The following is a 57,671-nucleotide window of genomic DNA, read 5'->3' on the forward strand; positions in this document are numbered from 1 at the left end:
GCCCGATTCCCAGTCGAAGTGGGGTTGTCTTCCCGGCTGTTGGGCCGTTCCGACGTCTCAAACTCTAGCGGGTTTTCCCGGCGACTCATAATCGAGCCTTGGAATTGAATTCGGGCATGCCGAATGGGTTCCGTTGGGAGGTCGTGCAGAGTTTGATGTGCCGCTTTCCGCGGCGGGAGTGGCTGTCGCAGAACCGTTACGGCTCCGTGGCAACCCGAAGAACCTTACGGATCGGGCAGGTGACTGTCAAGCCCCACCGGGGACCCTTCAGTCCAGGTCGCTGAGGCGTCCGCCGGCGTCCGGCTGGGCGTGCTCCACCCGACGTAGAAGACGGGTCAGTACTTCACCCAGGACGCCGCGCTCCTCCTGCGACAGGTCCTGGAGGAGGTCCTCCTCGAAGACCGTGGCCAGGCGCATCGCCTCCAGCCACTTCTCGCGGCCCTCCGCGGTCAGCTCGACGATCACGCGGACACGGTTGGACTCGTCGCGGTCCCTGGTGACCAGGCCCTCCCCCACCATGCGGTCGATGCGGTGGGTCATGGCGGCCGGCGTGAGGCCGAGGCGCTTGGCCAGGTCCCCGGGGCCCATTTGGTACGGGGCTCCGGAGAGGACCAGGGCCTTGAGGACCTCCCACTCGGCGTTGCTGATGCCGAGGGTCGCGGTCTGGCGGCCGTAGGCGACGTTCATGCGGCGGTTCAGGCGGCCGAGGGCCGAGACGATCTCCTCGACCTGGGGGTCGAGGTCCTGGAACTCCCGCTGGTACGCGGCGATCTGCTCTTCAAGTGTCGGCTCACTTGGGCCGGGGGTGTCACCCATGGGCCGAGTATGGCACGGCCCTGCTTGGCATTGAAGTCCTTCAGTGTGTATTGTTTAGACCCTAACTTTAGCTTCGAAGTCTTCACGTCTAACTCCTAAGGCAGGTGAAAGTGACCAGGGCGATGGGCGCACAGATGCGCCGGATCCATGTGGGCAACGCACTGAGTGCGTTCGGTCTCGGCTTTACCGTCCCCTTCCTGTACGTCTACGTGGCGCAGGTGCGGGATCTCGGTGCGGTGACGGCGGGTCTTGTGCTCGCCGCCTTCGCCGTGGCCGCTCTGATCGTGCTGCCGTTCTCCGGTCGGGCCATCGACCGACGGGGGCCGCTGCCCGTACTGATCGTCGCGCTGTTCTCCGCCGCCGTGGGTGCGATGAGCCTCGGGCTCTCGAGCAGCCCGGAGTTCGTCCTCGTCTCGGCCGGTCTGCTCGGGGCCGGTCAGGCCGTGATGCAGCCCGCGCTCGCCACGATGATCGTGGAGTGCTCCACCCCGGACACCCGCACGCGCGCCTTCGCCACGCAGTTCTTCCTGCAGAACCTGGGACTCGGCGTCGGCGGTCTCATCGGCGGCCAGATCGTGAAGCACGAGCGGCCCGGCGACTTCACGCTGCTCTTCGCCATCGAGACGGTCATCTTCCTGGTGCTCATCGCCGTGATGCTGACCGCGCGCATGCCCCGCTCCGCGCGGATCGCCGATGCCACCCCGCAGGCGCGGGGCAGCATGAAGGACGTCTTCCGCAACCGCGTCATGGTGCAGCTGTGCGTCCTGGGCTTCGTGGTCTTCTTCGCCTGCTACGGACAGTTCGAGTCGGGCCTTTCGGCGTACGGCGTGGAGGCCGCGGGCATCTCGCCCTCGACGCTCGGCATCGCCCTCGCCGCGAACACCGGCGCCATCGTGATCGCGCAGTTCGCGGTCCTGCGGTTCGTCGAGCGGCGCAAGCGCTCCCAGGTCATCGCGTCCGTCGGGCTCATCTGGGCCGTGGCGTGGATCGCCGCGGGCTACGCGGGGATGGGACACGGCAGCCAGGCCATGGCCACCGCCGCGTTCATCTCGACGTACGCCCTGTTCGGTCTCGGCGAGACGATGCTCGCGCCGACCGTCGCCCCGCTGGTCGCCGATCTCGCGCCGGAGTCGATGGTCGGGCGCTACAACTCGGCCTTCGCCCTGGTCAAGCAGCTGGCCCTGGCGGTGGGACCGGCCGTGGGCGGGCCGATGGGTGCCACGCTGCACGCGCCGTACATCGTGATGTTCCTGCTGTTCTCGCTGGGCATCACCGTGCTCGCGCTGCGGCTCGGGCGCCAGCTGACGCCCCTGCAGAACCACCCGTACAAGGAGAGCAGCAAGGTCGTCGCGCAGGGCACTCCTGAGCCGGTCACCACGAGTTCCTGAGCGGGTCGATCCCGAAAAGCGCCCCTCCGTAGGCCCCGGTTTTCGAACCGGGGCCTACGCGCGTGGGAGGGCGAATTCGCACCAGACCGCCTTGCCGCCGCCCGGTGTGCGGCGCGAGCCCCAGCTGGAGGCGATCGTGGCGACGATGGCGATGCCGCGTCCCGCCTCGTCGGCCGGTTCGGCGCGGCGGCGGCGCGGCAGGTGGTCGTCGCCGTCGGTGACCTCGATGATCAGGCGGCGATCGGTGCGGCGCAGCCGGAGCCGCATCGGCGGGGTGCCGTGCTGGAGGGAGTTGGCGACCAGTTCGCTGGCCGCCAGGACGCCCAGGTCGTGCAGCTCCGGGGAGAAGCGCCAGCTGGCGAGGACTCCCGTGGCGAAGGCACGCGCGCGTGGTGCCGCCTCCACGCCGCCGAGCAGCTCCAGGGCGGCGTTGCGGAAGAGCTCCGCGTCCGAGCCCGTGCGGGCCGGGTGCTGGAGGACCAGGACGGCGACGTCGTCGTCATGGTCGGCGGTCACTCCCAGGGCGCGGATCAGCCGGTCGCACACCACTTGGGGGGTGCCGGTCGCGCCGGCGAGGGCGCGCTCCAGGGAGGCCACTCCTTCGTCGATGTCCTCGCTGCGCCGCTCGACCAGGCCGTCGGTGTAGAGGACGGCGGTGGAGCCGGGGCTGAGCGGCACGGAGCCCGAGGTGTGCATCCAGCCGCCGGTGCCGAGCGGGGGTCCTGTGGGCTCCTCGGCGCGGTGGATCACGCCGTTCTCGTCGCGGACGAGGATGGGCAGGTGCCCCGCGGACGCGTAGACGAGGCTTCCTTCGTTCGGGTCGTGCACCGCGTAGACACAGGTGGCGATCTGGCTCGCGTCGATCTCGGCGGCGAGGCCGTCCAGGAGCTGGAGGACCTCGTGCGGGGGCAGGTCGAGCCGGGCGTAGGCGCGGACGGCCGTGCGGAGCTGGCCCATGACGGCCGCCGCGCGCACGCCGCGTCCCATCACGTCGCCGATGACGAGGGCGGTGCGGCCGCCGCCGAGCGTGATCACGTCGTACCAGTCGCCGCCGACCGCGGCCTCGGTGCCGCCCGGCTGGTACGTGGCGGCGATGCGCAGGTCGTCGGGCTGCTCCAGCTCCTGGGGCAGGAGGGACTTCTGGAGGGTGACGGCCGTCTCGCGCTGGGCGCGCTCGCTGGTGCGCAGGCGCTCGGCGGCCTCGGCGTGGTCGGTGACGTCGGCGGCGAACACCAGGACGCCGCCGCCCTCTTCGGGGCCCGCGGCGGAGCCGCCGAGCGGCAGCGTCACGGGGGTGCACGTGAAGGTGTACGAGCGGCCGCCGGGCGCCTTGCGGGACTTGACGGTGCGTGGCTTGGAGCTGCGCAGGACCTGGTCCAGGAGCGGCAGCAGGCCCAGTTCGTCCAGCTCGGGCAGCGCGTCGCGCGCGGGTTCGCCGACGGGGCGGGGGCCGAAGGCGGCCACGTAGGCGTCATTGACGTACGCGATGCGGTGGTCGGCGCCGTGCACGAGGGCGACGAGGGCCGGGATGTGGTCGAGGACGTCGCGGGCGGGCAGTTCGTCGATCTCGCCGACGGGCAGGGGATCCGCTCCGTCGGCGGGCCGCTCGGCGCGGGCCGCCGGGACGGAGCTCTCGCCCCGCTGTGCCGGGGAGGTTCCCTGTTCGGTCCGCGCGGCTGCGCGGCGCTGCGTTCCGGGGAGCCGGGCGCTCCAGCGCGTGAAGTTCACTGCGGTAGGCCTCGTGGTGTCGCTTCTGGATCGGAAACACAGCATGTCGAGGGGCGCACGGCCCCGGTGTCGGCCTGACGGCCCGCCCATGGTCACACGAACAGTCTGGCCGACCGGACTGACATCCGTCAGACGCCGGTCCTGTACGGGGAGTTCCTGACTCCGGTCAGGAGGACTCCTTCGGGCGCTCGCCCCCGGCCGCGAGTTCGAACTCCGCACGGGGATGTTCGAGCGACCCCAGGGAGACGATCTCGCGTTTGAACAGGCCGGACAGGGTCCATTCGGCGAGCACACGGGACTTGCGGTTGATGGTCGGCACTCTGCTCAAGTGGTAGACGCGGTGCATGAACCAGGCAGGGTAGCCCTTCAGCTTGCGTCCGTAGACGTGCGCGACACCTTTGTGCAGTCCCAGGGACGCCACCGAGCCGACGTATTTGTGCGTGTAGTCCTGAAGGGGCTGCTTGCGCAGGGACGCGGTGATGTTGTCGCCGAGGGTCTTGGCCTGGCGTACCGCGTGCTGGGCGTTGGGCGCGCACTCCTTGCCGGGTTCGTCGGCGGTGACGTCGGGGACGGCGGCGGCGTCTCCCGCTCCCCACGCGTGCGTGGCGCCGTCGACGGTCAGCTGCGCGGTGCACTTGAGGCGGCCGCGTTCGTTCAGCGGCAGTCCGGCCGCGGCGAGGACGGGGTGCGGTTTGACCCCGGCGGTCCACACGACGGTCCTGGTGGGGAAGCGTGCGCCGTCGCTGAGCACCGCCACCCGGTCCTCGCACGAGTCAAGGCGGGTCTCCAGGCGTACGTCGATATTGCGCCGTCGCAGCTCGCGCACGGTGTACTTGCCCATCGCCTCGCCGACTTCGGGCAGGATCCGGTCGGAGGCCTCGACGAGGATCCACTTCATGTCCTCGGCCTTGACGTTGTGGTAGTACCGCGCGGCGTAGCGCGCCATGTCCTCCAGCTCGCCGAGTGCCTCGACGCCCGCGTAGCCGCCGCCCACGAAGACGAAGGTCAGGGCGGCGTCGCGGACCGCGGGGTCGCGGGTCGACGAGGCGATGTCCATCTGCTCGATGACGTGGTTGCGCAGGCCGATGGCCTCTTCGACGGTCTTGAAGCCGATGGCGTAGTCGGCGAGGCCGGGCACGGGCAGGGTGCGCGCGATGGAGCCGGGTGCCAGGACGATCTCGTCGTACGCGATGTCGACGGCGCCCGTGCCTTCCTCCTCGGTGGCGAGCGTGGTGAAGGTCGCGGTGCGCTTGGCGTGGTCGACCGAGCTGACCTCGCCGATGACGATGCGGCATTTGTCGAGGACGCGGCGCAGCGGGACGACGACGTGGCGCGGCGAGATGGATCCGGCCGCCGCCTCGGGCAGGAAAGGCTGATACGTCATGTACGGCTCGGGCGTGATCACGACGATCTCGGCCTCACCCCGCTTGAGCTCCGGCTTCAGCTTCCGCTGAAGGCGCAGGGCGGTGTACATGCCGACGTAGCCGCCGCCGACGACGAGAATGCGCACAGGTTCCGGGGATACGGGGGTCGTCCCCCGGGAGATCGCAGCCTTCACCATCCCATGACGCACCCGGCTTCGGAGTTTGTCCACAGGCCCGGCAATTTGTGTGACCGGACGTGCCGCGCGGCGGGCGGTCGGCCGCTTGTCGTGCGGCATGAAAGGTGTGCAGGTCAGCGGGTGCGGGGAGGGTACGGGGGTGGGGTGTAATACGGCCTGAAAAGGTGCGTACTCCGATCGGGGGGCGCTCCGTGCGGAACCCACCTCTTCTGAATTGACTCTGGCTCAACTATGTTCGTGTGACGTCGGGGTGTCGGGGGATGCGCTCGTCGAGCCGAGAATCCGGGCTCGCGGAAGGGCTCGCTCCTCACACGCCGGTTGCCAATGGCGGGGAGTGTCTCCGGGGGGAGACGTCATTACCGGGGGAACGTGTATGCACATTCAGGAGACCCACTGGACTTCCGCTGCCGCATCGGCATCTGCCGTCGGCCCGAGCGGGAACGGACGTGACATGGGGGAAGGAGCGCGCACGACACCTTTGCGTGTCGACGCACAGCGCAATCTCGAACATGTACTTCGAGCGGCACGCGAAGTCTTCGGCGAGCTGGGTTACGGCGCGCCGATGGAAGATGTCGCGCGCCGCGCGCGGGTCGGCGTCGGCACTGTCTACCGACGCTTCCCGAGCAAGGACGTGCTGGTCCGGCGCATAGCCGAGGAGGAGACCTCCCGGCTGACCGACCAGGCGCGTGCGGCGCTCGGGCAGGAGGACGAGCCGTGGTCGGCGCTCTCGCGCTTCCTGCGGACGTCCGTGGCATCGGGTGCGGGCCGGCTGCTGCCGCCCCAGGTGCTGCGGGTGAGCGTCGAGGACGGCGCCGCCCAGGAGGACGAGGTGCGGGTGCCGCAGCAGCGGCAGTCGACCCCGGACTCGCCCGAGCTGCGCCTGATCGAACAGCGCCAGGCGCCCGTCGAGGAGTCGACCTCCGCGGCGGCCGCCGCGGGTGACGACGCGGGGGCGGCGACGCTGCTCGACGTCGTCGGACGCCTCGTCGAGCGGGCCCGTGCCGCGGGCGAGCTGCGGCCGGACGTGACGGTGTCGGACGTGCTGCTGGTGATAGCGACGGCGGCGCCTTCGCTGCCGGATGCGGCGCAGCAGGCCGCGGCCTCTTCGCGGCTGCTCGACATCCTGCTCGAAGGGCTGCGGTCGCGGCCCGCGTAGCGGATCGGGGCGCCCGTGCGGTCATCTCATCCGGTGGGGGGGCTCAACTCCCCGTACGACAAAGGTTGTTGAGCCTTCCCCGAATGAGTGAACGGTAGTGCTCGATTTCGGGAAGTCGCCCCGGATGGGTGGTTGCCCGTCTTCACTGTCGGCCTGAGCGCGGCTGTATGGCACTCTTTCCCGGTGTCGGGTCTGAGTGTGCAACCGGGGGCGTTCCGCGATGAGTGTTGACGGTCGGGACGAGCCGTCCGGCGGCTTCGGCGAGGAATCCCCCTCGGGAAGCGGCGGCACGGAGACCGGTGGGCTGCCGTCGCGGCAGGTGCCGAGTCAGGGCGGTCCCGGCGGCAGTGCGGGGACTCCGGTGTCGGGCGGCGATCCCAGTGTGCCCTCGCAGCGTGAGGGCGGCGTGGGTGCGGTGCCGCCCGCGAGCGGTGAGGCGCCGCTCTCCGACGCCGACTTGATCGCGGGCATGCGCGCGGGCGACGACTCGGCGTACGAGGAGTTGTACCGCAGGCATGCCGAGGCCGTCCGGCGCTACTCCCGCACCTGCTGCCGGGACGCGCACACCGCCGACGACCTGACCGCCGAGGTCTTCGCCCGCATGCTGCAGGCGGTGCGCGGCGGCAGCGGGCCCGAGCACGCGGTCCGCGCCTATCTGCTGACCACGGTGCGGCGCGTCGCCGCCGGGTGGACGAAGTCGGCGAAGCGCGAGCAGCTGGTCGACGACTTCGCGGTGTTCGCCGCGCAGGCGTCGCGCAGCGCCGAGGTGTCCGACGACGACACGCTCGACCTGGGCGCGGACGTCCGTGCGATGCACGAGGCCGAGCAGTCCATGGCCATGCAGGCGTTCCGGAGTCTGCCGGAGCGCTGGCAGGCCGTGCTGTGGCACACGGAGATCGAGGACGAGTCGCCGAGCGACGTCGCCACGCTCTTCGGTCTCGACGCGAACGGCACGCGGGTCCTTGCGAGCCGTGCCCGCGAGGGCCTCAAGCAGGCCTATCTGCAGGCGCATGTGAGCGCCACGCTCACCGAGAGCGAGGAGTGCGCGCGCTACGCCGACCGGCTCGGCGCCTATGCCCGCGGCGGTCTGCGCACCCGTGCCGAGCGGGGCCTGCGCAAGCACTTGGAGGAGTGCGCCAAGTGCCGCCTCGCGGCAGGCCAGATCAAGGAAGTCGCCAGCGGCATCCCCGCGGTCGTGCCGATCGCGGTCATCGGCTGGTTCGGTGCCGCCGGGTACGCGAAGGTGGCCGCGCTCATCGGTGGCGGCGCGGCCGGAGCCGGTGCCGCGGGAGCCGCGGGCGCGGCCGCCGCGAGCGGGTCGTCCGGGGGTGCCGCCGGTGGCGGTGCCGCCGCGTCCGAAGGGCTCGGGGCCCCGGCGAAGGCCGGTATCGCGGCGAGCGTCGTCGTGGCGGCCGGGGTCGCCGCGGCGATCGCGCTGACCGGTGGCGGCGGCAAGTCCAAGGCGGATCCGCCGCCGAAGGAGCCGGTGGTGTCCGAGTCGATCGTGCCGCAGAAGCCGCCGCCCCCGAAGCCGAAGCCCAAGCCGACTCCGCCGCCCCCCGCGCCGAAGCCGGCCCCGAAGCCCACCCCCACGCCGAAGCCGAAGCCGCCCGTCAAGGAGAAGCCCAAGCCGAAGCCGCCGCCCCCCGCGCCGCCCAAGCCCAAGCCGACCCCGCCGAAGCCCACCCCTACTCCGACACCGACGCCGACCCCCACACCGGCGCCGAAGGTCTACCAGTGGAACGAGCTGGAGTACGGCGCCATGGGTGACGGCACCAAGCCTGAGATGCGGCTCGGCGAGAGCAGCTGGGTGTGGCAGCGCTGGGGCATGTCGATCGCCGACAAGCAGTACGGGCACGGGGTGACCGTGCACGGCGAGTCCTCCGTCACGATCGACCTGAACCGCAGCTGTTCGACGTACGACGCGCTCGTCGGTGTCGACGACATGACGATGGGGCTCGGCGCGCTGCGCTTCTCCGTGTACGCGGACGGGGCGCGGCTGTGGCAGTCGCCGCTGATGAAGGGCGGCGACCCCGCGGTGCCGGTGCAGGTGAGCCTGACCGGGCGCAAGACGATCCGCCTGGTCGTGGAGCCGCACACGCCCTTCGACTCGGTGGCGCTCGCGGACTGGGCACAGTCCCGGCTGCACTGCGGCTAGGGCCTGTCCGGCGGATCCGGGCCCTAGGGCAGCGCCGCGGCCAGTTCCGCGAAGACGTCGTCGGTCGTCAGTGTGCTGCCCGCGGTGGACTCGGTGTCGTAGCGATGGGCGCCGAGGGCGGTGCGGGCCTCCCGTTCGACCCTCTTCGCTTCGGCCGCCGCTCGCGCCGGGCGCCGGTAGCCGCTGCGCAGGCGTGTGCCCGCGGCCAGTACGCGGACCGCGCGCGCGTGCTGGCCGAGATCGCTCAGGAGCGTGGCGGCGCTGTCCGTGAGCGAGGCCATGATCATCTCGGAGCACTGGCTGGCCACGGCGTCCCGCAGCGCCTCCGCCAGGACCGGCAGGCCCGCTTCCGGGCCGCGGGTGAGGGCGAGGACCTGGGCCTCGAGACCGCTCAGGGCCGCGGCGAACTGCGGCGGCGGGGTACCGACCGCGGAATCGCGGCGGGCCTCGTCGCACAGCTCCCTTGCCAGCGTGGAGTCGCCCTCGTCCAGGGCCATCATCGCCCGCAGCAGCCGTACGAAGGCGCGTGACTCCATCACCCCGTACCGCTCGGCCTCCGTGCTCGCCTCGTCCAGGATCTTCTCCGCGACGGCCGTGCTGCCCTCGTGGTAGGCGCTCTCGGCGAGCCGGGCCATCAGGAAGGACGTCTCGGCATAGGCACCCACTTCGTAGGCGAGCCGCAGCCCTTCCTCGTAGGCGAGGCGGGCCTCCGCGTAGTGGCTGCGGGCCAGCGCCGCCTCGCCCGTCACACTGCTCACCTGGGCGCGCAGCCAGCGGTCGCCGACGCGGTGGCTCAGGATCCGGAGTTCCTCGATGTCCTCGTCGACGCCCGAGAGGTTGCCCGGTGTGTCGACGGCCATGTGCGTACGGAACATCAGGACGACGCTGAGCTCCCAGTCCCCGCCGTACCTACGGCAGTTGGCCATGGAGCGCTCCAGGGCGGGGCGGGCGTCCTTCGGCAGGCCGCCGGTGAAGAAGATGGTGAACGGCCAGATGATGCCGGGGAAGCGGGCGGACTCGGGGACCGGCCGGTCGAAGGCGTGCCGCACCCGCTCGACGTACGTCTTCTGGTCCTCGTCCGCGGCGAGCAGCGACCCGGTCGTCCTGGCCTCCTCGACCAGGAACAGATGGAGGAGGCGCAGGTTCATCCACGGCCAGTAGAGCGGATCGTCCTCGGTGACGTCGGTGATCGGCGGGGCCAGGCGCAGGATCCGGGTCAGCCACTCGACGCCCTCCCTGCGGTAGTTGCGCAGCCACCAGAACCAGGCGGTGTTCAGCGCCATCGCGATGGCCTGTCCGATGTCACCGGCCTCGATGGTGCGCAGGATGGCCGCGCGGATGTTGTCGAGCTCGGTCTCCAGGCGCTCGATCCACGGCAGTTGCTCGGCGGAGCGGAGCAGGGGCTCGGCCTTGGCGACGAGCGCGCCGAAGTACGCACGGTGCCGGGCCTGGGCGGCGGCGTGCAGTTCGGGGGCCTCGGCGGCGCGCTCCGTCGCGTACTCGTGGATGGTCTCCAGCATGCGATAGCGCATGCCGCCGTCCTCGGTCCCGTCGCCGGGGGTGGCGACGATCAGGGACTTGTCGACGAGCGCGCCGATCAAGTCCGTGGCGGGCCCGGTGCAGACCGCCTCGGCGGCCTCCAGGTCCCATCCTCCGGCGAAGACGGACACCTCGCGCAGCACCGTCCGCTCGGCCTCGCCGAGCAGGTCCCAGGACCAGTCGACGACGGCACGCAGGGTCTGCTGGCGGGGCAGCACCGTGCGGGCGCCGCTGGTGAGGAGGCGGAAGCGGTCATCGAGGCGGTCGGCAATCTGGCGCGGGGTGAGCAACCGCAGCCGGGCGGCGGCCAGTTCGATGGCGAGCGGCAGACCGTCCAGGCGGCGGCAGATCTCGGCGACGGCTTCGGCGTCCTGCCCGGGGTCGAAGCCGGGCCGCACCGCCATGGCCCGCTCGGTGAACAGGCGGTGCGCCGGGTCGGGCGGGAGCGGCTCGACGGGGCGCACGGACTCACCGGGCACGCCCAGGGGTTCGCGGCTGGTGGCGACGATGGTGAGGTCGGGGCAGTGGGTGAGGAGGGTCTCGGCGAGTTCGGCGGCGGCGCCGATCACGTGTTCGCAGTTGTCAAGGATCAGGACGAGGCTGCGGGGTGCGCAGTACTCGACGAGCAGGGCGACCGGGTCGTCCTGCGGGGCCGTCAACTCGCTGGTCATCAGGACGGTTTCGCGCAGTCGGAGCGCACTGACGACAGCGCCGGGCACCGCCTCGGGGTGGTCGAGCGGGGCGAGCTCGGCCAGCCAGGCGCTCGGCTGCCCGGCGGCGGCTTCCTCGGCGAGGCGGGTCTTGCCGGAGCCGCCGGGTCCGGTGAGGGTGACCAGGCGGGCTCTGTGCATGTCTGAACGGATGGCGGCGAGTTCGGGTTCCCGGCCGACGAAAGACGTCAGGCGGGCGCGGATGTTCCCGTTCCACTCGGGCCGCTCGCGGCGTTCTGGGCGCTCGGGTCGCTCTGGCTGCTCGGGTCGCTCGGACTGCTGCGGCTGTTCCCGCCGTTGCCACCCTTCCGACCTCTGAGGCTGCTGTGGCTGCTGCTGCGGCCGTTGTGCCCGCGGCGACCGCCGCACCTCCTCCTCCGGCAGCCTCAACAACTCCGCGTGCAATTCCCGCAGTTCGTGCCCGGGGTCCGCGCCGAGTCCCTCCGCGAGCGTGCGGCGCGCGTCCTCGTAGGCGGCGAGCGCGTCGGCTCCGCGGCCCGCGTCGCGCAGGGCGCGGATCAGCAGGGCGTGCAGCGACTCGTCGTACGGCTGGGCGGTGGTCAGCTCCCGCAACTCCGGTACGACCTCGGGGGCGTGCCCGAGCAGCAGGTCCGCCTCGATCCGCGCGCGGACGGCCTCGGCGCGGCGGGCCTCGGGCCGGGTGGCGGCGGAGCGGTCGGGCAGGTCGGCGAGTGCGGGCCCGCGCCACAGGGCGAGCGCCGCGCGCAGGACGCGGGCCGCGGTCTCCGGTTCCCCGCGGTCGAGCACGGCCCTGCCCTCGCGCGCGAGGCGTTCGAAACGGTGCAGGTCGACGTCGTCGGGGGCGACGGCGAGGCGGTAGCCGCCGGGGTCCGACGCGACGGCGTCCTTGCCGATGGCCCTGCGCAGCCGGCCGACCAGGGCCTGCAGGGCGGCGGGGGCGTCGGCGGGCGGGGCGTCGGCCCAGACCTCGTCGATGAGGGCGTGCACCGCGGTCGTGCGGTCGGCCCGCAGCGCGAGGGCGGCCAGCAGGGCGCGCAGCCGCGGGCCGCCCACGGGCAGGGGCGTGCCTTGTTCGTCGTACGCCTCGGTGGCGCCCAGGATTCCGTACCGCACCGGCTCATTCTCCCCGGCGCGGTGCGTGAGGGCGCGGGGTTTCCTTCCGGCCGAGTGGCGTGGGGCCGCAGGGAGCCCGGGCGCCCGGCTGCAGGGGGCCCTAGCGCCCGGCTCCTAGCGCTCCCCTCTGCGGAACCACGGTCCCCGTAGGAACTGCCCGTTGCCGTGCTGGAGTCCCCGTCCAGCACGTTCCTCTTCGCGACAGGAGGCGGCGCAGCCACAGCTCCGTGGAGACGAGGTCGGCCAGGCCGTCCAGCGGCAGCGGCTCGCCGTCGGCCGCCGAGCGCAGGGCCTTGCGTACGACACGGGCCTCGACCAGGCCCGCCTGGGCGAGCAGCGGGGTGTCGAAGAGGGCGATCAGGTCGTCCACCGCCACGCGCAGGCCGGTGCGGGCCGCCGCCGCGTTCGACGCGTGGGACGGGGCGCCCCAGCCGGGCGGCAGATCGGCGACTCCGGCGCCTTCGAGGACCGTGCGCAGGATCGCGGCCCGCGCCCCCGGCTGGACGCGCAGGGCCTCGGGGAGCGCGCGGCAGGCGCGGACGACCTGGTTGTCCAGGAAGGGCGCGTGCAGGCGCTGGAAGCGGACCTCGGCGGCCTGTTCCAGGACGCGGAGGTCGGCCGCGTGCCGGGCGAGGGCCGCCCGCGCGCGGAAGTCGCCGGGGCGCTGTCCCGGGTTGCCGCCAGGACGCATCGTCGTGTCCTGGAGGCGAACCGATACTTCAGCGAGGGCCTCGCCGGTCAGCCAGCGCGCGGCGGGTCCCGGTCTGGCCCATGCGAGGGCGGCGAGGGACGCCCCCACTGCTCCTCCCGGTTCGTCGAAGCGGCGCTGCAGGAGGCGGTCGGCGAGCGACTCGACGCCCGCGCGGTGCGGCATGCGGGCGAGCTTGCGGGCCGCGCCGTACACGCGCGCGGGGACCATCACCGAACCGTCCGCCTTCGCCAACGCGGCCACCGGGCGCACCAGATGACGGCGTTTGCGGTCCATCAGGAGGTCGGCGAGGCGGGCCGGGTGGGCGTCGAGCACCTGCCGGGCTCCGTAGCCCGTGAAGTGGTCCGCGCTGCCCGACGAGAGGCGGGCGCGGTGGCGCTGGGCGGTCACCAGGGCGGCGCTCGGCTCGTCCGTCAGGGGCCCGTCCAGGTCGGCGTAGGGCAGGGCCTCCTCGCCCGCGGCGACGACGACGTGGTGCAGGCGGGGGTTGGCCGCGATGGCGCCGGCCCGTTCCAGTTCGGCCTCGCGGCCGTTGACGGCCAGGTCGTTGAAGGTGACGGCGAGGAGCCGCTCGCCCGCGCCCGTGCCGTGGCCGAGGACCGTGCCGGGCATGCCGGGCAGACCGGCCGCAAGGAGGGCGAGGGTTCCCGATGCGGGTCCTCCGGAGAGGTCGGCTCCGATGCCGGGCACCGGCATGCCGCGGGCCGCGCGCCGCTCGGCGGGCCCCATGCCGGGTACCGGGCCCGGGTCGACGTCCGTGCCGGGCACGTGGCGCGGGGCGGTGAGCCGGGCGCGCACCGCCTCTATGAGGGCGTCCCTGACGCCGTCCACCGCACTGGTGGCGTCGGCCGACGGGGCCGCGACGGCGAGTGAGGCCACGGGTTCGTACCCGGCGATCTCCCGCGCGCCCGCGCGCAGGATCAGCGCGTGCCCCGGGGGCACGCGGCGCACGCCCTGGTAGGGCGTCGAGTCGTGCAGCGCCTCGGGGACGTCGGGGGCGGCGAGCAGCGCCGCGAGGTGGCCGATGTCCAGGTGGGCCTCGATGAGGTCGGCCAGGGGCAGTGCGGCGGTGGCGTAGGCCGTGCCGTCCGCCCAGGGGGTGTAGAAGACGGGGCGGGCGCCCGCGAGATCACCGGCGATCATGACGCGGCGGCCGACCTGGACGACCGCGGTGTAGCTGCCCGACCACGCCGTGAGATGGCGCAGGGCGCCGCCGCGCGCGGCGAAGAGGCCGACCCGCAGCTCCTCGTCGGAGGCCCCGCAGGTGCCGAGCACCGCGATCCTGGTCTGTTCGTCGGCCGTCACGGTCCGTACTTCGTCGGCGCGCCAGTCGCCGACGGCCCAGAGCGGATCCGGGTCGCCCCACAGGAGTTGGGAGCCCACCGGGTGCACGGTCTCGCCGTCGTCGCCGGTGGCCCCGGCCGAGCCCACCACCGAAGCCTTCGCGGCGGTACTGCTCCACCCCACCAACCACCGCATCGCTGCCTCCACAGGCTGTGGACGAACCACCGGCGGGGCTTGCGAAGCCGCCGACGGCGCCAAGGACGACCAGTGCACCGAAGAACTGGGGTCCCATGCTGCCACGAAGGAGGCGTGCGGGAGGGACTACGGGGCCGCTTGCGCGACGATGAATACGCCCTGGGAGTGCGGTAGTTGAAGGGCAGAACGACGCCCCTCTCCTTGGCCTCTCCGCGCACATGGGCGAAATGCCCGCTACCTCCGACAGTCGCTTTTCGGCCAAATAGGCCTGTGATGAGCCCACCGCGGAACCGTTCGAAGGCAACGCACAGTCCGGGAGGCGGTGTTCGCCTCCCGGACCGGTCCGCCGCCCGCGGGGATGGAGGCGGCGGTGTCCCCCAGCCCACTGACTCCAGCGCAGCGGGCCGACCCACGCACCGTCAATGGAAGCGCTCCCGCCATGGCCGGAGAAGAGCGCACGCACGGGCGCACGGCCACACACCGGGAGCACGCAGTGACGACGCCGCACTTCCGTACGGACAACAATCTCGCCATACGGAACTGGGCCTCTTAACGCTTGGGATGCGGCGAACTACGCTGTGTGTGCTGATGTTTTCGCGGAGGCATATACCTGGAGGATCGGCCAAACGCTCTTGCGGCCGGGATTCCGGCCACGACGACCGGGGCTCACGCCGCGGTGCGCGTGGCCGCGGGTGCCGCTGCCACCGGGGGAACGCAGCACGAATGCCGCGCGGTCCAGCCACTGCCCGGCAGCCGTCTGTGTCGAGGGGTGGCGCATGTCCAGGGAGCAACGCGGGCCGAACGAAAAGCTCGGCACCGTTCTCGCCCTCGCGGGAATCAGCAATGCGGGACTCGCGCGCAGGGTCAACGACCTTGGCGCTCAACGCGGGTTGACGCTTCGTTACGACAAGACATCCGTGGCCCGCTGGGTGTCCAAGGGCATGGTGCCCCAAGGCGCCGCGCCCCACCTGATCGCGGCCGCCATCGGGCAGAAACTCGGCCGCCCGGTGCCGCTGCACGAGATCGGCCTCGCGGACGCGGACCCCGCCCCCGAAGTCGGCCTCGCCTTCCCGCGCGACGTGGGAGCCGCGGTGAAGTCGGCGACCGAGCTCTACCGCCTCGACCTGGCGGGCCGCCGCGCGGGCACCGGCGGCATCTGGCAGTCCCTCGCCGGATCCTTCGCGGTGAGCGCGTACGCGACGCCCGCGTCACGCTGGCTGATAACGCCGGCCGACAGCTCGGTCGCCCGCGACGTCTCCAGGGACCCCGTCCCCGCCGATGACAGCGGCGCGCCCATGAAGGTCGGGCACAGCGACGTACTGAAGCTGCGGGAGGCCGCCGAGGACGCGCGGCGCTGGGACTCCAAGTACGGCGGCGGCGACTGGCGTTCGTCGATGGTCCCCGAGTGTCTGCGGGTCGAGGCCGCGCCCCTGCTGCTCGGCTCGTACTCGGACGAGGTCGGACGTGCCCTCTTCGGAGCGTCCGCCGAACTGACGCGCCTGGCCGGCTGGATGGCGTTCGACACCGGCCAGCAGGAAGCGGCCCAGCGCTACTACATCCAGGCGCTGCGGCTCGCGCGCGCGGCGGCGGACGTACCCCTTGGGGGATACGTCCTGGCGTCCATGTCCCTCCAGGCGACCTACCGCGGCTTCGGCGACGAAGGGGTCGACCTCGCGCAGGCCGCCCTGGAACGCAACCGCGGCCTGGCCACTGCGCGGACCATGAGCTTCTTCCGTCTCGTCGAGGCACGGGCACACGCGCGTGCCAATGACGCACAGGCCGCAGGGGCCGCGCTGCGGGCCGCCGAGGGCTGGCTGGAGCGGGCCCGCGACGGGGACAACGACCCGTCCTGGCTCGGCTTCTACTCCTACGACCGCTTCGCCGCCGACGCCGCCGAGTGCTACCGCGACCTGAAGGCACCCCGTCAGGTCCGCCGCTTCACGGAGCAGGCGCTGTCCCGGCCCACGGAGGAGTTCGTGCGCTCCCACGGGTTACGGCTCGTGGTGTCGGCGGTCGCCGAGCTGGAGTCCGGGAACCTCGACGCGGCCTGCGAGCAGGGGACGCGTGCGCTCGAGGTCGCGGGGCGGATCTCCTCCGCGCGGACCACGGAGTACGTGCGGGACCTGCTGCACCGCCTGGAGCCGTACGGGGACGAGCCGCGCGTGGTCGAACTGCGCGAGCGGGCACGGCCGTTGCTGATGGCCCCGGCCTAGGGGCCGCGGGCCGCCCTCCCGGCAGGCGGCGGACCGTCGCCATCCGCCCGGCGGAGGCACGGGTCCGCACGTGAACGGGCGGGTGGACCCGGGTTAACCCGCGCGGAGCGGCCGGGGAGGATCCGACGTCCCAGGTTTGAGGGCGTTGTCAGTGGCGCAGGGCAATATCTGTGGTGGGAGGTGAGGCGCGGTGAACAAGGTCGCGTACGACTGCGATGTGCTGGTGATCGGCGGCGGGATCGTCGGCCTGTCGACGGCGTATGCCCTCACGCGCACCGCCCCCGGCACCCGCGTGACCGTCCTGGAGAAGGAGCAGGCCCCGGCCCGGCACCAGACGGGGCGCAACAGCGGGGTGATCCACAGCGGGATCTACTACCGCCCCGGCTCGCTCAAGGCGCGGTACGCGGTCCGTGGCGCCGCCGAGATGATCAAGTTCTGCGCGGAGTACGGCATCGCGCACGAGGTCACGGGCAAGCTGATCGTCGCCACGGAGCGCGCGGAGCTCCCCCGGCTGCACGCCCTCGTCCAGCGCGGCAGGGAGAACGGCATTCCGGTGCGCGAGCTGGGCCCCGCCCAGATCAGCGAGTACGAACCGGAGGTCCGCGGCCTCGCCGCCATCCACGTCGGCACGACCGGCATCTGTGACTACGGCGCGGTGGCGGAACGCCTCGCCGACGCCTCCGGGGCCGAGATTCGCTACGGGTCGGGCGGCGAGGTCGTCCACATCGACCGCCGCGCCGACCTCGGCGTCGCCGTGCGTACGGCCGACGGCGGTGTCCTGCGGGCCAAGGTCCTGGTGAACTGCGCGGGGCTGCACTGCGACGAGATCGCGCGGCGCACCGGGGACGACCCGGAGATGCGGATCGTGCCCTTCCGCGGTGAGTACTTCGAGCTGGCAAGGCCCGAACTCGTGCGCGGCCTCGTCTATCCCGTGCCCGACCCGGCCTTCCCCTTCCTCGGCGTGCACCTCACCCGGGGCATCGACGGCGGCGTCCACGTGGGGCCGAACGCGGTGCCCGCGCTCGCCCGCGAGGGGTACGCATGGCCGGTCGTGCGTCCCCGCGAGCTCGCCGGGACCCTCGCGTGGCCCGGCTCCTGGCACATAGCCCGGCGCCACTGGCGGTACGGGGCGGGTGAGCTGCGGCGATCCCTCTCCAAGTCCGCGTTCTCCGATGCGGTGCGGAGGCTGCTGCCCGCGGTGCGTTCCGAGGATCTGGTCGCCGCTCCCGCGGGGGTGCGGGCGCAGGCCGTTCTGCGGGACGGGACGCTGGTGGACGACTTCTTGATACGGGAGGGGGCGCGGGCCATTCATGTGCTGAACGCGCCGTCCCCGGCGGCTACGGCGTCCCTCCCCATTGGCAGGGAGGTTGCCCGCCGGGCGCTTGGGGCGCTGCGGGTGGTTGAGTGAGGTTGCGTGCTCCCTGCGGGTTCGTGAGGGCTTGTCGCGCCCGCGCGGCGGAGCCGCACATGTCACAGCCCCGCGCCCCTTACGGGGCCCGTACGGGGCCGTCCATCGCTCGTACCCCGTAAAATTGCCGCACTGTGTCTGACTCATCCAACGCCCCCCAAGCTCCCCAGTCGACCGGCCGGCCGCAGGCCGTGCCTCGGTTTCCCGGGGGGCCGTCGCCCGATCCCGCGGGGTCGCATCATGAGCGGCGGATCCGTAGTTTTCAGCCCCGGCGGAGCCGGGTGACCACCAGCCAGGGGGATGCGCTGCGGCGGCTCTGGCCGAAGTGGGGGCTGGACATCGACGGGCTGCGCACGCTGGATCTCGCGGAGCTGTTCGCGGGGGACGACGGGAAGCCGTCGGAGAAGCCCGTCGTCCTGGAGATCGGGTTCGGCATGGGCGAGGCCACGGCCCAGATGGCCGGGGCCGACCCGGACACCGGAATCCTCGCGGTCGACGTGCACACCCCGGGACAGGGCAACCTCCTCGGGCTCGCCGAGCGGAACGGCCTGACCAATGTGCGCGTGGCCAACGGCGACGCGATCATCCTGCTCCGCGAGATGCTGCCGCCCGCGTCCCTCGACGGCCTGCGCGTCTACTTCCCCGACCCCTGGCCCAAGGCCCGCCACAACAAGCGCCGCCTGATCCAGCCGGAGTTCCTGACGCTGGCCGCGCCGTCCCTCAAGCCCGGCGCGATCCTGCACTGCGCGACGGACTGGGAGCCGTACGCGGAGCAGATGCTGGAGGTGCTGACCGCGCACCCCGACTTCGAGAACACCCAGGCCGACGGCGGGTACGCCCCGCGCCCCGGCTTCCGGCCCCTCACCCGCTTCGAGGGCCAGGGGCTCGACAAGGGCCACGTCGTCCACGACCTGCTGTTCCGCAGGACCACGGGCGGGACAACCGGAAGCGGCCCGTCCGCCCCGGAGGCCTGAGGCACCGTCGCGGCCACCCGCATCCCTCGTTAGGGTCAACGATGTGGCCACCAGTCCTCCATATCCGATACCTCCCGGGGCGCCCGCTCCGGGAGAGCTCCGCCGTGCGCACTGGTGGCAGCGGCGCGCGATACGCGTGGCCGCGCTCGTCACGCTGCTCGCGCTCTCGGGCCTCGTCATCCTCGCCCTGGTCAGGGAGCAGACCGGCACGGAGGGCTTCCTCGTGGGGCTGGGCCTCGCGGTCGTGCCCGTGCCCCTGCTCGTCGGCGCGTTCCGCTGGCTGGACCGAGTGGCACCGGGCCCCTGGCGGAACCTCCTCTTCTCCTTCTCCTGGGGGGCCTGTGCGGCCGCGCTCATCGCGATCGTCGCGAACAGCTTCGCGATCCGCTGGATAGCCACGACGACCGCCGACCCCAGCAGCGCGGACACCCTCGGCGCGACCGTGATCGCCCCGATCGTCGAGGAGAGCGCGAAGGCGGCGGCCGTGCTGCTCGTCTTTCTCTTCCGCAGACGGGACTTCACCGGGATCGTCGACGGCGTCGTCATCGCCGGGGTGACCGCGACGGGCTTCGCGTTCACCGAGAACATCCTCTATCTGGGCAACGCCTTCGTCACCGACCAGCTCAGCCGCGAGAGCGGCCTCGCATCGGTGACCGCCGCGACCTTCTTCGTACGCGTCGTCATGTCGCCCTTCGCGCACCCGCTGTTCACGGTCCTCACCGGCATCGGCTTCGGCATCGCGGCGCTCAGCTCCGACCGTCAGCAGCTGCGCCGCGTGCTGCTCCCGCTGGCCGGGCTGCTGCTCGCGATGGGCATGCACGCGCTGTGGAACGGCTCGGCGGTCTTCGGGCAGTACGGCTTCTTCACCGTGTACGCGGTCTTCATGCTGCCGTCGTTCGGCCTGCTGACCTGGCTGGCGATCTGGACGCGGCAGCGCGAGCTGCGCACGATCCGCGCCGAGCTGCCCGTGTATGTGGGGGCGGGCTGGCTCACCGCGCCGGAGCCGTACGCCCTCGGCTCGATGCGCGCCCGCGCGCTGGCCCGCGACTACGCCTCGTACACCTGGGGGAAGGCCGCGGCCCGCGCGGTCGGGGAGTACGAGGCGTACGCGACGTCACTGGCGCTGCTGCGGCACCGGGGCCGCAGCGGCCGGGCCGGGGCCGACTTCGTCGTACGCGAGCGGGAGTTGCTCGACGAGCTGTGGGAGCGGCGCGAGCCGTCCAGGCCCGCGCTCGCGTACGCCGCGCGGGCCACGGCGCCGGTCATGCCCCCGATGCCGTACGCCGGATACGGACATCCCGGGTACGGCTTCGTCCCGTACGGCCACGTCCCGTACGGGCAGCCGCAGCCCCACCCGGCGTACGGCTACCCGGCACACAACCCGGCGTACAACCCCTACCGCTCCTGAACGCCGGGCACCACCAAGCAGCGCTAGGCCGAAGCCGCGTTCAGCGTCGAGATCTCGGCGGGCGTCAGTTCCAGGTCCGCCACCGCGAGGAGCGCGGGAAGCTGCTCGACCGTGCGCGCGGAGGCGATCGGCGCGGCCACGGTGGGCTGTGCCGCGAGCCAGGCCAGCGCCACGGTGGCGACCTGCGCGTCGTGCGCCTGGGCGATCTCGTCGAGGGCGGCGAGGACGCGGTCGCCCCGCTCGGTCCCCACGTACTCCTCGGCCCGCGAGCTGCGCGCGCTCTCGACGGGGGTACCCGGGCGGTACTTGCCGGTGAGGAAGCCGGCCGCGAGCCCGAAGTACGGGACGGCCGCGATGCCGGAGCGCGACGCGACCTGCTGGAGGGAGCCTTCGTAGGTGTCGCGGGAGACGAGGTTGTAGTGCGGCTGCAGCGCGACGTAGCGCGCGAGGCCCTCGCGGTCGGAGAAGTCGAGGGCCTCCTGGAGCCGCTCGGGGGAGATGTTGGAGGCGGCGATGGCACGCACCTTGCCCGCCCGCACCAGCTCGTCGAGGGCGCCGATGAACTCTTCCACGGGGACCGAGGGGTCGTCGTAGTGCGTGTAGTAGAGGTCGATGTAGTCGGTGCCGAGGCGCTGGAGGGACGCGTCGGCCGCGCCCTTGATGGTGGCGGCGGACAGGCCCTTGTACTCGGGGAGGGCGCCGACCTTGGTGGCGATGACGAGGTCGGAGCGGTTGCCGCGCTCGGCGATCCACTCGCCGATGAGGGTCTCGGACTCGCCGCCCTTGTTGCCGTCCACAAAGAACGTGTAGGCGTCCGCGGTGTCGATGAAGTTGCCGCCCGCGGCGGCGTAGGCGTCCAGGACGTCGAAGGACGCGGCCCGGTCCGCGGTCCAGCCGAAGACGTTGCCGCCCAGGGAGAGCGGGAAGACCTCGAGGTCGGATGAGCCAAGTGTGCGAAGAGAAGTCATGTGGTGCTCAACGCGCCTGCCGGAAACGGAATTCCGTGTAGGGAGCACCGGACCGGCAGCCCTGACGTCGGGGGGTTGTCGCCAGGACCGCCGGGGTTCAGGAGCTCAACGGGCTCAGGGGTTCAGGAGCTCAACGGGCTCAGGGATTCAGGCCCTTGCTCTGCAGCCAGCCCAGCGGGTCGATCCCGGTGCCGTCGGGCGTGTGGACCTCCATGTGGAGGTGCGGTCCCGTGACGTTGCCGGTCGCGCCGACGCGTCCGATGACGTCGCCGGTGGTGACCTTCTGGCCCGCGCTGACATTGAGCGAGGACTGGTGGCAGTACCAGATCTCCGTGCCGTCCTCGAGCTCCAGGACGGTGCGGTAGCCGTACGCGCCCGCCCAGCCGGCCTCCTTGACGGTGCCGGTGTGCACGGCCTTGAGCGGCGTGCCCGTCGGGGCGGCGAAGTCGAGGCCGGTGTGGTGCCCGGAGGACCACATGGCGCCCGCGTCGCCGAAGTGCGAGGTCAGGGTGTACGAGGAGGTGGGGATGGCGTAGCTCTTGGCGAGCTTCGCGAGGCGCTCGGCCTCGGCCTTGGCCTTCCTGGCCGCTTCTTCCTTCTTCTTCTTGGCGGCGGCCTTGGCCTCCGCCTCCTTCTCCGCGGCCTTCTGCTGGGCGGCGGCCTCTTCGGCGGCCTTCTTGCCCGCGGCCTCCTCGGCCGCGGTGCGTACCGCCTCGTCGGCCTGGTGCTGCTGGTTCTCGGCCTGCTGCATGATGCGGCTGCGCAGGGCCTCGCCCGCGTCGGTGGTGCCCTGCTCGGCGTCGGCGGTGGTGACACCGGCGGCGGTGAGCGGCGCGGCGGCGGTGCGGATGTCCGTGTCGGCGGAGTCCGCGGAGTCGTCGGACATCAAGGAGCCCACGCCCGGCAGGGACTTGGCCTCCGGCAGCGAGTCGGCGACGGCGCCGACGCCCGGCAGGTCGGGCATGGATATGGAGACCGGCGGCTTGCCGCCCTGCGCGGTGGCGATGCCGCCCGCGCCGACGGCGGCTATGACGCCGACGCCGAGGACGGTGGAGCTGCGGGCGAGTCCGCCGCCGCTCTTCTTGTGCACACGGTGCCTGCCGCGGACGGGACGGATGGACTCCTCGGTGGGGTTCCACTCCTCCCAGGTCTCCTGGTCGTAGCCACCGAAGTCGTCGTCATTCGGTATGTACGGAGCTTGGGGGGCAGGCCGGTTGGACGCCACTGGGGCGCACTCCTTTCCTTCCTTCTCGCCTACCGGGTTAGCTGACGGGTTCGGAGCAGGAAGGTCTCCTACGGACATCTGGCACGGATGCGCAGAGGCCCGATTCACCCCAAGTTGGTGGTTCCCCGGCTCCCTTGCGGGATTAGGCGCGTGCGCACGGAGCCGCCTCTAGTGACGGCTGGGACGACCGCGCTGCGTTATCGAACGTTAATAGACGGCGGGGGTGGAATCCAAGCCGTTCCGACTGATCGTTAACGCTCTTGGCCCGTACTTAACGGGACACGCGGGTTCGGAACGGGGCGAGTTGACCCCGGATTCATGCACACCGGAGCTTCACATTCCCTTGACAGGACGTCAGTTTCTATGCGGAGGGGTGTTCCTCACTCACCGTCGGTGACATCCCGCTCCCGCACGACGGGCCGCCGCACCGCGAGCAGCGCCATGTCGTCCGTCGCCCCGCCCCCCGTATGCCGCCGCACCTCCTGCACGAGCGTGGCGAGCAGCGCGTGCGGACCGTCCTTGCCCGGGAAGATCCGGCCGCCGAGCCGGTCCGCGGGATCGTAGAAGACCCCCGCCACATCGCGCGCCTCCGACAGGCCGTCCGTGTAGAAGAGCAGCGTCGCCCCTGGCGGGAACTCCGTCTCGTCCGCCCGGTCCGGCCAGGCCCCCAGATCGCCCATGCCGAGCGGCAGCGCGGGCTCGCTCGCGGAGAGCACCCACAGGCGGCCGTCCCCGCGCAGCAGCAGCGGCGCCGGGTGCCCGCGGTTGATGAGCCGTACGGCGCCCTCGCCGTACGGGATCTCCGCGAGGACGGCGGTGGTGAACCCCTCGAACGCGTCGAGCCCGTCGCGCCGGGTGCCCTCGCGGGCGAGCGCCCGCTCCAGGCGCTGCGCCACCGCCTCCAGCGTGGCCTCCTGCTCGGCGGCCTCCCGGAAGGACCCGATGACCACGGCGACGGCGGCCACCGCGCCCATGCCCTTGCCGCGTACGTCGCCGACGATGAGCCGTACGCCGTGCGGGGTGTCCTGCACCGCGTACAGATCCCCGCCGATGAACGCGTCGGCCTGCGCGGCCTCGTACCGCGCCGCGATGTCGAGCCCGCCGATGCGCGGATCGGGTTCGGGCAGGACGGCGCGCTGGGTGGCCTCGGCGATGGAGCGCGCGGTGGCGAGCCGGGCGTTGCCGCGGCGCACGACGCGGTTGATGACGATCGCGAGGGCGGCGACCGTCATGACGGTGATCAGCTCGGTGATGGCCTCGACATGGCTGTCGAACGCGTTGCCGTAGTGCAGGACGAGGACGGCGACCGAGGCGGCGGCGCCGGTCAGGACGGTGTTGAGCAGCGAGTAGAAGGGGGCCGCGATCAGCGGGGCGGCGGTGAACAGGGGGGCCGCGGTGAACTCGGGCGGCGTCGACGCGTCGTACACCACCCCGGCGATCAGGAGCAGGAAGGGCAGCGCCCTGACGAAGGCCCATTCGTGCGCGGTGGTGCCGTTGTCGTCGACCCGTTCGCCCCGTTTCCCCCCACGGCCGTCCTCGCGTCCTCCTCGCTGCCCCACCGCTCGCTCTCCTGCCGACTCCGCGCCCAACACCGCGCTGCGCTGCACTCAGGCTTCCCGCAGCGCGGTGCGGGTGCGACCTGGTGTGGGCCGACCGGGTTAACCCGGGGCCCGCACCCGGCCGCGGCGGATCAGCTCACGGTCGCGGCCGGCACCGGTGCGAGCCGCCCCGATCTGGCAAGTCCGCGCAGCGCCGCGGCGCAGCACACGCCGACCGCCGCGAGGACCGCCCAGGGCAGCGCGGGCAGCTCGCGGGTGGCGTCGAGCAGGGCGCCCATGCCGAGGTTCCCCGCGGTGATGCCGATGCCGCAGACGGTGTTGTAGAGGCCGTAGTGCGTGGCCACCCAGCGGTCCCCCGCGAGCGAGACGACGGTGTCCATCTCGAAGGGGTAGAGCACCGCGGTCGCCGCGGCGAGCGCCGCCGCGCACAGCAGCAGACCGGCGACCCCGACGTACCCGGAGCCGCCGAGCGCGGGCGGCAGGAACGCCGCGCCCATCAGCCCGAGCCCGGCGACCAGGCACTGCTCACGGCTCCAGGTGCGCCGGCACCAGTCGGTGATGCGCAGCTGCCCGAGGAGCGCGACGAGTCCGGACACCACGAAGAGCGAGCTGGTCGCGACGGTGCCCGCGGTGCCCTCGCCGAGCAGCCGCTCCACGGACAGCGGCAGCGCGAGATAGACCTGGAAGGACAGGACGTACGACCCGGTCATGGCGAGCGAGAAGAGCCAGAACGACCGGTTGCCGAGCACCACGCGCCACTGCCCGCTCTCCTGCGCGGCCGCGCCTCCCCGTCGTGCGGGCAGCCGGAGCACCTGCACCACCGAGAGTCCCGCGAACAGCACGGCGGCCACCGCGCAGGTGAGCCGGAAGTCGAAGCCGGTCAGGGCGAGTCCGACGAGCGGTCCGAGCAGGATGCCCGTCTGGTAGAAGACGTTGAACAGCGCGAACGCCTCCACGCGGCGCTCGGGCGGCCCGGCCTCCGCTGCGACGTACGCCCGTACCGCCGGGTTGAACAGCGCCCCCGCGAGCCCCGTCGCCACCGAGGCGGCGATCAGCACGGGAAGGGTGTCGGCGAAGGCGAGCGCGCCGAAGCCGACGGTACGCAGCGCACAGCCCGCGACGATCATCGGCTTGAACCCCAGCCGGTCGGCGAGCGCGCCGCCCACCAGGAACATGCCCTGCTGGGACAGGTTCCTGACCCCGAGCACCAGGCCCACCGCCCAGGCGGCGAGCCCCAGTTGGCCCGAGAGGTGCGCCGCCAGGTACGGCATCAGCATGTAGAAGCCGAGGTTGATGGTGAACTGGTTGACGAAGAGCAGCTGCACCGCGGGGTCGAAGGCCCTCGCCCGGCGCCAGATCCCCGTCACAGCACCGCACCCTTGGCGCTGCACGCCCACCGGGACCACTCGGTGATGCCCTGCTCGGGCCCCGTCACCTCGCGCGGCTTGTCCGGCACGGCACCGTCGATGAGGCCCTGCGCCGCGCAGTACTCGTCGCTGAAGACCGTGTCGAAGTAGCGCTGCGGGCCGTCGGGGAAGACCGCGGCGACACGGGTGCCGCGCGGCCGGGTCCTGGCCAGCCAGCCGGCCACGAGCGCCACGGCGCCCACGCTCCAGCCGCCGGTGGCGAACTGCCGCTCGGCGAGCCGCCGCGCGCACCGCACCGCCTCCGCGGGCCCGACCCAGTGCACCTCGTCGAAGGCGTCGTGGTCGACGTTGCCGGGGTGGATCGAGGAGCCGAGGCCGCGCATCAGGCGCGGTCCCGCGGTCAGGCCGAAGATGGTCGACGCGACGCTGTCCACGCCGACCAGTTCGAGCCCGGGCAGCGCCGAGCCGCGCAGCGCACGGGCGATGCCCGCCGAGTGCCCGCCGGTGCCCACCGCGCACACCAGGACGTCGAACTGGCCGAGCTGTCCGACGAGTTCGTTCGCGAGACCGCTGTACGCGGCCGGGTTGTCCGGGTTGTGGTACTGGTTCGGGCACCATGCGGAGGCCCCCAGTTCGCGCCCGCTCATCAGCTCGGCGACCCGGTCGACCCGCGCCTGCTGCCAGCCGCCCTCGCCGCTCGGTTCGCGTACGAGATGGATGCGCGCGCCGTGGGCCGTCAGCATGCGCTCCACGATGGGTTCCAGACCGGGGTCGGTCACGATGTGCACGGGGTGGCCGTACTGCACCCCGGCGAGCGCGAGACCGAGCCCCAGCGTGCCGGACGTCGACTCGACGATGGGCGCGCCGGGCCTCAACTCACCGCGTGCCCGCGCCCGTTCGACCATGTAGAGGGCGGCACGGTCCTTGATGCCGCCGAAGTTGAAGCCTTCGAGCTTGGCCCAGAAGCCCCGGCCGCCGTCGTCCGACGGCTCGTCGATCCAGAGCACGGGCGTGTTCCCCACGGCGGCCGCCGCGGGCTGCAAGTTGCTGATCATGTAGGTGAAGTCCTTCGGGTACACGAATGAGGGCACTGACGGAGTGGTCGGGCTCCGTGTGCCCTCAGTTCCTGTCGATCCCGATGGCGATGAGCAGGTGATGTCCCGCGACCGGCGGCCCGGCCCTGGTCGGCGCGCACAGAAACCTTCCGCCGCCCGCGGAGGCCGGCGCGGCCTCGACGCGGCCCGCCCCCACGCCTTGCGGCACCGCGCGGTCCGCGGGCTGCGCGGCGACCTGCTGGTCGGCCTCGGCGTGCTCGCCGTGCCCGGTCCCCGGGCACTCGTGCTGGCCGACGGCGCTGACGGAGGCGCTCGCGGGGGTGGCGTTCAGATGGCCGTGGCAGACGCCGAGGAAGAGCGCGCACACGGCGAACAGCAGCGCGAGGACGAATCCTCGCCCCGGCCTCCGCCTCACCGCTTCCACGCGACCCATAGTGAGCATGAAACTACTCACGGCACACGTGTCAGCGCAAAGCCGCAATGCGCCAAAAGAAATCCGCCCGAAAACACCAAGAACACCAAGAACACCAAGGGCACCAAGGGCACCAAGGGCACCAAGGGCACCAAGGGCACTGAAAACACCGAAGGCCCGGAACCATTTCCATGGTTCCGGGCCTTCGGCCTTCAGTAGCGGGGACAGGATTTGAACCTGCGACCTCTGGGTTATGAGCCCAGCGAGCTACCGAGCTGCTCCACCCCGCGTCGGTGAACCCAACAGTACGCCATCCGGAGGGGTGCGTCGAACCACTTGGGTTTGCTGCGGGTCCGGCCTACGCGTTTTCCGCGTGCGTGAGGGTCTCCCAGGCCACGAAGAGATCGTCCGTGCCCTCGGGCCGCCGCTGCTCCGTGTACTTCTCGGTCTGCGGCATCGCCATCCCGAGCCGCCCCTTCAGATGGTTGAGGCCGACCTCCGTGTCGGGCCCCATGTCGCGCTGCACCGTGCCGCCGCACAGCCAGTCCGGCGCCTTCGCGCCCAGCTGGTACTTGGAGTGGAACTCGAAGGCGGCCCGCAGCCGGTCCTTCGCCTCCCCGTACAGGTCGACGCCCTGGTGGTGGGCGGTCTCCGCCATGTGCGAGGTGGCGGCGAGCGAGTAGCTGGCGTGCTTGAAGTTGCGGCAGGTCTCCTGGGACAGCCCGTCGGCGAAGGTGTCCTGCCCGAACCAGTACTTCTTCAGCTCGGCGGCGGTGTCGATGCCACTGCCCTCCGGGGAGACCGGCAGCTTTCCGTCCGACTCCAGATAGAAGTACGCGGGCACCCGCGTCCGGAAGTGGTGCACGGCCTTCTCGAAGGTGGCGTGGTCGTTCAGGAAGACGGCCATGCCCATGGTGGCGTCGGCCATCACGAGATCCCAGTTCCCGTTGAAGTCGGCGGACCCGTCGCGCACTTGAGGCAGATAGGCATTGCGCAGCATCCGCTCGAAGCGCAGCAGCTGCCCGTCGCTCCAGCCGTCGTACGTATAGCGCACGGCCTCGGCGGCACGTGCCCAGGACGACGCGGCCCAGGCGGTCTGCAGCCCGGCGTTGGCCTCCGTGTGCCCGGTGATCACCTTCGACCAGGCGTCCATGATCTCCACGGCCTTCTCGGCGTGCGCACGGTCCTTGGTGATGTTCCAGAGCAACGCCTGGGTGTACGCGGCCAGGGCGTCCTCACGCTCCTCGACGCAGCCCTGTCCCGGCCGGGTGTCGGGCGGGCACTCCACGACGGCGTACGGCGTCGCCTGATAGTCGTCCGCCGCGTACTTGCTGTCCCGCATCTGCTCGAACGCCGACAGCCAGGGCTCCTCCCGGGCCTCGACATGCGCCCTGACCCGGTCGAGCTGCTGCTTGCTGACGAGTACGCCGGGGTGCTCGAAGGGCAGGTCATGGGGACGGGCCGCGGCGGTACGGGTGTCCGGACCGCCCGAGCCGCCGCCACCGCCGCAGGCCGCGGCGAGGCCGACGAGGAGGACCGTGAGGAGGAGGGCGAGCGAACGCCGCCCCTTGCCGCGTACGCCTTCCGCCATGCTGCACCTCCGGGTCGGGCCCCACTGGCCCGGCAGTCCAGCGTGGCCCGGCCTCCTGCCGCGCGCACGGCAGGGCTGCTCCGTTCGGGCGACGCGGGTCCCGGCGGCGTACGCCCGTCAGATCACGGGCGGCGGCTCACCGCCGGCGTACGCAGGTCAGATCACCGGCGGCCGCCCGAGCCGCGCCAGCCGCCACACCGTCCGCCAGCGCATCGGCCTGCGCTCGCCGCAGGGCGTTCTGATCCCTTCGGCGAAGCCGCCCGCCCAGGCCCGCAGGCCGGGCAGGGAGCGGGTGCGGACGAGGGTGAGGAGGGTCCAGACGCCCAGGTGGACCGGGATCAGCGGGAGCGGGAGGCGGCGGCGGGCCAGCCAGACGCGGTTGCGGGCGGTGTTGCGGTAGTAGACGGCGTGCCGGGCCGGGGAGGTCTTGGGGTGCTGGAGGAGCAGGGCGGGTTCGTAGAGGATCTTCCAGCCGTCGTCGACGGCCCGCCAGGCCAGGTCGGTCTCCTCGTGTCCGAAGAAGAACTGGGCAGGCCAAGTCCCGGTCCGGGCAAGCATGTTCACGGAGAAGGCGTGTCCGCCGCCGAGGAACGCGGTGACCAGACCCCTGCGCATCGGGTCGGTGGCGCGCAGCCGGGGGATGTGGCGGCGCTGCGTCTCACCCGTCTCGTCGGCGATGCGGAAGCCCACGATGCCCAGGCGCGGATCGGCGGCGAACAGGTCCCGCACCGTGCGGAAGACGTCTGCGTCGACGAGCAGTCCGTCGTCGTCCAGCTCGATGACGACGTCCACGTCGCCGTACTCCATGAGCCGGTCGATCGCCACGTTGCGCCCGCCGGGGCAGCCGAGGTTCTCGTCGAGCTCGATGACCGTCGACTTGCCGGGCAGGGCGGGCAGTTCGGGCAGCGGCGAGCCGTTGCCCACGACGACGACCCGGTCCGGGGGCACGTCCTGCATCGCGACGGACGCGAGCAGCGCGTCCAGCTCTCTGGGGCGGTTGCCCATCGTGATGACGACGACGCCCAGACGCGGCGGCTGCGGCACGGTGTCACTCCCTGAGGCCGGGTTCGCGGGGAAGCGGGCCAGTCAACACCACGGCGCCCCGCCGGGCCAAAGCCGGGCGGGGCGCCGTGGTGTCGTACGGGAGGGACCGCGGAGGGTCAGGCCGCCGTGGTCAGCTCGCCGCTGTGGGCGGCTTCGGGCTGCTGCTGCGCGGAGGACTCGGAGGACTCGGGGGCCTTGCGGTCCCGGATGAGGACGATGGCCAGGACGGCGGCGGCGAGCACGCCCGCGGCGCCCGCCCAGAAGGCCGCGGACATCGCGTCGGTGAAGGCCTCACGGGCCGCCGTGGCGAGCGCGCCGTCGCCGGTGGAGGCGGCGAGGGCGAGCGCGTCGGAGACGGAGTGGCCGGCCGCGGCGGGCGCCGAGTCGGGCATCGAGCCGGTGTAGGTGCTGGAGAGGACCGTGCCGAGCACGGCGACGCCGAGCGCCGCGCCGGCCTGCTGGACGGTGTCGTTGAGCGCGGAGCCGACCCCGGCGTGCTCGGCGGGGACCGCGCTCATCAGGGCCGCGGTGGCCGCGGGCATCGCAAGGCCGCCGCCGATGCCGATCAGGACCATGGCCGCGGAGACCATCCCGAACCCGGCGTCCGAGGGGAGCGAGGCGAGCGCGCCGAACCCGGCGGCGATGACGGTCAGGCCCGTCGCGGTCATGGCACGGTTGCCGATCTTGTTGCCGAGCGTGGCGCCGATGCCGTTGAAGACCAGTGTGGCGACGGCCATCGGGGCGAAGGCGATGCCGGTCTTGGAGGGCGAGTAGCCGAGCACGAACTGCAGGTACTGGGTGAGGACGAGCATCAGGCCGCCGTTGGCGAAGGTCAGCAGGACCAGGGAGAAGCTGGCGCCGCTGAAGACGCGGTTGCGGAAGAGGCCGAGCGGGACCATCGGCGATGCGGTGCGGAGCTCCCAGACGACGAAGGCGGCCAGGGCGACGAGGGCGACACCGAGCGAGAGCTGCGTGCTCAGCTGACCGAGACCGGCCTCGGCGGACTCGATGATCGTCCAGACCAGTGCGGTCATGCCGACCACCGAGAGGACCATGCCGAGCGGGTCGGCCTTGCGGGCGGGCCCCTTGGACTCGGGCATCAGGACGAGCGCGGCGACGATGGCGACGAGCGCGATCGGCACGTTCATCAGGAAGACCGAGCCCCACCAGAAGTGCGCGATCAGGACACCGCCGAGCACGGGCCCGCCGACCAGGCCGACCGCGGCCACCGCGCTCCAGGCGCCGATCGCCTTGCGTCGCTCCCCGTCGTCGAAGACGGTGATGAGGATCGACAGGGTGCTCGGCATGATCAGCGCGCCGCCCACCCCCATCAACACCCGTCCCGCGATGAGCTGTTCGGGATTCTGGGCGACGGTGGCGAGCAGTGAGGCGGCCCCGAAGATCGTCAGCCCGACGATCATCACGCGCCGCCGCCCGAACCGGTCGGAGAGGCTGCCCGCGGTGAGCAGCAGCCCGGCGAAGACCAGGATGTACGAGTCGATGATCCACTGGATGTCCTGGGCGTCCGCCTTCAGGTCCTCGGCGATCGGCGGGACCGAGACGGTCAGGACCATGTTGTCGATGACCAGGACCAGCGTGCTCAGGCAGAGCACGATCAGGATGAGCCAACGGCGCGGATGACGGCGCTCTTCCATCGTGGGACCCCTCAAGACGTGGGCGGCGCACCCGCTGCGTACGGGGTGCTCTCGTTGCGAACACTGTACGCACAGCGCACGGTGTGCGCAACAGGCGAACGTCATACGCATATCGAGACCCACTGGTCCGTCGACGGCTGCTGGGACAGCTATCGGGACAGCTGCCGGGACGGCGTCAACTACCGCCCCGGCTCCTCAAGTTCGCCGCCGTGACCCGACGTCACCTCACCCGCGACGGCCGTGGAAGATCCCCCAGGTGAGATGGCCCGCGCGGCAGGCGTCCGCCACCTGCGGCAGGTTCTCCCCCAGGCCCTTCAGATACTCCGCGCTGACGGCGCCCACGAGTCCCGGTGACGGCGTCCTGACCTCCTCGACGAGGCGTTCGTAGTGGGTCAGCATGTGTGCGCTGAGATCCTCGAAGACCACGTCGGAGAGGCCGAGCAGCCGCAACTGCTCGATGTAGAAGCCCGGCGTGGCGAAGTCCTCGTTGGTCAGCCGCTCCGCGAGCGCGCGGACGTCGCTCTCCGCCGCGTCGTCGGCGGCCATGATGTCGGTGAAGACGAGGCGCCCGCCGGGCCGCAGGACGCGTCGCGCCTCCCGCAGCGCCCTTGGCCGGTCGCCGCTGTGGCACAGGGCCTCCTGCGACCAGACGACGTCGAACGTCCCGTCGGGCGCGGGAATGTCGTGGAAGGACCCGGTCACCACGTCGATACGGCCGTCGAGCCCGCACCGGGCGTTCAGTTCGCGGTGCCTGCGGTTCTGCACCTCGCTGATGTTGAGGGCCGTGACCCGGCAGTCGAACCCTCCGGCCAGCCTGCGGGCCGCGCCTCCATAGCCGGACCCCATGTCGAGGACCTTGCCGCCGCCGAGCACGTCGGCCACCTTGGCGGCCAGCCGCTCGACCGTACGTCCGGACGCCACGTCGATCGCTTCGTCCGGGTCCGCGTACACCCCGACATGGATGTCCTCGCCGCCCCAGGCATGGGCGTAGAAACCGTCGACGTCATCGGTGTTGTAGTAGGCGCGTGCCACATCGGTGGCACGGGCCGCATTGTCGTCAGCCATGAGGCATTCCTCGGCAGAACCCGACCGGCACAAACGCCCGCGACCACGTTTCGGCGGGAACGCACCGGCCCCCGTCCCCGCGGATTCCTCCGCAGGTCAGGGGGCTGGTTCGCTCGGTAGACCGTGTGGGACTCGAACCCACAACCAATGGATTAAAAGTCCACTGCTCTGCCAATTGAGCTAACGGTCCTCGTCGGTGCACCCCCGAGCATAGCGGGAGGGACTCCGCCGTCCGATCGGGTATCGCCGTCGAGGGCCGCCAAGGGCTACGGATCGCGGGGTTCCGGCAGTCCGGCGCGGGCCGCCTCGCGGGCCAGGGTGCGCTCGTGCGCCGGGTCGAGGAACCAGTGCCTGGCCGAGATCAGCCACCAGGTCGCCGCGAAGCCGAGGACGACGAGCACCGCGATCGGGGCGTAGTTGAACGTCTCCCAGGTGACCGGCGAGACCTGCGGCAGCATGAACAGGACGGTGATCACGCCGACCCAGGCGACCGCGACGACACCGACCGGGCGGGACCAGCGGCCCAGGTGCCAGGGCCCGCGTTCGAAGGCGTCCCCCTTGCGCAGCCGCAGCAGGGTCGGGATGACGTACGCGATGTAGAGCCCGATGACGGCGATCGAGGTCACCGCCGCATACGCCGTGACGTTGATCAGATACGGCAGGCCGAGCACCAGCGCACCGAGCGCGGCGAGCCAGACGGCGGCGACCGGGGTCCTCGTGCGCGGGCTCACCGCATGCCAGATGTGCGAGAACGGCAGCGCCCCGTCCCGCGAAAAGGCGTAGATCATGCGGGAGTTGGCGGTCACGGACGCCATGCCGCAGAAGAGCTGCGCGCCGATCACGACGAGCAGGAGCAGCTTGCCCGCCGTCGCGCCGAGGGCGTCGAGGAGGATCTGCGCGGGCGGCGCGCCGGTCGCCGATTCGCGGGCGCCGTCGTACGACTGGATGGCGAAGGTGAAGCCGAGCAGCAGCACGAAGCCCGCGATCCAGGAGGTCCAGATGGACCGGACGATGCCCTTCGGTCCCGCGGTCGAGGCGTCGTGGGTCTCCTCCGTCATGTGCGCGGAGGCGTCGTAGCCGGTGAAGGTGTACTGCGCCATGAGGAGGCCGATGAGTACGACGTACAGGCCGCTGCCCCACCCGGTGTTGTTCACGAACTCGGTGAAGACGAAGGACGCCGACTGGTGCGAGTCGGGCGAGAAGGCGAGCGCGCCGACGATGACCGCGACGCCGAGCACGTGCCACCACACGCTGACGCTGTTGAGCAGCCCGACGATGCGTACGCCGAAGGTGTTGAGCAGTCCGTGCAGCACGAGGATCGCGGCGAAGAGCAGGATCGTGCGCTCCTCGGTGACCGCGAAGTCGAACTGGAGGTTGAGGTACGCGCCCAGGAACGACGCCGCGCCGAAGTCGATTCCCGCGGTCACCGCGACCTGCCCGAGCACGTTGAACCACCCCGTGAACCACGCCCACGCGGCCGCCGTGCGCGCGGGCGCGAGCCGGTGCGCCCAGAAGTAGAGCCCCGCGGACGTCGGATACGCGGAGCAGATCTCCGCCATCGCGAGGCCGACGAACAGCGTCATCAGTCCGACCCCGACCCACCCCAGGTGATCAGGGCGGGACCGCCGGTGTTCATCCCGAACAGGTACATGGTCAGGCACCCGGAGAGGACCGAGATGATCGTGAACGAGACCGCGTAGTTGGAGAACGCCGACATCCGGCGGGCGAGCACCTGGGTGTAGCCGAGCTGCGCGAGCCGCTCCTCGTCGGAGCCGGGCGCGGGCGGGGTCGTGGTCGGTGGTGGCTGCTTCCGTTCACTCGGGTCACTTGTCATGCCCCCAGCGATTCCCTCGCCGGGGGCACGGCATGCGCCATGGAAGGCCATGAGCCGACCGCTACGGCCCGGCTAGAAAATGCCCTTGTACGTCAGCCAGCCGGAGGCGATCTTCGTGCGCCCCGAGAAGGCACCCTTCCCCTTGCCGGTGTTGCGGTAAAGGTCACCCTTCTTGTCCCGCACCACCAGGTCCGGAATGCCGTCGCCGGTCACGTCACCGGACCCGATGACGTGCGTGTACGGAGCGCCCCAGCCCTTGAAGACCGTGACCCGTCCCTTCAGCTTGCCGTCACCACCGCCCTCGAAACGGAAGAGCGTCCCGTCCTTGTGCCGGGCGAGCACGTCCCCGATGCCGTCGCCGTTCACGTCGCCCACGCCGGTGATGTGGGTATACGCCTTCCAGTTGGTGCCGATCCGCACGCCGGACGTCAGCTTGCCCGCCTTCGTGCCGCGGAACACGTACATGTCACCGGTCGCCGCCTTGCGGGCGATGAGGTCCGGGATGCCGTCGCCGTTGAGGTCGCCGGGCGAGGTCAGGACGTTGTACGCGCCCCAGCCGCCGCCGAGCGAGACCTTGGCCGCACCCGGCGCGGGCGGGCCCGAGCAGGCACCGTTGTAGCGGTGGAGCGTCCCCGCGGTGTTGCGCACAAGGAGGTCGTTGCAGCCGTTGCCGCTGAGGTCGCCGAACGGGACGTATGTGTACTTGGTGTTCCAGCCCGCCTTGGACGCCTTGGTGTGGCTGCCACCGCCGAAGTCGTGCGCGGTGAGCGCGCCCTTGGAATTGACCGTGTAGAGGTCGCCGCGGCCGTCCGTGTGGGCGTCGCGGTACGGGGCGGTGCCGCCGGACAGCCGCAGCGTGCCCGTCTTCACCGAGCGGTACGCGCTGTCCCCCGCGCCCTTCGCGCTCACCTTCCAGGCGTACGTTCCGCTGACCGCCTTCTTGCCGTCGGCGGTACGTCCGTTCCACTCGGCGGAGACGGACGCGGCACCGCGCGCGGACCCGGCGACCGTCGCGGCCGTCTTGCCCGCCCCGTCGGTGAACGTCACCTTCCAGGCGGTGGCGGGCCGGGAGAGCTGCCAACTCCCCTTCCACTTCTCCTTGCTGCTGCCGCCGATGTAGAGGTTGTCGCTGCCGACACGCGACTCGATCGAGGTGATCGGCGAGCGCGGCACGGACACCGGCTTCACATGCACGCGCCGCTCGGCGTCGGCGTACGCGATCGGGCCGCCGTACTTGTCGACGGTCCAGTCGACCCCGGCGCGCGCCCCCGAGGGGACGCGCGCGAAGCCGGTCGTGGTGACCGCCGCGGCGGAGGCGCCCTTGTGGAAGTCGGTGAGGTCCAGGTCGATGCCGTTCTGGCGGACGAGGTAGCCGTCGGCGAGCAGCACGGGGCCGCCCGCGGGCACGGCGATGTTCTTCTTCGCCGTCTGGTCCCACACCCCGGCCTTGCCGCCGCACGCCCAGTACAACCAGCGCCCCACCGCCTGCAGTTCGTTCGGCACACAGCCCGAGCCGAGCTTCACCGCGGCGCCCGTCTTCTTCGACTTCAGGTCGTACGAGTCGACGCTGCCCGCCGTCGCGGCGGGCTTCCACACCTTGGTGCCCCACACGGCGGCGGAGCGGGCCGTCAGGGTGTGGGTGACGCTGGTGGCGTCGGACTGCTCGGTGTCACCGACGTAGAACTTGTCCGTGCCGTCCTTGCGCAGGAGCGAGTAGCGGCCGGACGCGTCGGTGACGGTCACGGGGCCCGCGCCCGGGGTGACGTTGCGGAACGAGTTGGTGCCGGTGGGCATGTGTGCGGAGTCGCCCGCGGAGTACACGACGCGGCCGTTGCCGGTCGCGTGCGCCCTGACGCAGTCCGGGCCCGTCGGCGCGCACCGCTTGTGGTCGAGTCCGTAGATGAATCCGCGGGTGGGTCCCGAGACGACCTTCGGATCGCCGTCGACCGCGAGGTCGTAGTCGTAGAACGTGCCGAGGCCGTTGATCGGGCTCGTCGTCCCGAGCGTCAGCCTGCCGCCGCCGAGTGCCATCCCCTGGATCGCGGCCCTGACCGGCTCGATGTCGCGCACCTTGCCGAGCTTGACGCCGCCCGAGCCGTCGTCGGACACCCGCCGCACGGCCCAGTCGGAGGCGCTGGTGCCGCCCACGGCGAGGACCGACCCGTCATCGGCGGTGGCGAGGCCGGTCGTGGCGTGCTTCAGGAGCGTCTCGTGGCCGCCGCCCCCGATCCGGACCGCGAACAGCGGCTGGGCGACGTGCTGTTGGGGCAGCGCCTCCTTGTGCACGACCAGGATCCGGTCGCCGGCCAGGGCCATGGTCGCGTTGCGCCGGGTCGTGGACTGGACGGGGCCGGGCACGGAGGTCTGCACGGGCTGCGCGTCGGCGCGGTCGCGGTCGACCGTGTACGCGGTCGCCACCTCGGCCCAGTAGCCGAGGACCCGGTCCTTGGAGAGCGCGAACCCGCTCGGCACCGCCCGGCCCTCCAGGCCCGCGAAGACCCGGGTCAGCTTGCCGGTGCGGTAGTCGAGCAAGAACGCGCGATTGGTGGAGGGGCCCGACCGCAGCATCACGACCGCGCCGTCGCGGTCCTGGGCGCGCACCCCGGCGAAGCTGGTGACGTCGTCCGGGAGGCCGCTCACGGCCTGCTCGGTGACCTGCCCGTCGGCACCGGCCCGCAGCAGATGGAACGCGGTGATCCGGCCTTCGGCACCGCGTTCGTACGTCACCGCTGTGCGGTCGGTGAAGGCCTTCTGCGCCCAGGTCCGGCCCTCGGGGACCGTGATCGACGCGGCCTCCCCGGTGTCCAGGTCGGTGAGGTCGAGGGTGCGGGTCGACTGGGAGTAGCGGCCCGCGAGGGAGCCGTTCCACCAGTTGGCCGCCGGTGCGGTACGGGACTCTCCGGTGGCGTAGTCCGTCCACTGGATGTCACCGCCCTCTTCGCGGTGCACATAGCCGGTGCGGCCCGCCGCGTGCAGCGTCTCGGTGCGCGGCGCGAACCGGGGCGTGGCATCGATGACAGTCTCGGCGGAACCCGCGGCGACGGCGGCCGTCTGCGGGGTGAGCGCGAGCAGCCCGGTGGCGAGGGCGGCGACGGCGGCGATGCCGCCGCGCGCCCGGACGTGACGAGACAAGGAGGTCCCCCCATGGGATCCGATGACGTGGAGTGTCAGGTGCGGCTCGCGCGCTCCCCAGGCCCCACCCCGGAACATCCGCGTACCCCACCAAATGCCCGGATTTTAACAGGAGGGAGTGAGGTGAAGGAAAGCAAAAACAGCAGCGGGCCCACCCCCGAAGGGATGGGCCCGCAGTGCCTGTTCAGGCGAGTTCGTGCCTGGTCAGCCGGTCAGACGAGGTCGCGCCTCGGCAGACCGGATCAGCCGTTGCGCTTCCAGCGCGGCTTGTCGTCACGGCGCCCGAAGGAGCCCGTGCCGGAGCCGGAGCGGTCGTCGCGGCGGTTGTACGACGGACGGTCGTGGCCACCGGAGCGGAAGCCGCCGGAGGGGCGGTCGTCGCGGCGGTCACGGTTGAACGGACGGTCGCTGCCGCGGTGGCCGCCGGCGGGGCGGTCGTCACGGCGGAAGGAGCCGCCACGGTTGTCGTCACGACGGTCGCGGTTGAAGCCGCCACCACGGTTGTCGTCACGGCGGAAGCCACCGCCGCGGTTGTCGTCGCGGCGCTCGAAGGAACGGCCACCACGGTCGTCACGGCGCTCGTCGCGACGGAAGCCGCCACCACGGTTGTCATCACGACGGTCACGGTTGAAGCCACCGCCGCGGTTGTCGTCACGACGCTCGAAGGAACGGCCGCCACCACGGTTGTCATCACGGCGGTCGTCGCGACGGAAGCCGCCACCACGGTTGTCATCACGACGGTCACGGTTGAAACCGCCACCACGGTTGTCGTCACGACGCTCGAACGAACGGCCACCACGGTCATCGCGGTTGAAGCCGCCACGGTCACCGCGACGGTCCCGCTCGTAGTTGCCGCGCTCGTCGCGCTGCGGACGACGGTCGTACGAGGAGGAGCGCTCCTCGCGGACCGGGCGCTCGGCGACCGGCTCAGGGGCCGACGTCTCGGCGGCCTCGACGGCGGCCTCGGCCACGGCGGCGGCCTCGGCGACCGCGGCCTCCGGGTCGTCACCGCGCTCGCGGGCGGCACGCGCGGTGAGGCGGTCGGCCTCCTCGCGCAGCTCGGCGGCGCGGCGCTGCGCGCGCTCCAGCTCCTTGGTGAGGTCCTTGACCTCACGCTCGGCCTGGGTCGCGGCGTTGCCCGCGGAGTCGGCCTGCACCTCGGTCATCGAGCGGGCGCCGGTGATCTCGGCGACCTCCGGGTCGAAGGTGCCGCCGCCGTTGATGATGTGGCGCGAGGCGTCGACGCCCGCGTCCTCCATCAGGCGGAAGATCTGGCGGCGCTGGTGCGGCAGGGACAGGGACACGACCGTGCCGGAGCGGCCCGCGCGAGCGGTGCGGCCGGAGCGGTGCAGGTAGTCCTTGTGGTCGCCGGCCGGGTCCACGTTCAGAACCAGGTCGATGCCGTCGACGTGGATGCCGCGGGCGGCGACGTCGGTGGCGACGAGCGCGTTGACGTAGCCGTCCTTGAAGTCCGCAAGCGTCCGCGTACGGGCGCCCTGCGTCATGCCGCCGTGCAGCGCGTCGGCCTTCACACCGGCGTCGCGCAGCTGCTCCGCGATGCGGTCGGCGCCCAGCTGGGTGCGGACGAAGATGATGGTGCGGCCCTTGCGCGCGGCGATCGCGGCGGTGACCGGCGCCTTGTCGCGGGGCTTCACGATCAGGATGTGGTGCGTCATGGTCGTGACGGCGCCCTGGGCGGCGTCGACCTCGTGCGTCACCGGGTTGGTCAGGTAGCGCTTGACCAGCGTGGAGATCTCGTTCTCCATCGTGGCCGAGAACAGCATGCGCTGGCCGCCGGCCGGGACCTGGTCGAGCAGCTCGGTGACCTCGGGCAGGAAGCCCAGGTCGGACATCTGGTCGGCCTCGTCGAGGACGGCGACCTCGACGTTCTCCAGGGAGCAGGCGCCGCGGTTGATGATGTCGCGCAGGCGGCCCGGCGTTGCGACGAGGATGTCGACGCCGCGCTCCAGGGCGTAGATCTGGTTGCCCATGGACGTACCGCCGCAGACGACCTTCATCTTCAGGCCGAGGACGTCGCCGTAGGGCTGGAGGGCGTCGGCGACCTGCATCGCCAGCTCGCGGGTCGGGGTCAGGATGACCGCGCGGGGCTTCTTCTTCTCGGTGTGGCCGTCGGCGAGGCGCGCCAGGGTCGGCAGACCGAAGGAGAGGGTCTTGCCGGAGCCGGTGCGGCCGCGGCCCAGGATGTCCTTGCCGGCCAGGGCGTCCGGGATGGTCGCGGCCTGGATCGGGAAGGGGGTGTGCACGCCGTTGCGCGCGAGCTTGCGGACGACTCCGTCGGGCAGGCCGAGGTCACCGAAGGTGATCTCGGGCTCGGCGTCGGCGTCGGCCTCGACGGACTCGGCGTCGGCGTCGGTGGTGACCTCGGTGACGTCCTCGGCCGCGACGATCTCGACGGCCTCGGCGACGGCCTCGGCGGCAGCGTCGGTCTCGACGACCTCGACAGCCTCGACGGCCTCGTTCTCGGGCAGGACGGCGTGGTCAGAACTGAAAATGGACATGCGAAATGCGAAACCTTCCGGAGTCTCGGCACGCGCCCGTCAACTCCGTGATTTCGCAATGGACCGCCTCTATGCGGTCAGCCACGGCAAGGGAGAGTACGCGCCACGCGGCGCTCTTCTGTGTCGGCGCCGGGCAAATGGGATCAAACGATCTACCACCATACGCACCCCCCACCCCATATGGCAAACCGCCCTCCCCCGGACCGCCCTCCACCTGCGAAGACGTCACCACGGAGACCATCGGCCCGACCCGGGCGGCACCCCTACCGGGGCCCCTCCTGAGGCGACGGCTCCCGCCCCGCGATCTCCGCGTCGCGCCGCTGCAGCTGTGCGTCCTGCGCCGACCCCTCGTGCGCCGACGACGACGGCTCGGGGGTGGTCGGATCCGGCGTCGGGGTCGGTGTCGGCTTGGGCGGCGTGGGCGTCGGCTCCGGCTCGGTCGGGGTCGGCTTCGGCCGGGTCGGCGACGGCTTCCCCGGCTTGCCCGGCTTCGACGGCTCGGCGGAGGAGGACGCGGACGAGGACGCCGAGGGCTTCGCGGTCCCCGAGGCGGACTCGCTCGCGCCGGGCGACGCGCCGCCGCCCTTGCCCTTCCCCTTGCCGCTGCCCTGCCCCCGCTCACCGCCGGGGCCGATGTCCCCGCTCCGCGTCAGGGGCCCGCCGTCGGGTGCCGCCGCGCCGCTGCGCTGCCCGGCGGAGCGGCCGGGCCCCGGCGCGTTCCCGTCGTCACTGATGCTCATGCAGCCCGCGGTCGCCGCGACGGCCACCGCGACGGCGGCCCAACGGGCGGGAACGTACAACTGGCGCACGGCCGAGCACCTCCGAGGCGCTGAGAATCGGGACGCCCTGCCCAACTCCCGCGGCCCGCAAGAGGACACGGACCGCCACCCGCCCCCGCCCGCTCACCCGCACCCGAGCACGGCCCCCGCTCACCCGTACCCGCACGGCGCCTCTCCCGGACGCCGCACCGGGGCCACGTCACCCGTAGCCGAGCGCGTGCAGCCGCTCGTCGTCGATCCCGAAGTGGTGCGCGACCTCGTGCACCACGGTGATCTCCGTCTCCGCGACGACGTCCTCGCGCGACTCGCACATCCGCAGCGTCGGCCCCCGGTAGATGGTGATGCGGTCCGGCAGCACACCGGCGTACCACTCGCCCCGGTCGGTCAGCGGAGTCCCCTCGTAAAGACCGAGCAGTTCGGGATCGTCCGCGGGCGGCTCGTCCTCGACGAAGACCGCCACATTGTCCATGAGCCGCGTCAGCTCCGGAGGAATCCGGTCGAGCGCCTCGGCCACCAGTTCCTCGAACTCCTCGCGCGTCATCTCCAGCACACCCCCATTGTCGGCCACACCGTGCGGCCCGTCCCGGCATACCCACCCCGCCACTTGGGCATAGGGGACCAATGGCCCGCGACTTCACGGTCGTTCTCCAGGGCGTACGAAAGGCGGGCAGCGCCTTCGTAGGCCACTACCGCGCTCGCCGCACCCACCCCGAGACCGAACTGGTCAGCCCGCCCCACCCCTATGCCCGCCCGTCGCCCACCACCACCCTGCTCGATGGTGCTTCGCACCGCCCCTACAAATCTGCCCTCGGCCTGATCACCGTCGTCCTGCTCGGCGCCTGGCTCGGCCTGCTCATCGTCGGCAGCGTGCGCGCGCCGGTCGGCCCGATGGACACCCGCATGACGCTGCGCCCGTCCGTGTCCGGCGGCACGAAGATCAACGTCTCCCCGCTCGGCGCCCTCGAACTCCGCTCCCACACGGCCCCCATCCGCCTCGACGTCGACGTGGACCGCCTCGACCCGGTGCGCTCCCAGGCCCTCGTCGACCACCCCGAGCGGCTCTCGGGCCTCCAGGACGAGGTGGCGCGCGACGTCGGCCACGGCGCGCTCGACCTGGCCGTACGCTCCTGCGTCGCCGTCGTCTCCGGCGCCACCGCACTCGGCCTCGCCGTCTACCGCCGCCCGCGCCGCGCCCTCGCGGCGGGCGGCCTGGCCCTCGCCCTGCTCGCGGCCTCGGGCACGGCGGCGTACGCCACCTGGAACCCGAAGTCCGTGCTCGAACCGAAGTTCTCCGGGCTCCTCAGCAGCGCCCCCTCCGTCGTCGGCAACGCCCGCAGCATCGTCAGCGAATTCGACGTCTACCAACAGGAGTTGGCGCGCCTGGTCACCAACGTCACCAAGCTCTACGACGTGACGTCCACGCTCCCCGCCTACCAGCCCGACCCCACCACCATGCGGGTCCTGCACGTCTCCGACATCCACCTCAACCCGGCCAGCTGGAAGATCATCGCGTCGCTCGTCGAGCAGTACGACATCGACGTCATCGTCGACTCCGGCGACACCATGGACCACGGCTCGGCCGCCGAGAACGGCTTCCTCGACCCGATCGCCGACCTCGGCGCCCCCTACGTGTGGGTGCGTGGCAACCACGACTCGCACACCACCCAGCGCTACCTGGAACGCTTCAAGAACGTCCACGTCCTCGACGACGGCAGCGCCGAGACCGTCGCGGGCCTGCGCTTCGCGGGCATCGGCGACCCGCAGTACACCCCCGACCGCTCGGTGAAGGCCGAGGGCGACTCCGTCGAGCACATGGCGGGCATCCGCCTCGCCTCCGCCCTGCGCGCCGAACGGGCGGCCGGCACCCCGGTCGACGTGGCGATCGCGCACAACCCGACCGCGGCACGCGAGACCGACGGCGAAGTGCCCCTGGTGCTCGCGGGCCACGTCCACCACCAGGAGATGGAGGTCATGGAGGAGGGCACGCGGCTGCGCATCGAGGGTTCGACGGGCGGCAGCGGGCTGCGCGCGGTCGAGGGCAAGTACCCCGACCCGGTCGAGGCCTCGATCCTCTACCTGGACCGTACGACCAAGCGACTGCAGGCCTGGGACGAGATCAAACTGGGCGGCCTCGGCCTCACGAAGGCGGAGGTCAGCCGCCATCTCCCCAAGGAGAACCAGCCCGGAGCGTCCCCTTCGCCGACCGCCCCCACCCCCTCCGGCTAAACCGTTTTGGCGATAGCTCCCCGCATCCCATATGCTTCTCACGTCCCCGACGCGCTGCAAGGCGCACACGGCGGGCCTCTTAGCCCTCATCGTCTAGTGGCCCAGGACGCCGCCCTTTCAAGGCGGTAGCACGGGTTCGAATCCCGTTGGGGGCACGCAACACCTTGTGCGAGACTAGTGCTCGCACAACGCTTGGTCCTGTGGAGCAGTTTGGAGTGCTCGCCACCCTGTCAAGGTGGAGGCCGCGGGTTCAAATCCCGTCAGGACCGCTTGCGATTCCTCGCGGATCGCGTGGCTGGGTAGCTCAGTTGGTACGAGCGATCGCCTGAAAAGCGATAGGTCGCCGGTTCGATCCCGGCCCCAGCCACCTCTTCCCAGAAGCCCTGCCGATCCCGGCGGGGCTTCTGCCGTTTCCCCCACGCCTCCGTGAGCGCCCCCCCGGCACCGTGGGCTGTGCCCACCCGTGCCGCCCTGCGGCACGATTGCCCACAGCGGAGCGACCACGCACCCGCAGCCGCAAACGCGCCCGAGGGGACGTGGGGGTATGTGCGCACGGAGCACCTTGACCCACCGTGACGGTGAGCACTGACGGAGGCATCCGCCACGGGATAGCGAGTACGCACATACCCCCGCGGCCCCGCCCCACAGCCGAAGCGAATGCGAGACCGAGCCAAGGCAAGCCAAGGCGAGGCGAGGCGAGGCGAGACCTACCCCCGCTCCCGCTCCCGACCCCGCCGCCACCCCCGCACCACAAGCCCCAGCCCCACCAGCCCCACAACCCCGATCAACAGCACGGAGTCCGGCACGGCACGACCAACACCACCCGCCCACTGCTCCACCGCGAACGAGTCGTCCACATCGAGCAACCCGGGCAGCGCGGTAGTCCCGTCGTACGCAAGGAAAAGCGCACCGAGCCCGACGAAGAAGAGCCCGGACAGCAGCGAAGTGGTGTGCAGCTCGAACCGCCCGAGCCGCACGACGCGCCCCCGCAGCCACCGCCGCCGCCCCAGGTCGAACCGCTCCCAGAGCAGCGCGAGGAGGAAGAGCGGCACGGCCATCCCGAGCGCGTACACGGCAAGGAGCAGCCCGCCGTACACGGGACTCCCGCTCACCGCGGCCACCGTGAGGACGCTGCCGAGGATCGGCCCCGCACAGAACCCGGCGAGCCCGTACACCGCACCCAGCGCGTACACGGAGAACGCGGTGGTCGGCCTGATCCGCCCGGACAGTTCGGCCATCTTCCGCGAGGCGAACCCCATGCCGAGGATCTGAAGGACCCCGAGCCCGATGATCAGCCACCCGGCGACGAGCACCAGCTGGTCGCGGTGGCCGAAGAAGAACCGCCCGGCGTAGGACCCGGCGGCGCCGAGCGGCACCAGGGTCGTCGCGAGCCCGGCGTAGAAGATCCCGGTCCTGGCGACGAGCCGCGAGGTCGAGTCGATCGAGTACGCGAAGAAGGCGGGGAGCAGCAGGGCGCTGCAGGGGCTCACCAGGGCGAGCAGACCGCCGAGGAACGCGGCGAAGTACCCGACGTCGGCGGTCACTTGGCACCGCCCTTGCCGGAGGGAGCACCCTTCGCGGTCTGGGCCGCCGCCTCGATCGCCTGGTGGAAGACCTCGTCGGGCTGGGCGCCCGAGATGGGCCGTCCGTTGATCACGAAGGACGGCGTCGAGGTGGCGCCGAGGCCGTACGCCTCTTCCTGGTCCTTCTTCACCGCGGCCTTGGCGGCATCGCTGTCGGCGTCCTCCGCGAAGCGCTCGACGTCCTTGACGCCCGCCTCCTTCGCCAGCTCCTTCAGGCGGTCGTCGCCGAAGCCCTTCTCCTTGGACCCGTCGGCGTACGCGGCCTCGTGGAACTGCCAGAAGCGCCCCTGCTTCCCCGCCGCCCACGCGCCGCGCGCGGCCCGCTCGGAGTCCTCGCCGAAGATCGGGAAGTTGCGCCACTCGATGCGCAGGGTCCCCTCGTCGACGTACTTCTTCACGAGGCCCGGCTCGGTGTCGCGGGCGAACTTTCCGCAGAAGCCGCACTTGAAGTCGGCGTACTCGACCATCACGACGGGCGCGTCGGCGCGCCCCTGCGCGAGCGGGTCCTTGGCGTCGCGCCGGGCGAGCTTCTCCAGCTCGGGGTAGACACCGGGCTGCTGTCCGGTGGAGGGCGCGGCGCCCGCGGCCTCCTCCTTGACCGTGCCGGTGGCGGAGTCGTCGGGCTTGGTCGCGGTGTACGAGGCGACGCCGAGCAGCACGGCGGCGACGGCGACACCCGCGCCGATGGCGATGTTCCGGCTCTTCTTGGTGTCGTTCTTGGGCTTGTTGCCGTTCTTGGGCATCAGAGCGATCTCTCTTGTCCTGTTGTACGTCGATGAAGGGGCCCCTGAGACAGGGGCCTCCTACACGCGCAGGACGGAGAGATCCATCGGCGACGGCGGATCGAGCGCGGGGGGCGCGCGGCCCGGCGCCATCGTGAGCACGGCCTGGTCGACGCCCCACGCGCCGGGTGCGGCGTGGGCGTCGTACAGCGCGGGAAGCAGTTCGTACGAGGTCCCGGAGCGCGCCGGAGTGGCCGGCACATGGTCCGCGTCCTGCCGGCCGCCCTTGCCGCAGCCGGGCACACCGGCCCCGTCGGACTCCTGGGCGACGGGCACATCGGCCCCGGCCTGGCTCACCGCCGCCACCGCGGCCGTCCGTGCCACGGAGCCCGCGGCGGCCGTCGCGGGCCCGCCGCAGAACACCCCGAGCATGACGAGCAGCACCCCCACCAGAGGGCACCACGTCGTACGGGCACGGGACAGCATGCCCGGAATCGTACGTGCCGGGGCGCCCCGCCGGAGAAATCGGTTCGCCACCGCCGAGCCGCGGGTGAGATCCTGGATCGCGTATGTCTACGCAGCCCGCCCTCGCCCTCGACACCCTCGCCCCCCGCCTGACCGAGCTCTCGCTGCGCGACGAGCACCGGATCGGCCGGCGGCTTGAGGGTGCGCGCCGGATCCGCAAGCCCGAGGCCCGTGCCGCCGTCCTCGCCGAGATCGCGGCGGACGTGGAGCGGGCCGAGGAGCGGATGGCCGAGCGCGGCTCCCGCGTGCCCGCGATCACGTATCCGGAGCAGCTGCCGGTCAGCCAGAAGAAGGACGAGATCGCCGAGGCGATCCGCGACCACCAGGTCGTGATCGTCGCGGGCGAGACCGGCTCCGGCAAGACCACACAGATCCCCAAGATCTGTCTGGAGCTCGGCCGTGGCGTGCGCGGCATGATCGGCCACACGCAGCCGCGCCGCATCGCGGCCCGCACGGTCGCCGAGCGCGTCGCCGAGGAGATGAACACGCCGCTCGGCGAGGCCGTCGGCTGGAAGGTCCGCTTCACCGACCAGGTGAACCAGGACGGCACGTTCATCAAGCTGATGACGGACGGCATCCTGCTGGCCGAGATCCAGACGGACCGCGAGCTGCGCGCGTACGACACGATCATCATCGACGAGGCCCACGAGCGCTCGCTCAACATCGACTTCCTGCTCGGCTATCTGGCCCAACTGCTGCCGAAGCGCCCGGACTTGAAGGTCGTCATCACCTCGGCGACCATCGACCCCGAGCGCTTCTCGCGGCACTTCGGGGACGCCCCGATCGTCGAGGTCAGCGGGCGCACGTATCCGGTGGAGGTCCGCTACCGCCCCCTCCTTGAGGAGGACTCGGACGACTCCGACCGCGACCAGATCACCGCGATCACCGACGCCGTCGAGGAGCTCCAGGCCGAGGGCAAGGGCGACATCCTCGTCTTCCTCTCCGGAGAGCGCGAGATCCGGGACACGGCGGACGCGCTGAACAAGAAGAACTACAAGTTCACCGAGGTCCTCCCCCTCTACGCCCGCCTGTCGCACGCCGAGCAGCACCGCGTGTTCCAGCAGCACACGGGAAGACGCATCGTCCTCGCGACGAACGTCGCCGAGACCTCCCTGACCGTCCCGGGCATCAAGTACGTGATCGACCCGGGCACGGCCCGCATCTCCCGCTACAGCCACCGCACCAAGGTGCAGCGCCTGCCCATCGAGGCGATCAGCCAGGCGAGCGCCAACCAGCGCAAGGGCCGCTGCGGTCGTACGTCGGACGGCATCTGCATCCGGCTGTACTCGGAGGACGACTTCCTCGCCCGCCCCGAGTTCACCGACGCGGAGATCCTCCGTACGAACCTCGCCTCCGTCATCCTCCAGATGACCGCGGCCGGGCTCGGCGACATCGAGAAGTTCCCCTTCATCGACCCGCCGGACCACCGCAACATCCGCGACGGCGTCCAACTCCTCCAGGAACTGGGCGCGTTGGACCCGAGCCAGAAGGACGTACGCAAGAGGCTGACGCAGCAGGGCCGCAAGCTCGCCCAGCTGCCCGTCGACCCGCGGCTGGCCCGGATGGTCCTGGAGGCCGACAAGAACGGCTGCGTGCGCGAGGTCATGGTGATCGCGGCGGCGCTGTCCATCCAGGACCCGCGCGAGCGCCCCTCGGAGAAGCAGGCGCAGGCCGACCAGCAGCACGCCCGCTTCAAGGACGAGACGAGCGACTTCCTCGCCTTCCTGAACCTGTGGCGGTACGTCCGCGAGCAGCAGAAGGAGCGCGGCTCGTCGTCCTTCCGCCGGATGTGCAAGGCGGAGTACCTGAACTTCCTGCGCATCCGCGAGTGGCAGGACATCTATACGCAGCTGCGTACGGTCGCCAAGCAGATGGGGATACACCTCAACGAGGACGACGCCCCCGAGCAGCACGTCCATATCTCCCTCCTTTCCGGCCTGCTGTCCCACATCGGGATGAAGGACGTGAAGGAGTCCAAGGAGAGCAGGGCCGCCAAGGACAACGACCCGAAGCAGCGCGGTGGCGGGCGGGGCGAGTACATCGGCGCCCGCAACGCCAAGTTCGCGGTCTTCCCGGGCTCGGCGCTCTTCAAGAAGCCCCCGCGCTTCATCATGTCGGCCGAGCTGGTGGAGACCTCGCGCCTGTGGGCCCGCGTGAACGCCCGCATCGAGCCCGAGTGGGTCGAGCCGCTCGCGCAGCACCTCCTGAAGCGGACGTACAGCGCACCGCACTGGGAGAAGGACCAGGCCGCGGTGATGGCGATCGAGAAGGTGACGCTGTACGGCGTCCCGATCGTCACGGACCGCAAGGTGAACTACGGCCGCATCGACCCCGAGGTCTCCCGCGACCTGTTCATCCGCAACGCGCTGGTGGAGGGCGACTGGCGCACGCACCACAAGTTCTTCGCCGCCAACCGCAAGCTCCTCACCGAGGTCGAGGAGTTGGAGCACCGGGCGCGGCGCCGCGACATCCTCGTCGACGACGAGACGCTCTTCGACTTCTACGACCAGCGGGTGCCCGCGGACGTCGTCTCCGGTGCGCACTTCGACTCCTGGTGGAAGAAGAAGCAGCGGGAAGAGCCCGAACTGCTCGACTTCGAGCGGTCGATGCTGATCAACGAGAAGGCGGGTGACGTCTCCAAGGACGACTACCCCGACTCGTGGCGGCAGGGGCAGCTCAAGTTCAAGGTGACGTACCAGTTCGAGCCGGGCGCGGACGCGGACGGTGTGACCGTCCACATCCCGCTCCAGGTCCTGAACCAGGTCACGGACGAGGGCTTCGACTGGCAGATCCCGGGTCTGCGCGAGGACGTGGTCATCGAGCTGATCCGCTCCCTGCCCAAGCCGATCCGCCGCAACTACGTGCCTGCGCCGAACTTCGCGAAGGCGTTCCTGGAGCGGGCGGTCCCCCTTCAGGAGCCACTGCACGTCACGCTGGCGCGCGAACTCCAGCGGATGGTCGGTGTGCCGGTCTCGCCGGACGACTTCGACCTGACGCGCGTACCCGACCACTTGAAGATCACGTTCCGGATCGTCGACGAGCGGCGCAAGAAGCTCGCCGAGGACAAGGACCTGGAGGCGCTCAAGCTCCGGCTGAAGCCGAAGGCCCGCAAGGCGATCTCCCAGGCGGCCGCAGCGACGGCGGAGCGCACGGGCGGCTCCGCGGTCGAGCGCTCCGGCCTCACGGACTGGACGATCGGCACGCTCTCGCGCGTCTTCGAGACCCGCAGGGCGGGCCAGCCCGTGAAGGCGTACCCGGCGCTCGTGGACGACGGCGACACCGTCTCCGTACGCCTCTTCGACACCGAGGCCGAGCAGCTGCAGGCCATGTGGCGCGGCACCCGCCGCCTCATCCTGCGCAACATCCCGGTGAATCCGGCCAAGTTCGCCTCGGACAAGCTGACCAACCAGCAGAAGCTCGCCCTGTCCGCGAATCCGCACGGCTCCATGCAGGCGCTCTTCGACGACTGCGCGATGGCCGCGGCGGACAAGCTGATCGCGGACTTCGGCGGGCCCGTCTGGGACGAGGAGTCGTACCGCAAGCTCTTCGACAAGGTGCGCGCGGAGATCGTCGACACGACCGTGAAGGCGGTCGGGCAGGTCCAGCAGGTCCTCGCCGCCTGGCAGGCCTGCGAGCGCCGCCTGAAGTCGGCCAAGAGCCCCGCCCTGCTCGCGAACCTCTCCGACGTGCGGGAGCAGCTGAACTCCCTCATCAAGCCCGGCTTCGTGACGGAGACGGGCCTGCGCCGCCTGGCCGACCTGATGCGGTACATGGTGGCGGCGGACCGGCGCCTGCAGCAGATGCCGACCAACGTCCAGCGGGACACCACCCGCATGGAGAAGGTCCGCGAGATGCGCGACGAGTACCTGTGGCTGCTCGAACAGATGCCGCAGGGCAGGCCCGTACCGCAGGAGGTCCTGGACATCCGCTGGATGATCGAGGAGCTCCGCGTCAGCTACTTCGCGCACGCGCTCGGCACCGCGTACCCCGTTTCCGACAAGCGGATCGTGAAGGCGATCGACGCGGCGGTGCCGTAACCAGCCAGGCACACAGGGTGAGTTCGACCGCTGGGCCTGCACTGCTGTACAGTCTCATCTCGCAGCGCAACGCACGAATCAGCGCAGCAGAGCAAGGTCCTGTGGAGCAGTTTGGAGTGCTCGCCACCCTGTCAAGGTGGAGGCCGCGGGTTCAAATCCCGTCAGGACCGCAGTGAAGAAGAGGCCGCATCCTTTGGATGCGGCCTCTTCTTGCATTCCGCCCTCGCATCCCGCCGGATCGGGCGAAGACCGCACCCGCGGCGGAGCCGCAACCGGATCCCGTCTTCCCCATCCGTCGGGCCCCGCCCCTCCTCCCCCGGACGAGACCCCTTCCCACCCCTGTGAATGCGGCCCGTTGCCGCTCCCGCACCTTGACTGCGTCACATTCCGCCGGTACCCCAGACAACAGGGAGCCGGCGGGAGGCTCCCCAGGAGGTGACGCATGACCGCTCTTCCGGCGTCTCCGCGACATGAGACACGCGCCCTGCTGCGCGCCCACCTCGCCGCGGCGCACGGCTACCGCCACCTGACCCGGCACTGCCCCATCTGCCATCAACTGCTGAGGCTCGCCCTGGAGCCCTCGCAGCACGGCCCTGGCGAGTGCGAGGCGCCCGAGACCGGCTTCGTGCGGGAGAGCGCCGCACAGGACGAGACGAGCGAGGACGAAAGTCCCCCCAACGCATGACCAAAGGCGACGCACACTCTGCCCTCCCGGTGGGAGGCTGAGAGACACGGGCCTTCGAAGCGAAGCCGGTATCCCTTTAGCGCAGGGGCATCACGGCCAACAAGGTTCACGGCATGTGACGGGTGTCACCGAACAAGTTTTGGGAACCCCTGAACTTACGCCCTTCCTACAACGGGCCAATTTAATATGTGCAATTGCACCACCCTTTGAGCGCTCCCCCCGCACCCCCTCAGAGACCAACAAGGGCGCTCACGGACCCCCTCACCAGCAGGTCCTCGGCACACAAAAGCGAGCGCCCGAACGGGCATCCGGCGATGCCCGGCGCACACAAAAAGATCGCGCTGGACCCGGCGGAGTCCAGCGCGATCGAACGACTCACCCCATGGGGCAGGGCGTGGGCCTCGTTGGGGCGAGACCCTCGTCGTGTGTAGCTATATGTCGGACGTACGGCCAGGTTGGGGGACCCGGCAGCAGTGGTGCTCTTCGCCCGAGTTGTACGGGTTACTGCTGGTTAAGCGGTAGTTCAGGCCTCGCTGCGCTGCTGCGGGATACCCGCGAGCAGTGCGCGGACCTCAGCCTCGCGGTAACGGCGGTGTCCGCCGAGCGTGCGAATCGACGTGAGCTTGCCAGCCTTGGCCCAGCGCGTCACCGTCTTCGGGTCGACGCGGAACATCGTGGCGACCTCAGCCGGGGTCAGCAGCGGCTCGGCATCAGGGGTGCGAGCGGTCATGAGCGGCCTCCTCGGGAGAACCGAACCTTCTCGGTTCATTCCTCTAAATTCTGCACCTTGACCCGCGTTGCCCGAAATGGCGGACGCGAGTCGAGTCGGTTATAGGACGAACGGCTTGTCCTCGGCACTACAACTACACCATCCGTCCAGCCGCGTCGGCCAAACCGATGGAATTGCCCTCCCAGGTGTTCATCACCGACGGAAGCCGATGGACCATGCCATAGCGGACAGTCACGTCACAGTGACGATCAGTCACAGAGCGATCAGGAGTCAACAGACCCCCCATAGCGTGCAATGTCGAGCATTCCGCCCTTACTTGGGCGGAAGGAGCCCTCCCCGGACTCCTTGTCCTATTTTGGCACGAGGAGGGGTGATGGGCGCAAGGGCCCAGTAAGTGCGGTCCGTCACGCTTGAGGCAAAGGCCCGGATCGGGACCTACGTCCCGTCGCCGGGACGACCACGGACCTCGGGGGTGGGTGACCGCGGACCTACGGGCCATGTGACCACGGACCTTCAGTTCGCGAACTGGAGGTCCCGGACCGCCCGCCATCGCTCCACGAGCCTTGCATACGCCTCGCCGGCCACCTCGCCGTCACCGTCGCGCAACGCCTCGATTCCCTCGGCCACATCCGCGGCGGAGTGGTCCTCGTCGAGATCCTCCGCGGACAGCGCGTGCACGAGCCCGCCGTAGTCGAGCTCGACCAGGGAGCGCGGGTGGAACTCCTCGAGCCACCGGCCCACGTCCACCAGGCCCTCGATGAGCGGTCCGTCGTCCATCGCGTCCCGCAGCGTCCGCAGGGCGCGCGCGACGCGGCGCCGGGCCTGCACCATCGGCGTCCGGTAGCGCAGGACGGGCGGCGAGCCGGGCTGCCCCTCGGCGGCCTCGCCCGCGCTGCGCTCATAGCTCCGCTCCTCGTCCGACACGAGGACGAACCAGTGCAGCGGGACCTGCCACGTGGCCGTACGGATCCAGGGGCGCGCGTCGGGGTTGCGGGCCAGCCACCGCTCGTAGTCCGCGGTCGTCTGACGGCGCAGCACCGGCGGGAGCACCGCGTCGAGCACCGGCGTCGGAAACTGTTCGGCGAGGTCCCCCAGCGCCTGCCAGCCGCGCAGCCGGGTCCGCCACGGGCAGACGCACAGCACGCCGTCGACCTCCACCACGAAGGCGTCGCTGCTCTCGTGCACCGGCACGGGCACGGGCGGCGTGGAGACCAAATCGGCCAGCGAGCGCCGGAGTTCGTCCTGGTAGGAGGGGCGGTCCGCGCGGCGGGCATAGCGCGACCAGTGGCCGCGCTCCGGCTCGGGGAAGGCGGCCAACGGCTCGTACACACGCAAGTAGGACGCGTACGGGACCGTCACCGATGACACCTTGGGCACGGCTCCTCCCTCCCCCGCCTACCGGCCGGAAAACACTGTTCGGCGCGCCATGGCCGAACTCCGCCCCACCCCCGCCGCCCGCCGGGAGAGGGTGATCCTCGGCACTGCGCGGCCAAGGCCGGTGGACAGGCTCTAGTCTCATGCCCAGCGGGCGCCCGCCACCCGCACGGGAGCCCACCCAACCGCCGCTATTCGACCGGGAGTCACCACAGTGACCGAAGCAGACAACGGCGTCCTGCACACCCTGTTCCACTCGGATCAGGGGGGCCATGAGCAAGTAGTGCTCTGCCAGGACCGTGCCAGCGGCCTCAAGGCCGTCATCGCCCTGCACTCCACCGCCCTGGGCCCCGCCCTCGGCGGCACCCGCTTCTATCCGTACGCGAACGAGGCCGAGGCCGTCGCCGACGCGCTGAACCTCGCGCGCGGGATGTCGTACAAGAACGCCATGGCCGGACTCGACCACGGCGGCGGCAAGGCGGTGATCATCGGCGACCCGGAGAAGATCAAGAGCGAGGAACTGCTTCTCGCCTACGGCCGCTTCGTCGCCTCGCTCGGCGGCCGGTACGTCACGGCCTGCGACGTCGGCACCTACGTCGCGGACATGGACGTCGTGGCCCGCGAGTGCCGCTGGACCACCGGACGCTCCCCCGAGAACGGCGGCGCGGGCGACTCCTCCGTGCTCACCGCCTTCGGTGTCTTCCAGGGCATGCGCGCCTCGGCCCAGCACCTGTGGGGCGACCCGACGCTGCGCGGCCGCAAGGTCGGCATCGCGGGCGTCGGCAAGGTCGGCCGCCATCTCGTCGAGCACCTCCTGGAGGACGGCGCCGAGGTCGTGATCACGGACGTGCGCGAGGAGTCCGTGCGCGGCATCGTCGACAAGCACCCTTCGGTGACGGCGGTCGCGGACACCGAGGCGCTGATCCGCGTCGAGGGCCTCGACATCTACGCCCCGTGCGCGCTCGGCGGCGCCCTGAACGACGACAGCGTGCCGGTGCTCACCGCGAAGGTGGTGTGCGGCGCGGCCAACAACCAGCTCGCGCACCCGGGCGTGGAGAAGGACCTGGCCGACCGGTCGATCCTGTACGCACCCGACTACGTGGTGAACGCGGGCGGCGTGATCCAGGTCGCGGACGAGCTGCACGGCTTCGACTTCGACCGGTGCAAGGCGAAGGCGTCGAAGATCTTCGACACCACGCTCGCCATATTCGCTCGTGCAAAGGAAGACGGTATTCCGCCGGCCGCGGCGGCCGACAGGATCGCCGAGCAGCGGATGGCCGACGCCCGCTGACGGCCCCCGGAAGCTGATCTTCCAAGCCCTCGCGACGCCATGGCAGGGCCCCGCCGGCGCATCGGGGAGACAAGACTCACCCCCGTCGGCGGGTCGCCCGACAAGAAGAGGTTAAAATCGCAGTTGACCAGCGAGGAAGGGGCTCCTCGCGGGTTGTGCGCCGAGGCGCGTCCTGCGGGCGACGTACCGTATGGCCGCAGGAGCAGGTACCGTGGAAGCCCTACGGACCGGTCTCTCCAAGGAGAGCCCGTTCCCGATCATGAACGCGTGTCAAGACTCTGGGGCCACCGAGCCCCATATCCGAGGGGGTCGAGCCATGGGGCGCGGCCGGGCAAAGGCCAAGCAGACGAAGGTCGCCCGCCAGCTGAAGTACAGCAGCGGCGGGACTGACCTGTCGCGTCTGGCCAATGAGCTGGGCGCTTCGACTTCGCAACAGCCGCCGAATGGCGAGCCGTTCGAGGACGACGACGAGGAAGACGACCCGTACGCCCAGTACGCGGATCTGTATAACGACGACGAGGACGAGGACGACGAGTCCGGTCCGACGTCGCAGCGCCGCGGCGCTTGACCTCGTTGCATACGCAGCATTTGTTGATTCTGTTGCCTACGCAGTATTCGCAGTTCTCATAGCAACTGCACTTCACCCGGTCCGGGGTGAGCACCACACCGGACCGGGTTTTGTGCTGCCCTGAGGACCGCCCCACCCCGGCTACTTCGCGTAGTCGCCGATCAGGGCGGCGCCCGTCGCGTGGTCGCCGCGGTCGGTGATCTCGCCCGCGACCCAGGCCTCCACGCCGCGGTCCGCGAGGGTGGTGAGCGCCGCGTCCGCCGACTCCTCGGGGACGATCGCGATCATGCCGACGCCCATGTTCAGCGTCTTCTCCAGCTCCAGGCGCTCGACCTGACCGGTCTTGCCGACCACGTCGAAGACCGCGCCCGGGGTCCACGTCTCACGGTCGACGATCGCGTGCAGGCCGTCCGGGATGACCCGGGCGAGGTTCGCCGCGAGGCCGCCGCCGGTGATGTGGCTGAAGGCGTGCACGTCCGTGGTGCGGGTGAGCGCCAGGCAGTCCAGGGAGTAGATCTTGGTGGGCTCCAGGAGCTCCTCGCCGAGCGTGCGGCCGAACTCCTCGACGCGGCGGTCCAGGGACCAGCCCGCACGGTCGAAGACCACGTGCCGGACGAGCGAGTACCCGTTCGAGTGAAGACCGGAGGCCGCCATCGCGATGACGGCGTCACCCTTACGGATGCGATCCGGGCCGAGCAGGCGGTCGGCCTCGACCGCGCCCGTGCCGGCGCCCGCGACGTCGAAGTCCTCCGGGCCGAGCAGGCCCGGGTGCTCCGCGGTCTCGCCGCCCACGAGGGAGCAGCCCGCGAGGACACAGCCCTCGGCGATGCCCTTCACGATGGCGGCGACCCGCTCGGGGTGGACCTTGCCGACGCAGATGTAGTCGGTCATGAAGAGCGGCTCGGCGCCGCACACCACGATGTCGTCCATGACCATCGCGACGAGGTCGTGGCCGATGGTGTCGTACACGCCCATCTGGCGGGCGATGTCGACCTTCGTGCCCACGCCGTCGGTCGCCGAGGCGAGCAGCGGGCGCTCGAAGCGCTTGAGGGCGGAGGCGTCGAAGAGCCCGGCGAAGCCGCCGAGGCCGCCGAGGCCCGCGACCTCGGGGCGCTGGGTCTTCTTGACCCATTCCTTCATCAGCTCGACGGCGCGGTCGCCCGCTTCGATGTCGACGCCTGCGGAGGCATAGCTGGCACCGGTGGTCTCAGACATGGTTGTTGAGAGCTTTCGTGTCGTTTGTTGCGGATGCCTACGGGCGACGGATCGCGTCGGCCGCGGCCGTGGACGCCGGACCTGCGGCCAGCTCCGTCTCCAGGAGCTGCTTGCCGAGCAGCTCGGGGTCGGGAAGATCCATCGGGTACTCGCCGTCGAAGCAGGCGCGGCAGAGGTTCGGCTTGTCGATGGTCGTGGCCTCGATCATGCCGTCGATGGAGATGTAGGAGAGCGAGTCGGCGCCCATGGAGGTGGCGATCTCGTCGATGGTCATGCCGTTGGCGATGAGTTCGGCGCGGGTCGCGAAGTCGATGCCGAAGAAGCACGGCCACTTCACGGGCGGGGACGAGATCCGGATGTGGATCTCGGCGGCGCCGGCCTCGCGGAGCATCTTGACCAGGGCGCGCTGGGTGTTGCCGCGGACGATCGAGTCGTCGACGACCACGAGGCGCTTGCCCTTGATGACTTCCTTGAGGGGGTTCAGCTTGAGGCGGATGCCGAGCTGGCGGATCGTCTGCGAGGGCTGGATGAAGGTCCGGCCCACGTAGGCGTTCTTGACCAGGCCCGCACCGAAGGGGATGCCGGACGCCTCCGCGTATCCGATCGCGGCGGGGGTGCCGGATTCGGGAGTCGCTATGACGAGGTCGGCCTCGACGGGGGCTTCCTTGGCCAGTTTCCGGCCCATCTCGACGCGCGAGAGGTAGACGTTCCGGCCCGCGATGTCCGTGTCGGGGCGCGCCAGATAGACGTACTCGAAGACACAGCCCTTGGGCTTCGCTTCCGCGAATCGTGACGTTCGCAGCCCGTTCTCGTCGATGGCGACGAACTCGCCGGGCTCGATCTCGCGGACGAAGTTCGCGCCGCAGATGTCGAGCGCCGCGGACTCCGAGGCGACGACCCAGCCGCGCTCGAGGCGGCCGAGGACCAGCGGGCGGATGCCCTGCGGGTCGCGGGCGGCGTAGAGCGTGTGTTCGTCCATGAAGACGAGGGAGAAGGCGCCCTGCACGTCCGGGAGGACCTTGGCGGCGGCGTCCTCTATGGTCAGCGGCTTGCCGTCGTCGTCGGTCTGGCCCGCGAGGAGTGCCGTCACCAGGTCGGTGTCGTTGGTCGCCGCGACCTGTGTCGCGCGGCCGTTCTCCTTGGGCAGTTCGGCGACCAGCTCGGCGAGCTGGGCCGTGTTGACGAGGTTGCCGTTGTGCCCGAGCGCGATGGAGCCGTGCGCGGTGGCACGGAACGTCGGCTGGGCGTTCTCCCAGACGGAGGCTCCGGTGGTCGAGTAGCGGGCGTGACCGACCGCGATATGACCCTGGAGCGAGCTGAGAGAGGTTTCGTCGAAGACCTGGGACACGAGGCCCATGTCCTTGAAGACGAGGATCTGGGAGCCGTTGCTGACCGCGATTCCCGCGGATTCCTGACCCCGATGCTGGAGGGCGTAGAGCCCGAAGTACGTGAGCTTTGCGACCTCTTCGCCCGGAGCCCAGACACCGAAGACGCCACAAGCGTCCTGGGGGCCTTTCTCGCCGGGGAGCAGATCGTGATTGAGTCGACCGTCACCACGTGGCACGGCACCGAGTGTAGGCGAGATCGACCACTGGTCCGAATTGGGGATACGGAACCTGTACGGACCGTGATCGCGGTGACGGTCGGCTCCCGTTACTTGAGGCCGAGCAGGCCGCCCAGGATCACGCCGAGGTCGAGGCCCGTGGAGACCTCCGTGTTCACGTTCAGGCCCAGGTCCAGTTTGAGGTCGGCGTCCGCCTGCAGGGACAGATCCGTGGCCGCGGTGAGCAGCGCGGAGCCCGCGGCGACGACGTCCACGCCGAGGCCCGCGTTGAGGCGTGCGGCGAGGGCCTCGTCGACCTTCACGTCGGCGTTCAGCGAGACGGAGTTCGCGGCGGTGTCGACGGTCTTCTTGTTCAGGGCGGGCCGGTCGAAGGTGCCGAGCTTGACCTTGGCGGTGCCCTTGGCGTCGTGGAGCGTGCCGATCAGGACGCCGGTGGACAGGTCCGCCTCCAGGCCGGAGAGGGTCACGCCCGTCTCGGTCTTCACGTTCACCAGGCCGAGGCAGGTCTCGGCGAAGGTCAGTCTGCCGCCGACCTTGGCGTCCACCGCGGCGATGTCGCCGGCCGTCACGCCGAGGCTGAGGGCGGTGACGGGCGGCACGTAGG

39 protein-coding genes, 6 tRNA genes, 1 pseudogene and 1 riboswitch (1 of these 47 running past the window's edge) are annotated in these 57,671 nt (G+C 71.2%); of the genes and pseudogenes, 16 read left to right on the forward strand and 30 right to left on the reverse strand.

Annotation, left to right across the window (positions count from 1 at the left end; all coding sequences use genetic code 11):
- Positions 1 to 267 precede the first annotated feature (267 nt).
- Positions 268 to 816 carry a MarR family winged helix-turn-helix transcriptional regulator gene (locus ACFWZ2_RS31055; RefSeq protein WP_384551301.1) on the reverse strand — a complete coding sequence of 183 codons (549 nt, stop codon included), beginning with the start codon at positions 814 to 816 and terminating at the stop codon, positions 268 to 270.
- 122 nt (positions 817 to 938) lie between these two features.
- Between ACFWZ2_RS31055 and ACFWZ2_RS31060 the strand changes: the two genes are divergently transcribed.
- Positions 939 to 2,204, forward strand: coding sequence for an MDR family MFS transporter (locus ACFWZ2_RS31060; RefSeq protein WP_384551395.1), 1,266 nt, complete (start codon positions 939 to 941; stop codon positions 2,202 to 2,204).
- 54 nt (positions 2,205 to 2,258) lie between these two features.
- Here ACFWZ2_RS31060 and ACFWZ2_RS31065 read toward each other — a convergent pair whose 3' ends face one another.
- Together ACFWZ2_RS31065 and ACFWZ2_RS31070 are read right to left on the reverse strand one after the other, a co-directional pair.
- Positions 2,259 to 3,932 (reverse strand): SpoIIE family protein phosphatase, encoded by a 1,674-nt coding sequence (locus ACFWZ2_RS31065; RefSeq protein ID WP_384551303.1) that lies wholly within the window; start codon positions 3,930 to 3,932, stop codon positions 2,259 to 2,261.
- 166 nt (positions 3,933 to 4,098) lie between these two features.
- Positions 4,099 to 5,493 carry an NAD(P)/FAD-dependent oxidoreductase gene (locus ACFWZ2_RS31070; RefSeq protein ID WP_384551305.1) on the reverse strand — a complete coding sequence of 465 codons (1,395 nt, stop codon included), beginning with the start codon at positions 5,491 to 5,493 and terminating at the stop codon, positions 4,099 to 4,101.
- Between the two features lie 373 nt (positions 5,494 to 5,866).
- Here ACFWZ2_RS31070 and ACFWZ2_RS31075 point away from each other — a divergent pair, with 373 nt between their 5' ends.
- Both ACFWZ2_RS31075 and ACFWZ2_RS31080 read left to right on the forward strand, forming a co-directional pair.
- Complete coding sequence (locus tag ACFWZ2_RS31075; RefSeq protein WP_384551307.1) at positions 5,867 to 6,649, forward strand: TetR/AcrR family transcriptional regulator; 783 nt, start codon at positions 5,867 to 5,869, stop codon at positions 6,647 to 6,649.
- Positions 6,650 to 6,869: 220 nt separating this feature from the next.
- Entirely contained in the window at positions 6,870 to 8,807 is a 1,938-nt protein-coding gene (locus tag ACFWZ2_RS31080) for a sigma-70 family RNA polymerase sigma factor (RefSeq protein ID WP_384551309.1), read from the forward strand.
- 23 nt (positions 8,808 to 8,830) lie between these two features.
- On the opposite strand, the gene ACFWZ2_RS31085 is transcribed toward ACFWZ2_RS31080, so the two are convergent.
- Both ACFWZ2_RS31085 and ACFWZ2_RS31090 read right to left on the reverse strand, forming a co-directional pair.
- Entirely contained in the window at positions 8,831 to 12,151 is a 3,321-nt protein-coding gene (locus ACFWZ2_RS31085) for a BTAD domain-containing putative transcriptional regulator (protein ID WP_384551311.1), read from the reverse strand.
- A 100-nt stretch (positions 12,152 to 12,251) separates the two neighbouring features.
- Positions 12,252 to 14,339 (reverse strand): asparagine synthase-related protein, encoded by a 2,088-nt coding sequence (locus ACFWZ2_RS31090; protein ID WP_384551312.1) that lies wholly within the window; start codon positions 14,337 to 14,339, stop codon positions 12,252 to 12,254.
- Between the two features lie 776 nt (positions 14,340 to 15,115).
- On the opposite strand from ACFWZ2_RS31090, the gene ACFWZ2_RS31095 reads away from it, so the two are divergent.
- From ACFWZ2_RS31095 to ACFWZ2_RS31110, 4 genes are all read left to right on the forward strand, one after another.
- The gene (locus ACFWZ2_RS31095; protein ID WP_384551314.1) at positions 15,116 to 16,552 is read left to right on the forward strand and encodes an MFS transporter; all 1,437 of its coding nucleotides are present in this window, start codon (positions 15,116 to 15,118) and stop codon (positions 16,550 to 16,552) included.
- A gap of 190 nt (positions 16,553 to 16,742) precedes the next feature.
- The gene (gene lhgO, locus ACFWZ2_RS31100; protein ID WP_384551316.1) at positions 16,743 to 17,960 is read left to right on the forward strand and encodes an L-2-hydroxyglutarate oxidase; all 1,218 of its coding nucleotides are present in this window, start codon (positions 16,743 to 16,745) and stop codon (positions 17,958 to 17,960) included.
- A 134-nt stretch (positions 17,961 to 18,094) separates the two neighbouring features.
- Complete coding sequence (trmB, locus tag ACFWZ2_RS31105) at positions 18,095 to 18,934, forward strand: tRNA (guanosine(46)-N7)-methyltransferase TrmB (RefSeq protein ID WP_384551317.1); 840 nt, start codon at positions 18,095 to 18,097, stop codon at positions 18,932 to 18,934.
- 43 nt (positions 18,935 to 18,977) lie between these two features.
- Complete coding sequence (locus ACFWZ2_RS31110) at positions 18,978 to 20,342, forward strand: PrsW family glutamic-type intramembrane protease (RefSeq protein ID WP_384551319.1); 1,365 nt, start codon at positions 18,978 to 18,980, stop codon at positions 20,340 to 20,342.
- A 23-nt stretch (positions 20,343 to 20,365) separates the two neighbouring features.
- On the opposite strand, the gene ACFWZ2_RS31115 is transcribed toward ACFWZ2_RS31110, so the two are convergent.
- The 17 genes and pseudogenes from ACFWZ2_RS31115 to ACFWZ2_RS31195 all read right to left on the reverse strand — a co-directional run bounded on the left by ACFWZ2_RS31115 (position 20,366) and on the right by ACFWZ2_RS31195 (position 41,097).
- On the reverse strand, positions 20,366 to 21,310 hold the full coding sequence (locus tag ACFWZ2_RS31115; protein ID WP_384551320.1) for an aldo/keto reductase: 945 nt from the start codon (positions 21,308 to 21,310) through the stop codon (positions 20,366 to 20,368).
- Positions 21,311 to 21,449: 139 nt separating this feature from the next.
- The gene (locus tag ACFWZ2_RS31120) at positions 21,450 to 22,535 is read right to left on the reverse strand and encodes a M23 family metallopeptidase (RefSeq protein WP_384551322.1); all 1,086 of its coding nucleotides are present in this window, start codon (positions 22,533 to 22,535) and stop codon (positions 21,450 to 21,452) included.
- 11 nt (positions 22,536 to 22,546) lie between these two features.
- A riboswitch (cyclic di-AMP (ydaO/yuaA leader) is annotated at positions 22,547 to 22,694 on the reverse strand.
- 221 nt (positions 22,695 to 22,915) lie between these two features.
- Positions 22,916 to 24,094 (reverse strand): PP2C family protein-serine/threonine phosphatase, encoded by a 1,179-nt coding sequence (locus ACFWZ2_RS31125; protein ID WP_384551324.1) that lies wholly within the window; start codon positions 24,092 to 24,094, stop codon positions 22,916 to 22,918.
- A gap of 131 nt (positions 24,095 to 24,225) precedes the next feature.
- Positions 24,226 to 25,461, reverse strand: a complete 1,236-nt coding sequence (locus ACFWZ2_RS31130; protein ID WP_384551326.1) for an MFS transporter — start codon at positions 25,459 to 25,461, stop codon at positions 24,226 to 24,228.
- Positions 25,458 to 26,516, reverse strand: coding sequence for a PLP-dependent cysteine synthase family protein (locus tag ACFWZ2_RS31135; protein WP_384551328.1), 1,059 nt, complete (start codon positions 26,514 to 26,516; stop codon positions 25,458 to 25,460). The genes ACFWZ2_RS31130 and ACFWZ2_RS31135 overlap by 4 nt, the downstream gene beginning before the upstream one ends.
- A 64-nt stretch (positions 26,517 to 26,580) precedes the next feature.
- Positions 26,581 to 26,940: a hypothetical protein gene (locus ACFWZ2_RS31140; RefSeq protein WP_384551330.1), complete on the reverse strand. Its 360-nt coding sequence runs from the start codon at positions 26,938 to 26,940 to the stop codon at positions 26,581 to 26,583.
- Positions 26,941 to 27,144: 204 nt separating this feature from the next.
- Positions 27,145 to 27,218 (reverse strand) — tRNA-Met (locus ACFWZ2_RS31145).
- A 68-nt stretch (positions 27,219 to 27,286) separates the two neighbouring features.
- Positions 27,287 to 28,519: an alginate lyase family protein gene (locus ACFWZ2_RS31150; protein ID WP_384551332.1), complete on the reverse strand. Its 1,233-nt coding sequence runs from the start codon at positions 28,517 to 28,519 to the stop codon at positions 27,287 to 27,289.
- Between the two features lie 156 nt (positions 28,520 to 28,675).
- A complete protein-coding gene (locus ACFWZ2_RS31155) occupies positions 28,676 to 29,563 on the reverse strand; it encodes a glycosyltransferase family 2 protein (RefSeq protein WP_384551333.1) in 888 nt (295 codons plus the stop codon).
- Between the two features lie 116 nt (positions 29,564 to 29,679).
- Positions 29,680 to 31,218, reverse strand: a complete 1,539-nt coding sequence (locus ACFWZ2_RS31160) for an MFS transporter (RefSeq protein ID WP_384551335.1) — start codon at positions 31,216 to 31,218, stop codon at positions 29,680 to 29,682.
- 225 nt (positions 31,219 to 31,443) lie between these two features.
- Positions 31,444 to 32,283 carry an SAM-dependent methyltransferase gene (locus tag ACFWZ2_RS31165; RefSeq protein ID WP_384551337.1) on the reverse strand — a complete coding sequence of 280 codons (840 nt, stop codon included), beginning with the start codon at positions 32,281 to 32,283 and terminating at the stop codon, positions 31,444 to 31,446.
- 117 nt (positions 32,284 to 32,400) lie between these two features.
- Positions 32,401 to 32,473: transfer RNA gene (locus tag ACFWZ2_RS31170), tRNA-Lys, on the reverse strand.
- A gap of 76 nt (positions 32,474 to 32,549) precedes the next feature.
- Positions 32,550 to 34,000, reverse strand: a pseudogene (locus ACFWZ2_RS31175) (amino acid permease).
- Between the two features lie 189 nt (positions 34,001 to 34,189).
- On the reverse strand, positions 34,190 to 37,249 hold the full coding sequence (locus tag ACFWZ2_RS31180) for an FG-GAP-like repeat-containing protein (RefSeq protein ID WP_384551338.1): 3,060 nt from the start codon (positions 37,247 to 37,249) through the stop codon (positions 34,190 to 34,192).
- A 242-nt stretch (positions 37,250 to 37,491) separates the two neighbouring features.
- On the reverse strand, positions 37,492 to 39,768 hold the full coding sequence (locus ACFWZ2_RS31185; protein WP_384551340.1) for a DEAD/DEAH box helicase: 2,277 nt from the start codon (positions 39,766 to 39,768) through the stop codon (positions 37,492 to 37,494).
- 263 nt (positions 39,769 to 40,031) lie between these two features.
- Positions 40,032 to 40,577 (reverse strand): hypothetical protein, encoded by a 546-nt coding sequence (locus ACFWZ2_RS31190; protein ID WP_384551342.1) that lies wholly within the window; start codon positions 40,575 to 40,577, stop codon positions 40,032 to 40,034.
- 169 nt (positions 40,578 to 40,746) lie between these two features.
- A complete protein-coding gene (locus ACFWZ2_RS31195; protein ID WP_384551344.1) occupies positions 40,747 to 41,097 on the reverse strand; it encodes a metallopeptidase family protein in 351 nt (116 codons plus the stop codon).
- A gap of 71 nt (positions 41,098 to 41,168) precedes the next feature.
- On the opposite strand from ACFWZ2_RS31195, the gene ACFWZ2_RS31200 reads away from it, so the two are divergent.
- The 4 genes from ACFWZ2_RS31200 (at position 41,169) to ACFWZ2_RS31215 (ending at position 43,140) form a co-directional block, all read left to right on the forward strand.
- Entirely contained in the window at positions 41,169 to 42,773 is a 1,605-nt protein-coding gene (locus ACFWZ2_RS31200; RefSeq protein WP_384551345.1) for a metallophosphoesterase, read from the forward strand.
- Positions 42,774 to 42,855: 82 nt separating this feature from the next.
- Positions 42,856 to 42,928 (forward strand) — tRNA-Glu (locus tag ACFWZ2_RS31205).
- Between the two features lie 39 nt (positions 42,929 to 42,967).
- Positions 42,968 to 43,042 (forward strand) — tRNA-Asp (locus ACFWZ2_RS31210).
- Between the two features lie 24 nt (positions 43,043 to 43,066).
- Positions 43,067 to 43,140 (forward strand) — tRNA-Phe (locus ACFWZ2_RS31215).
- A 340-nt stretch (positions 43,141 to 43,480) separates the two neighbouring features.
- Here ACFWZ2_RS31215 and ACFWZ2_RS31220 read toward each other — a convergent pair.
- From ACFWZ2_RS31220 to ACFWZ2_RS31230, 3 genes are read right to left on the reverse strand one after another with little or no spacing between them, the layout of a single operon-like run.
- Entirely contained in the window at positions 43,481 to 44,317 is an 837-nt protein-coding gene (locus ACFWZ2_RS31220; RefSeq protein WP_384551347.1) for a cytochrome c biogenesis CcdA family protein, read from the reverse strand.
- Entirely contained in the window at positions 44,314 to 45,099 is a 786-nt protein-coding gene (locus ACFWZ2_RS31225) for a DsbA family protein (RefSeq protein ID WP_384551349.1), read from the reverse strand. Before ACFWZ2_RS31225 ends, ACFWZ2_RS31220 begins: the two co-directional genes overlap by 4 nt.
- A gap of 60 nt (positions 45,100 to 45,159) precedes the next feature.
- A complete protein-coding gene (locus ACFWZ2_RS31230) occupies positions 45,160 to 45,564 on the reverse strand; it encodes a hypothetical protein (RefSeq protein ID WP_384551351.1) in 405 nt (134 codons plus the stop codon).
- Between the two features lie 83 nt (positions 45,565 to 45,647).
- Here ACFWZ2_RS31230 and hrpA point away from each other — a divergent pair, with 83 nt between their 5' ends.
- The 3 genes from hrpA to ACFWZ2_RS31245 all read left to right on the forward strand — a co-directional run bounded on the left by hrpA (position 45,648) and on the right by ACFWZ2_RS31245 (position 50,325).
- On the forward strand, positions 45,648 to 49,640 hold the full coding sequence (hrpA, locus tag ACFWZ2_RS31235; protein ID WP_384551352.1) for an ATP-dependent RNA helicase HrpA: 3,993 nt from the start codon (positions 45,648 to 45,650) through the stop codon (positions 49,638 to 49,640).
- A gap of 95 nt (positions 49,641 to 49,735) precedes the next feature.
- Positions 49,736 to 49,810, forward strand: a tRNA-Asp gene (locus ACFWZ2_RS31240).
- A 272-nt stretch (positions 49,811 to 50,082) separates the two neighbouring features.
- The gene (locus tag ACFWZ2_RS31245; protein ID WP_384551354.1) at positions 50,083 to 50,325 is read left to right on the forward strand and encodes a DUF6274 family protein; all 243 of its coding nucleotides are present in this window, start codon (positions 50,083 to 50,085) and stop codon (positions 50,323 to 50,325) included.
- A gap of 523 nt (positions 50,326 to 50,848) precedes the next feature.
- Here ACFWZ2_RS31245 and bldC read toward each other — a convergent pair.
- Positions 50,849 to 51,055: a developmental transcriptional regulator BldC gene (gene bldC / locus ACFWZ2_RS31250; protein ID WP_003949541.1), complete on the reverse strand. Its 207-nt coding sequence runs from the start codon at positions 51,053 to 51,055 to the stop codon at positions 50,849 to 50,851.
- A 513-nt stretch (positions 51,056 to 51,568) separates the two neighbouring features.
- Complete coding sequence (locus ACFWZ2_RS31255; protein ID WP_384551356.1) at positions 51,569 to 52,432, reverse strand: hypothetical protein; 864 nt, start codon at positions 52,430 to 52,432, stop codon at positions 51,569 to 51,571.
- 211 nt (positions 52,433 to 52,643) lie between these two features.
- Here ACFWZ2_RS31255 and ACFWZ2_RS31260 point away from each other — a divergent pair, with 211 nt between their 5' ends.
- Positions 52,644 to 53,720, forward strand: a complete 1,077-nt coding sequence (locus tag ACFWZ2_RS31260; protein ID WP_384551358.1) for a Leu/Phe/Val dehydrogenase — start codon at positions 52,644 to 52,646, stop codon at positions 53,718 to 53,720.
- A gap of 316 nt (positions 53,721 to 54,036) precedes the next feature.
- Positions 54,037 to 54,288, forward strand: coding sequence for a DUF3073 domain-containing protein (locus ACFWZ2_RS31265; protein WP_055613827.1), 252 nt, complete (start codon positions 54,037 to 54,039; stop codon positions 54,286 to 54,288).
- A 141-nt stretch (positions 54,289 to 54,429) separates the two neighbouring features.
- Here ACFWZ2_RS31265 and purM read toward each other — a convergent pair whose 3' ends face one another.
- The 3 genes from purM to ACFWZ2_RS31280 all read right to left on the reverse strand — a co-directional run.
- Entirely contained in the window at positions 54,430 to 55,503 is a 1,074-nt protein-coding gene (gene purM, locus ACFWZ2_RS31270) for a phosphoribosylformylglycinamidine cyclo-ligase (RefSeq protein ID WP_384551360.1), read from the reverse strand.
- Positions 55,504 to 55,540: 37 nt separating this feature from the next.
- Positions 55,541 to 57,067 carry an amidophosphoribosyltransferase gene (gene purF / locus ACFWZ2_RS31275; RefSeq protein ID WP_384551362.1) on the reverse strand — a complete coding sequence of 509 codons (1,527 nt, stop codon included), beginning with the start codon at positions 57,065 to 57,067 and terminating at the stop codon, positions 55,541 to 55,543.
- A gap of 89 nt (positions 57,068 to 57,156) precedes the next feature.
- Positions 57,157 to 57,671, reverse strand: partial view of a hypothetical protein gene (locus tag ACFWZ2_RS31280; RefSeq protein ID WP_384551363.1) — the 3' portion only. The gene runs 262 nt beyond the window's last position; only the last 515 of its 777 coding nucleotides appear in the window; the start codon falls outside the window, past its right edge — the gene reads right to left on this strand; it ends in the stop codon at positions 57,157 to 57,159.

This window comes from Streptomyces sp. NPDC059002, from assembly GCF_042740435.1.
Lineage (GTDB): Bacteria > Actinomycetota > Actinomycetes > Streptomycetales > Streptomycetaceae > Streptomyces.

What these genes read in the sequence shown, in the direction of transcription:
- ACFWZ2_RS31150 (WP_384551332.1), bottom strand. Translation starts at nt 28,519, where the DNA reads ATGGCGGAAGGCGTACGCGGCAAGGGGCGGCGTTCGCTCGCCCTCCTC.
- ACFWZ2_RS31115 (WP_384551320.1), bottom strand. Translation starts at nt 21,310, where the DNA reads ATGACTTCTCTTCGCACACTTGGCTCATCCGACCTCGAGGTCTTCCCG.
- ACFWZ2_RS31135 (WP_384551328.1), bottom strand. Translation starts at nt 26,516, where the DNA reads ATGATCAGCAACTTGCAGCCCGCGGCGGCCGCCGTGGGGAACACGCCC.
- ACFWZ2_RS31060 (WP_384551395.1), top strand. Translation starts at nt 939, where the DNA reads ATGGGCGCACAGATGCGCCGGATCCATGTGGGCAACGCACTGAGTGCG.
- bldC (WP_003949541.1), bottom strand. Translation starts at nt 51,055, where the DNA reads ATGACCGCTCGCACCCCTGATGCCGAGCCGCTGCTGACCCCGGCTGAG.
- ACFWZ2_RS31230 (WP_384551351.1), bottom strand. Translation starts at nt 45,564, where the DNA reads ATGCTGTCCCGTGCCCGTACGACGTGGTGCCCTCTGGTGGGGGTGCTG.
- ACFWZ2_RS31055 (WP_384551301.1), bottom strand. Translation starts at nt 816, where the DNA reads ATGGGTGACACCCCCGGCCCAAGTGAGCCGACACTTGAAGAGCAGATC.
- ACFWZ2_RS31070 (WP_384551305.1), bottom strand. Translation starts at nt 5,493, where the DNA reads ATGGTGAAGGCTGCGATCTCCCGGGGGACGACCCCCGTATCCCCGGAA.
- ACFWZ2_RS31185 (WP_384551340.1), bottom strand. Translation starts at nt 39,768, where the DNA reads ATGTCCATTTTCAGTTCTGACCACGCCGTCCTGCCCGAGAACGAGGCC.
- hrpA (WP_384551352.1), top strand. Translation starts at nt 45,648, where the DNA reads ATGTCTACGCAGCCCGCCCTCGCCCTCGACACCCTCGCCCCCCGCCTG.
- ACFWZ2_RS31200 (WP_384551345.1), top strand. Translation starts at nt 41,169, where the DNA reads ATGGCCCGCGACTTCACGGTCGTTCTCCAGGGCGTACGAAAGGCGGGC.
- ACFWZ2_RS31265 (WP_055613827.1), top strand. Translation starts at nt 54,037, where the DNA reads ATGGGGCGCGGCCGGGCAAAGGCCAAGCAGACGAAGGTCGCCCGCCAG.
- ACFWZ2_RS31075 (WP_384551307.1), top strand. Translation starts at nt 5,867, where the DNA reads ATGCACATTCAGGAGACCCACTGGACTTCCGCTGCCGCATCGGCATCT.
- ACFWZ2_RS31095 (WP_384551314.1), top strand. Translation starts at nt 15,116, where the DNA reads ATGTCCAGGGAGCAACGCGGGCCGAACGAAAAGCTCGGCACCGTTCTC.
- ACFWZ2_RS31225 (WP_384551349.1), bottom strand. Translation starts at nt 45,099, where the DNA reads ATGCCCAAGAACGGCAACAAGCCCAAGAACGACACCAAGAAGAGCCGG.
- ACFWZ2_RS31245 (WP_384551354.1), top strand. Translation starts at nt 50,083, where the DNA reads ATGACCGCTCTTCCGGCGTCTCCGCGACATGAGACACGCGCCCTGCTG.
- ACFWZ2_RS31165 (WP_384551337.1), bottom strand. Translation starts at nt 32,283, where the DNA reads ATGGCTGACGACAATGCGGCCCGTGCCACCGATGTGGCACGCGCCTAC.
- purM (WP_384551360.1), bottom strand. Translation starts at nt 55,503, where the DNA reads ATGTCTGAGACCACCGGTGCCAGCTATGCCTCCGCAGGCGTCGACATC.
- ACFWZ2_RS31160 (WP_384551335.1), bottom strand. Translation starts at nt 31,218, where the DNA reads ATGGAAGAGCGCCGTCATCCGCGCCGTTGGCTCATCCTGATCGTGCTC.
- ACFWZ2_RS31080 (WP_384551309.1), top strand. Translation starts at nt 6,870, where the DNA reads ATGAGTGTTGACGGTCGGGACGAGCCGTCCGGCGGCTTCGGCGAGGAA.
- ACFWZ2_RS31090 (WP_384551312.1), bottom strand. Translation starts at nt 14,339, where the DNA reads ATGCGGTGGTTGGTGGGGTGGAGCAGTACCGCCGCGAAGGCTTCGGTG.